The 56,674-nt window shown below is 39.5% G+C and carries 57 protein-coding genes and 1 pseudogene (1 of these 58 cut by a window edge); 26 read left to right on the forward strand and 32 right to left on the reverse strand.

Annotation, left to right across the window (positions count from 1 at the left end; all coding sequences use genetic code 11):
• The 3 genes and pseudogenes from AAC037_RS00005 to AAC037_RS00015 form a co-directional block, all read right to left on the reverse strand.
• Positions 1 to 834 (reverse strand): annotated as a pseudogene (locus AAC037_RS00005) (phenylalanine--tRNA ligase subunit alpha); the annotation flags it as partial.
• A gap of 88 nt (positions 835 to 922) precedes the next feature.
• Entirely contained in the window at positions 923 to 5,257 is a 4,335-nt protein-coding gene (locus AAC037_RS00010) for a hypothetical protein (protein WP_339900688.1), read from the reverse strand.
• A gap of 489 nt (positions 5,258 to 5,746) precedes the next feature.
• The gene (locus AAC037_RS00015) at positions 5,747 to 6,781 is read right to left on the reverse strand and encodes an RluA family pseudouridine synthase (protein WP_339900690.1); all 1,035 of its coding nucleotides are present in this window, start codon (positions 6,779 to 6,781) and stop codon (positions 5,747 to 5,749) included.
• Between the two features lie 52 nt (positions 6,782 to 6,833).
• Between AAC037_RS00015 and AAC037_RS00020 the strand changes: the two genes are divergently transcribed.
• A complete protein-coding gene (locus AAC037_RS00020) occupies positions 6,834 to 7,757 on the forward strand; it encodes a pyridoxal-phosphate dependent enzyme (RefSeq protein ID WP_339900691.1) in 924 nt (307 codons plus the stop codon).
• Position 7,758: 1 nt separating this feature from the next.
• On the opposite strand, the gene AAC037_RS00025 is transcribed toward AAC037_RS00020, so the two are convergent.
• Genes AAC037_RS00025 through AAC037_RS00035 form a run of 3 tightly spaced genes read right to left on the reverse strand, consistent with a single transcriptional unit; the run spans position 7,759 to position 10,990 of the window.
• The gene (locus AAC037_RS00025) at positions 7,759 to 9,111 is read right to left on the reverse strand and encodes an NAD(P)/FAD-dependent oxidoreductase (protein ID WP_339900693.1); all 1,353 of its coding nucleotides are present in this window, start codon (positions 9,109 to 9,111) and stop codon (positions 7,759 to 7,761) included.
• Positions 9,112 to 9,136: 25 nt separating this feature from the next.
• Positions 9,137 to 10,417, reverse strand: a complete 1,281-nt coding sequence (gene kynU, locus AAC037_RS00030; protein ID WP_339900694.1) for a kynureninase — start codon at positions 10,415 to 10,417, stop codon at positions 9,137 to 9,139.
• A gap of 60 nt (positions 10,418 to 10,477) precedes the next feature.
• Positions 10,478 to 10,990: a 3-hydroxyanthranilate 3,4-dioxygenase gene (locus AAC037_RS00035; RefSeq protein WP_339900695.1), complete on the reverse strand. Its 513-nt coding sequence runs from the start codon at positions 10,988 to 10,990 to the stop codon at positions 10,478 to 10,480.
• A gap of 293 nt (positions 10,991 to 11,283) precedes the next feature.
• Between AAC037_RS00035 and AAC037_RS00040 the strand changes: the two genes are divergently transcribed.
• Positions 11,284 to 11,892 (forward strand): thiamine pyrophosphokinase, encoded by a 609-nt coding sequence (locus AAC037_RS00040; protein ID WP_339900696.1) that lies wholly within the window; start codon positions 11,284 to 11,286, stop codon positions 11,890 to 11,892.
• A gap of 144 nt (positions 11,893 to 12,036) precedes the next feature.
• On the opposite strand, the gene prmC is transcribed toward AAC037_RS00040, so the two are convergent.
• The 3 genes from prmC to AAC037_RS00055 are packed head-to-tail and all read right to left on the reverse strand — an operon-like array spanning position 12,037 to position 13,570.
• Entirely contained in the window at positions 12,037 to 12,876 is an 840-nt protein-coding gene (prmC, locus tag AAC037_RS00045) for a peptide chain release factor N(5)-glutamine methyltransferase (protein WP_339900698.1), read from the reverse strand.
• The gene (locus tag AAC037_RS00050; RefSeq protein WP_339900699.1) at positions 12,873 to 13,250 is read right to left on the reverse strand and encodes a magnesium citrate secondary transporter; all 378 of its coding nucleotides are present in this window, start codon (positions 13,248 to 13,250) and stop codon (positions 12,873 to 12,875) included. The genes prmC and AAC037_RS00050 overlap by 4 nt, the downstream gene beginning before the upstream one ends.
• Entirely contained in the window at positions 13,250 to 13,570 is a 321-nt protein-coding gene (locus tag AAC037_RS00055; RefSeq protein ID WP_303613257.1) for a hypothetical protein, read from the reverse strand. The genes AAC037_RS00050 and AAC037_RS00055 overlap by 1 nt, the downstream gene beginning before the upstream one ends.
• Positions 13,571 to 13,642: 72 nt before the next feature.
• Between AAC037_RS00055 and AAC037_RS00060 the strand changes: the two genes are divergently transcribed.
• The 3 genes from AAC037_RS00060 to guaB all read left to right on the forward strand — a co-directional run bounded on the left by AAC037_RS00060 (position 13,643) and on the right by guaB (position 16,958).
• Positions 13,643 to 14,689: a methyltransferase domain-containing protein gene (locus AAC037_RS00060; RefSeq protein WP_339900704.1), complete on the forward strand. Its 1,047-nt coding sequence runs from the start codon at positions 13,643 to 13,645 to the stop codon at positions 14,687 to 14,689.
• Entirely contained in the window at positions 14,689 to 15,348 is a 660-nt protein-coding gene (locus tag AAC037_RS00065; RefSeq protein ID WP_339900706.1) for an SGNH/GDSL hydrolase family protein, read from the forward strand. The genes AAC037_RS00060 and AAC037_RS00065 overlap by 1 nt, the downstream gene beginning before the upstream one ends.
• A 131-nt stretch (positions 15,349 to 15,479) precedes the next feature.
• A complete protein-coding gene (gene guaB, locus AAC037_RS00070) occupies positions 15,480 to 16,958 on the forward strand; it encodes an IMP dehydrogenase (protein WP_339900707.1) in 1,479 nt (492 codons plus the stop codon).
• Positions 16,959 to 17,077: 119 nt separating this feature from the next.
• On the opposite strand, the gene AAC037_RS00075 is transcribed toward guaB, so the two are convergent.
• Genes AAC037_RS00075 through AAC037_RS00090 form a run of 4 tightly spaced genes read right to left on the reverse strand, consistent with a single transcriptional unit; the run spans position 17,078 to position 20,208 of the window.
• Entirely contained in the window at positions 17,078 to 17,638 is a 561-nt protein-coding gene (locus tag AAC037_RS00075; RefSeq protein ID WP_339900708.1) for an FKBP-type peptidyl-prolyl cis-trans isomerase, read from the reverse strand.
• A 15-nt stretch (positions 17,639 to 17,653) separates the two neighbouring features.
• A complete protein-coding gene (locus AAC037_RS00080) occupies positions 17,654 to 18,199 on the reverse strand; it encodes an FKBP-type peptidyl-prolyl cis-trans isomerase (RefSeq protein ID WP_339900709.1) in 546 nt (181 codons plus the stop codon).
• A 46-nt stretch (positions 18,200 to 18,245) separates the two neighbouring features.
• Complete coding sequence (locus AAC037_RS00085; RefSeq protein WP_339900710.1) at positions 18,246 to 19,175, reverse strand: FKBP-type peptidyl-prolyl cis-trans isomerase; 930 nt, start codon at positions 19,173 to 19,175, stop codon at positions 18,246 to 18,248.
• Positions 19,159 to 20,208: a bifunctional oligoribonuclease/PAP phosphatase NrnA gene (locus tag AAC037_RS00090; RefSeq protein ID WP_339900711.1), complete on the reverse strand. Its 1,050-nt coding sequence runs from the start codon at positions 20,206 to 20,208 to the stop codon at positions 19,159 to 19,161. The genes AAC037_RS00085 and AAC037_RS00090 overlap by 17 nt, the downstream gene beginning before the upstream one ends.
• A gap of 181 nt (positions 20,209 to 20,389) precedes the next feature.
• On the opposite strand from AAC037_RS00090, the gene AAC037_RS00095 reads away from it, so the two are divergent.
• Both AAC037_RS00095 and AAC037_RS00100 read left to right on the forward strand, forming a co-directional pair.
• Entirely contained in the window at positions 20,390 to 20,806 is a 417-nt protein-coding gene (locus AAC037_RS00095) for a nucleoside-diphosphate kinase (protein WP_339900712.1), read from the forward strand.
• A 145-nt stretch (positions 20,807 to 20,951) separates the two neighbouring features.
• A complete protein-coding gene (locus AAC037_RS00100; protein WP_339900713.1) occupies positions 20,952 to 22,322 on the forward strand; it encodes a glycoside hydrolase family 140 protein in 1,371 nt (456 codons plus the stop codon).
• Here the strand turns inward: AAC037_RS00100 and AAC037_RS00105 are convergent.
• Entirely contained in the window at positions 22,319 to 23,398 is a 1,080-nt protein-coding gene (locus tag AAC037_RS00105; RefSeq protein ID WP_339900715.1) for a lysylphosphatidylglycerol synthase transmembrane domain-containing protein, read from the reverse strand. The genes AAC037_RS00100 and AAC037_RS00105 overlap by 4 nt on opposite strands.
• Positions 23,395 to 24,150, reverse strand: a complete 756-nt coding sequence (locus AAC037_RS00110; RefSeq protein WP_339900716.1) for a segregation/condensation protein A — start codon at positions 24,148 to 24,150, stop codon at positions 23,395 to 23,397. Before AAC037_RS00110 ends, AAC037_RS00105 begins: the two co-directional genes overlap by 4 nt.
• A 184-nt stretch (positions 24,151 to 24,334) precedes the next feature.
• On the opposite strand from AAC037_RS00110, the gene dxs reads away from it, so the two are divergent.
• From dxs to AAC037_RS00125, 3 genes are all read left to right on the forward strand, one after another.
• Positions 24,335 to 26,206, forward strand: coding sequence for a 1-deoxy-D-xylulose-5-phosphate synthase (gene dxs / locus AAC037_RS00115; RefSeq protein ID WP_339900718.1), 1,872 nt, complete (start codon positions 24,335 to 24,337; stop codon positions 26,204 to 26,206).
• Positions 26,207 to 26,301: 95 nt separating this feature from the next.
• On the forward strand, positions 26,302 to 27,456 hold the full coding sequence (locus AAC037_RS00120) for a cellulase family glycosylhydrolase (RefSeq protein ID WP_339900719.1): 1,155 nt from the start codon (positions 26,302 to 26,304) through the stop codon (positions 27,454 to 27,456).
• Complete coding sequence (locus tag AAC037_RS00125; RefSeq protein ID WP_339900720.1) at positions 27,449 to 28,219, forward strand: alpha/beta hydrolase; 771 nt, start codon at positions 27,449 to 27,451, stop codon at positions 28,217 to 28,219. Before AAC037_RS00120 ends, AAC037_RS00125 begins: the two co-directional genes overlap by 8 nt.
• Here AAC037_RS00125 and AAC037_RS00130 read toward each other — a convergent pair.
• Positions 28,216 to 28,974 carry an SDR family NAD(P)-dependent oxidoreductase gene (locus tag AAC037_RS00130; protein WP_339900721.1) on the reverse strand — a complete coding sequence of 253 codons (759 nt, stop codon included), beginning with the start codon at positions 28,972 to 28,974 and terminating at the stop codon, positions 28,216 to 28,218. The genes AAC037_RS00125 and AAC037_RS00130 overlap by 4 nt on opposite strands.
• Positions 28,975 to 29,447: 473 nt before the next feature.
• On the opposite strand from AAC037_RS00130, the gene AAC037_RS00135 reads away from it, so the two are divergent.
• The 9 genes from AAC037_RS00135 (at position 29,448) to AAC037_RS00175 (ending at position 36,060) form a co-directional block, all read left to right on the forward strand.
• Positions 29,448 to 29,867: an META domain-containing protein gene (locus AAC037_RS00135; protein WP_339900722.1), complete on the forward strand. Its 420-nt coding sequence runs from the start codon at positions 29,448 to 29,450 to the stop codon at positions 29,865 to 29,867.
• 272 nt (positions 29,868 to 30,139) lie between these two features.
• Positions 30,140 to 30,724, forward strand: a complete 585-nt coding sequence (locus tag AAC037_RS00140) for a sigma-70 family RNA polymerase sigma factor (protein WP_339900723.1) — start codon at positions 30,140 to 30,142, stop codon at positions 30,722 to 30,724.
• 15 nt (positions 30,725 to 30,739) lie between these two features.
• Positions 30,740 to 31,000, forward strand: a complete 261-nt coding sequence (locus AAC037_RS00145) for a hypothetical protein (RefSeq protein WP_339900724.1) — start codon at positions 30,740 to 30,742, stop codon at positions 30,998 to 31,000.
• A 133-nt stretch (positions 31,001 to 31,133) separates the two neighbouring features.
• The gene (locus tag AAC037_RS00150; protein ID WP_339900725.1) at positions 31,134 to 31,877 is read left to right on the forward strand and encodes a flavodoxin family protein; all 744 of its coding nucleotides are present in this window, start codon (positions 31,134 to 31,136) and stop codon (positions 31,875 to 31,877) included.
• Positions 31,878 to 31,950: 73 nt separating this feature from the next.
• Positions 31,951 to 32,664 carry a hypothetical protein gene (locus AAC037_RS00155; RefSeq protein WP_339900726.1) on the forward strand — a complete coding sequence of 238 codons (714 nt, stop codon included), beginning with the start codon at positions 31,951 to 31,953 and terminating at the stop codon, positions 32,662 to 32,664.
• A gap of 23 nt (positions 32,665 to 32,687) precedes the next feature.
• Positions 32,688 to 33,227, forward strand: coding sequence for a YceI family protein (locus AAC037_RS00160; RefSeq protein WP_339900727.1), 540 nt, complete (start codon positions 32,688 to 32,690; stop codon positions 33,225 to 33,227).
• A gap of 111 nt (positions 33,228 to 33,338) precedes the next feature.
• Positions 33,339 to 34,421 (forward strand): BamA/TamA family outer membrane protein, encoded by a 1,083-nt coding sequence (locus AAC037_RS00165; RefSeq protein WP_339900728.1) that lies wholly within the window; start codon positions 33,339 to 33,341, stop codon positions 34,419 to 34,421.
• 4 nt (positions 34,422 to 34,425) lie between these two features.
• Positions 34,426 to 35,454 (forward strand): hypothetical protein, encoded by a 1,029-nt coding sequence (locus AAC037_RS00170; protein WP_339900730.1) that lies wholly within the window; start codon positions 34,426 to 34,428, stop codon positions 35,452 to 35,454.
• Positions 35,455 to 35,589: 135 nt separating this feature from the next.
• On the forward strand, positions 35,590 to 36,060 hold the full coding sequence (locus AAC037_RS00175) for a hypothetical protein (RefSeq protein ID WP_339900731.1): 471 nt from the start codon (positions 35,590 to 35,592) through the stop codon (positions 36,058 to 36,060).
• A gap of 9 nt (positions 36,061 to 36,069) precedes the next feature.
• On the opposite strand, the gene AAC037_RS00180 is transcribed toward AAC037_RS00175, so the two are convergent.
• The 6 genes from AAC037_RS00180 to AAC037_RS00205 form a co-directional block, all read right to left on the reverse strand.
• The gene (locus AAC037_RS00180; protein ID WP_339900732.1) at positions 36,070 to 36,828 is read right to left on the reverse strand and encodes a DUF547 domain-containing protein; all 759 of its coding nucleotides are present in this window, start codon (positions 36,826 to 36,828) and stop codon (positions 36,070 to 36,072) included.
• Between the two features lie 14 nt (positions 36,829 to 36,842).
• Positions 36,843 to 37,514: a haloacid dehalogenase type II gene (locus tag AAC037_RS00185; protein WP_339900733.1), complete on the reverse strand. Its 672-nt coding sequence runs from the start codon at positions 37,512 to 37,514 to the stop codon at positions 36,843 to 36,845.
• Positions 37,515 to 37,556: 42 nt separating this feature from the next.
• Entirely contained in the window at positions 37,557 to 38,057 is a 501-nt protein-coding gene (locus AAC037_RS00190) for a rhodanese-like domain-containing protein (protein ID WP_339900734.1), read from the reverse strand.
• 69 nt (positions 38,058 to 38,126) lie between these two features.
• The gene (locus AAC037_RS00195) at positions 38,127 to 38,309 is read right to left on the reverse strand and encodes a DinB family protein (protein WP_339900735.1); all 183 of its coding nucleotides are present in this window, start codon (positions 38,307 to 38,309) and stop codon (positions 38,127 to 38,129) included.
• Positions 38,300 to 38,653 (reverse strand): hypothetical protein, encoded by a 354-nt coding sequence (locus AAC037_RS00200; RefSeq protein WP_339900736.1) that lies wholly within the window; start codon positions 38,651 to 38,653, stop codon positions 38,300 to 38,302. The genes AAC037_RS00195 and AAC037_RS00200 overlap by 10 nt, the downstream gene beginning before the upstream one ends.
• Positions 38,654 to 38,757: 104 nt before the next feature.
• Complete coding sequence (locus AAC037_RS00205; RefSeq protein WP_339900738.1) at positions 38,758 to 38,964, reverse strand: hypothetical protein; 207 nt, start codon at positions 38,962 to 38,964, stop codon at positions 38,758 to 38,760.
• Between AAC037_RS00205 and AAC037_RS00210 the strand changes: the two genes are divergently transcribed.
• Complete coding sequence (locus AAC037_RS00210) at positions 38,963 to 39,760, forward strand: alpha/beta hydrolase (RefSeq protein WP_339900739.1); 798 nt, start codon at positions 38,963 to 38,965, stop codon at positions 39,758 to 39,760. The two genes, AAC037_RS00205 and AAC037_RS00210, sit on opposite strands and share 2 nt — an antisense overlap.
• A gap of 179 nt (positions 39,761 to 39,939) precedes the next feature.
• Complete coding sequence (locus AAC037_RS00215; protein WP_339900769.1) at positions 39,940 to 40,131, forward strand: DUF2892 domain-containing protein; 192 nt, start codon at positions 39,940 to 39,942, stop codon at positions 40,129 to 40,131.
• A gap of 169 nt (positions 40,132 to 40,300) precedes the next feature.
• Here AAC037_RS00215 and AAC037_RS00220 read toward each other — a convergent pair whose 3' ends face one another.
• From AAC037_RS00220 to AAC037_RS00230, 3 genes are all read right to left on the reverse strand, one after another.
• Positions 40,301 to 41,827: a magnesium chelatase gene (locus AAC037_RS00220; protein ID WP_339900740.1), complete on the reverse strand. Its 1,527-nt coding sequence runs from the start codon at positions 41,825 to 41,827 to the stop codon at positions 40,301 to 40,303.
• A gap of 3 nt (positions 41,828 to 41,830) precedes the next feature.
• Positions 41,831 to 42,931, reverse strand: coding sequence for a VWA domain-containing protein (locus AAC037_RS00225; RefSeq protein WP_339900742.1), 1,101 nt, complete (start codon positions 42,929 to 42,931; stop codon positions 41,831 to 41,833).
• A 202-nt stretch (positions 42,932 to 43,133) separates the two neighbouring features.
• Positions 43,134 to 43,613, reverse strand: coding sequence for a GNAT family N-acetyltransferase (locus AAC037_RS00230; RefSeq protein ID WP_339900743.1), 480 nt, complete (start codon positions 43,611 to 43,613; stop codon positions 43,134 to 43,136).
• Positions 43,614 to 43,742: 129 nt separating this feature from the next.
• On the opposite strand from AAC037_RS00230, the gene AAC037_RS00235 reads away from it, so the two are divergent.
• On the forward strand, positions 43,743 to 44,519 hold the full coding sequence (locus AAC037_RS00235; protein ID WP_339900745.1) for a type III pantothenate kinase: 777 nt from the start codon (positions 43,743 to 43,745) through the stop codon (positions 44,517 to 44,519).
• 56 nt (positions 44,520 to 44,575) lie between these two features.
• Here AAC037_RS00235 and AAC037_RS00240 read toward each other — a convergent pair whose 3' ends face one another.
• Positions 44,576 to 45,679, reverse strand: coding sequence for a serine hydrolase domain-containing protein (locus tag AAC037_RS00240; RefSeq protein WP_339900746.1), 1,104 nt, complete (start codon positions 45,677 to 45,679; stop codon positions 44,576 to 44,578).
• Positions 45,680 to 45,968: 289 nt separating this feature from the next.
• On the opposite strand from AAC037_RS00240, the gene AAC037_RS00245 reads away from it, so the two are divergent.
• Positions 45,969 to 48,146: an alpha/beta fold hydrolase gene (locus tag AAC037_RS00245; RefSeq protein WP_339900747.1), complete on the forward strand. Its 2,178-nt coding sequence runs from the start codon at positions 45,969 to 45,971 to the stop codon at positions 48,144 to 48,146.
• A gap of 75 nt (positions 48,147 to 48,221) precedes the next feature.
• Here the strand turns inward: AAC037_RS00245 and AAC037_RS00250 are convergent, their stop codons facing one another.
• Complete coding sequence (locus AAC037_RS00250) at positions 48,222 to 48,770, reverse strand: transposase (RefSeq protein WP_339900748.1); 549 nt, start codon at positions 48,768 to 48,770, stop codon at positions 48,222 to 48,224.
• A 265-nt stretch (positions 48,771 to 49,035) separates the two neighbouring features.
• Here AAC037_RS00250 and AAC037_RS00255 point away from each other — a divergent pair, with 265 nt between their 5' ends.
• Positions 49,036 to 49,290 (forward strand): addiction module protein, encoded by a 255-nt coding sequence (locus AAC037_RS00255; RefSeq protein WP_339900749.1) that lies wholly within the window; start codon positions 49,036 to 49,038, stop codon positions 49,288 to 49,290.
• A 210-nt stretch (positions 49,291 to 49,500) separates the two neighbouring features.
• Entirely contained in the window at positions 49,501 to 50,325 is an 825-nt protein-coding gene (locus AAC037_RS00260) for a helix-turn-helix domain-containing protein (protein WP_339900750.1), read from the forward strand.
• Positions 50,326 to 50,796: 471 nt separating this feature from the next.
• Here AAC037_RS00260 and AAC037_RS00265 read toward each other — a convergent pair whose 3' ends face one another.
• Positions 50,797 to 51,267: a nucleoside triphosphate pyrophosphohydrolase family protein gene (locus AAC037_RS00265; protein ID WP_339900752.1), complete on the reverse strand. Its 471-nt coding sequence runs from the start codon at positions 51,265 to 51,267 to the stop codon at positions 50,797 to 50,799.
• Positions 51,268 to 51,638: 371 nt separating this feature from the next.
• Here AAC037_RS00265 and AAC037_RS00270 point away from each other — a divergent pair, with 371 nt between their 5' ends.
• Positions 51,639 to 53,000 carry a PhoH family protein gene (locus AAC037_RS00270; protein ID WP_339900753.1) on the forward strand — a complete coding sequence of 454 codons (1,362 nt, stop codon included), beginning with the start codon at positions 51,639 to 51,641 and terminating at the stop codon, positions 52,998 to 53,000.
• A 52-nt stretch (positions 53,001 to 53,052) separates the two neighbouring features.
• Here the strand turns inward: AAC037_RS00270 and AAC037_RS00275 are convergent, their stop codons facing one another.
• The 4 genes from AAC037_RS00275 to AAC037_RS00290 form a co-directional block, all read right to left on the reverse strand.
• The gene (locus tag AAC037_RS00275; protein ID WP_339900754.1) at positions 53,053 to 53,808 is read right to left on the reverse strand and encodes a response regulator; all 756 of its coding nucleotides are present in this window, start codon (positions 53,806 to 53,808) and stop codon (positions 53,053 to 53,055) included.
• A gap of 128 nt (positions 53,809 to 53,936) precedes the next feature.
• Positions 53,937 to 54,671: a LytTR family DNA-binding domain-containing protein gene (locus AAC037_RS00280; RefSeq protein WP_339900755.1), complete on the reverse strand. Its 735-nt coding sequence runs from the start codon at positions 54,669 to 54,671 to the stop codon at positions 53,937 to 53,939.
• Positions 54,672 to 54,694: 23 nt separating this feature from the next.
• Complete coding sequence (locus tag AAC037_RS00285) at positions 54,695 to 55,735, reverse strand: histidine kinase (protein ID WP_339900756.1); 1,041 nt, start codon at positions 55,733 to 55,735, stop codon at positions 54,695 to 54,697.
• A gap of 32 nt (positions 55,736 to 55,767) precedes the next feature.
• A protein-coding gene (locus AAC037_RS00290) for a MoxR family ATPase (RefSeq protein ID WP_339900758.1) crosses the window boundary here: on the reverse strand, positions 55,768 to 56,674 show its 3' portion. 65 nt of this gene lie beyond the right edge of the window; 907 of the gene's 972 nt are visible here — the last part of the coding sequence; its start codon lies beyond the right edge, outside the window; its stop codon occupies positions 55,768 to 55,770.

Genomic DNA, 56,674 nt, shown 5'->3' on the forward strand with positions numbered 1-56,674 from the left:
TTAAGCACATTGGGGTCTACCATACCGGAACCTCCAATTTCTACCCAACCACTGCCTTTACAAATATTGCAACCTTTACCCCCGCAGAGTTGACAAGAAATATCGATTTCTGCACTTGGTTCCGTAAAAGGGAAATAGGAAGGCCTGAACCTTACCTGGGTTTGTTTCCCAAACATCTCTTTTGCGAAATGATATAAAGTCTGCTTCAAATCCGAGAAACTGACATTTTCATCCACATACAAACCTTCCACCTGATGAAATATACAATGTGCTCTGGCAGAAATTGCCTCATTTCTAAATACACGGCCTAACTTGAACAGAAGAGGTATGGGTCCGCAATGCGATGTCAGGGTTTTTTTCAATGAAAAACGTGTCTTGCATTTCACGTGCCGGATGGTTTTCCGGGAAGTTTAATGCGGTGAAATTGTGCCAGTCGTCCTCAATTTCAGGTCCCTCAGAAAGGTTGAAGCCTATTCTTTCAAAAATGGTTACAATTCTTTGCCTTACGGCTGTTAATGGATGAATTCCTCCAACAGGCCAAGCCGTGGGTGGCAAGGTGAGGTCCTGATCGAGCACTCTTTTCTGTTGGCTACCACTTTCAGATTGGGCGATCAATTCCTTAAATTTTTCTTCAGCAAGTTGTTTTACTTCATTGACTTCCTGGCCAAATGCTTTTTTCTGCTCATTCGGTATATTCCTCATTTCAGCAAAAAGGGCACCTATAATGCTCTTTTTACTTATAAACCTCATTCTGAAAGCTTCTAGTTCTTCTGCAGAATCGGCTTTGGCTGCTGCTAATTCAGCTTTAATCTGGTTTATTTTTTCACTATGCATGTGGAAATTCATCTTTGTAAGACCACAAATCTAAAATAATTTTTTGAGGCCACCTATCTTTTAAAAGAGCTAAAAGGGATTCTTTCTACTATAAGCTATCTTCTTCCTCTTCTTTCTTGGGAATTTTGGGTTGCATTAATCCTGAACTTCCCATTAATCCTGAAAAAGTAGCCTTCCACATATAATTGAAAACAAACTTATAAGGAATCCTTTCCACATAGATTGGAGAACTTACCAGCCGGTTAAAAATAGGCCTAGGGTTGTTTTTTCTTAAAGCCAAAGCATTGATGACAAAAGTTAAAATTCCTTTTCTTCCTCCGGCATCTTTTAAGGTACGCTCATCCAAAAGCTGCACTTTAAGCTTGTTGTATTTTAAGGTCATCTCCCCGATTGCTTCATTTTTATCCACCACAAAATGCCATTTTCCTTCCCTTACCTTGCCTCTTTTTACCGTAATAAAAGCATTGGTAGCCAATATGGAGTTGATGGAAGGAAGGTCAAAAGCACCTACCTCTGCCTCCACAGCAATAGGGTAAGGGTCTTCAAATTCCATTTGAACTTTGGCCTTTATCGGAGCTACCTTGTTGATTCTAAAATCGGCTTCCACCTCGGGATTTTTCCTGTCTTCTCCAAATTCCCCCAATCTAAAAGGGTACATTTTGGCATTGAACTGATCAAAAGTAATCTCACCCGGGACCATTCCTTTGATTGGAAACTCTGTATAAGTAAGCATGCCCTCTTTTACAATTAAGGTGTCCAACTCGATGATCTGCTTGGATAGCTCCATCAACTGCTGAGGCATCATCTTGACCACTGTGGTGTCCTCTTCAATTCTTTTGTCTCTAAAAACTTCCAACTGTGGCATTTCCAAGGTCATGCTAAGGGCTTCAATCTTCTCTTCAGCAATAAACCGCTTTAGGTTTAGGCCTTCTATAGTGATTTTTGGCACATACAATTCCATTACATCCGTTTGCTTTCCTACTGCCCGTGCATAGGCAAACCGCCCTACCCTAGGTAAAAACCGAACTTCATTAAGGATCAATTTGTCCTTAGAAACCATTAATTTACCAATGCTTACTTTATTCAAGCTGTCCGGTAAATTCAGTTCATAGTCCTTGAACTCAAAACGGAAATCTTCATTGAAAAAGAAGTCAGAATTGAATTGTTGTTTTTGCGTAAAGTCAAAATTCAGGTCACTGAGAATAAGCCTTAGGTTTTTAAAGGCCCTTTTAGGGATGGTGTCGGACTTGTCTATTAAGGCAAAACTTCCACCATTGAGTTTGAAATTCCTGATCAGGATGCTTTCCAATATTTTGCGGCTCACTTCCTTTCCCTGCCCATTAGGTAATTCAATAGGGGGTTCATTTTTGCTTAGGTAGAGGTTGACCTCAGGATCTGTTAATCGCAATAGGGATACATCAAGCTCTCCGGTTTTTTGAAAACTTGTAAGGGAGCGGGTATTGATGCTGATCTGGGGAATATGTGCTTTAATTATTGGGCCTTGCAGATTTTCAGGGGCTTCTTTAGGCACCACATTCACATTCTCTATCAATATCTCTTCCTTCCGAGAGTCAAGTTGGATTTTTGAAAAAGTGACTGTATGAACACTGTCCTTAAGTGCCAGAGAAAAATTGTCTACATCCAAAGCCATGGTCGAAAAGAAGCTGGCAATGTCTCCATGTGATAACCTGGTAGAATCAAGCAGAAAGTCTGCTATGGCTATGTTGATTCCGGTATTGATTAATTGTAAATCATTTCCATTCTGGTAATTCGCCACATTAAAAGAACCATTGGTGGCCAAAATGGAATCTATTTTGATTACATCAATGGTTTTTGGAAGGTTTCTACTTTTCTTTTTTTCCTCATTTGGCTTGTCTTCTTCTTTGTTAAAGGCCCGGTTGATGGACAAATTCACTTCAGCATCTGAAAACCGAAGTTTGGTCAATGCCAAGGTGTTGTCAAACAAAAAGGCTTCCAGGTCTACTCCACTAAAGCTCAAATCGGGAAAACTCGCCTCAATACTGACCTTTGATTCGAGGTCTTTATTGGGCATTAACTTAACATCGAAGGTATTGATTTCTTCCCGAGCAGAATTGAAGCCGATACGGCCGGCCACAATGCTGTATTTTCCATTGGCCAGGTTAAATAGATAATTGTTAAGGTTGACATCTACTTCATCTGAAAACAAGGTCCTGTTAGCTGCAGGGTTTATGTTTTCGTCCAGATAAAAGTTCCTAATTTTTACTGAGATGTCATTTTCGGCGAAAGATCTAAACTGTTCATTGGCAAAGTTTTCATAGTTGAAAGTACCTTTTTCGGTGCTCAAAGAGTCAATGCTGATCACTTTGAAATAGCTGGTTATCAAATCCAATACATCTCCACGTTTTAGCTTTTCTTGCTTGTTATTTTCTTTGGGGATGTATTTTGTCCAATGGATGATAGGACTGGGGATATCAATATGATTGATAAATAACTTGTTTTGAAAATAGGCTTGGTTGATGTCCACTCCGGTAGCAGAAAATTCCGGTATCTCAATGTCCAAAACGGTTGTTCTGCCATATTTATCCAGCAAGGGAAGTACCGCTTCAGGGGAGAAGGGTTTAAGTTTAAACCCTTCTATATTCAATAGATCCTTTTGGGTGTCAATCAATATTTTGTCCGCCACAAAAAGATGCAGGTTATCCGACAATTTTAGGGCATAGTCTTCAATCTCAAGCCTAAGGTTGTCGGCCAGAAAAATCCTCGAAGAAGTGTCTGACATGTATTTGTCATCCAACTGGAAATTTTCTAGCAGAAAGTTTATTTTCCCGAAAGCCAGACTGTCCTGCCTTACTCTTAGGTGATTGTCTAGCACCAGACTACCATTTTCTACTTCTAATTTCTGGACATATACAGCTTTAAAAAACCCTTTGGTTAATTGCTGCAAGTCGGTCATTTGGGAGGGGTCGCTTTCTTCGGTAGCATTGCCAAGGATGTCTTTGATCACTACATCCGGTGCATTTATTAGCAACTCTCCTATGTCAATGATGTTTTCATTGTAAACTTTTCTCAGATTTGCATTGGCAAATTCCAGCAGTGGTACTTTTATTTCAAAAAGGGAAGCTTCCGCAAGGCTGTCTTCATTCACTTCCGGTTTAAGTTCTATTTCATTGATCTTAACCTTGTCATCTAAAGTAGACAGGTAAATATTGTGTCCTGAAATCCAATGCACCCCGTCGGCCAATGCTATTTTTGCCCGATCAATTTCTAATGTTGCATTTCTTGCATATAGGAAATTATCTTTTTTAAGTTCTTCATCTTGTCCCAGATATACATCTTCCAAAGAAAATTGGATTTCATCTGCTTCAATCCTGTTCTTATTTGGATTATGAACACCCCTTTGCAAGAATTGTCCATCGTCAATGGTCAAAGCTTTTATGGTGATCGACTCCAGTAAATCTTCCACCAAGCCATACATGTCTGTGGTTCTTGCCTCCTCATCCATCGCATTCCTGTCTGTATACAAAACGATATGCGGTGCATTAAGATTGAGGTCTCCAATGGCGACTTTTGACGTTTGGAACATCTCCATGATGTCAGCATCTGTCAAGGCTAGCTTTTCCAAAAATATTTCATAGTAGACGTCTGCAGCTTTTTCCAAATTAGGGGTAACCCTTACCTTGCTCGCCAATATTTGCTTGTCCAGAGAAGAGATGGCTACCTTTTCTGCCATGACCCTATGAATGCTATCTGCTAATGAAACCTCAAAGTCATCAAAATCCAATTGAAAGCCCTCGATGCCAAAAGGAGCATTCTCTTCCTTTTCTCCAATGAGGTGAATGTTTTTGAGGTAAAGGTTGGTGTTTTGGGCAGCAATGGATTTTTGACTTAGGAAATTTTCTATTAAAAAATTGGCCTGATCGATGTAAAAATCATTGATAAAAATCTCCTTTAAGGGACCATTAAGTGATTTTTTAATTTCGAATTCAAGTTGTTTGAGTGGGCTGAATTCTTTGTTATCAGTAAGTTCCAATTGTTGTTTGGACTGGATCATGGGAGCTGTCAAGCGTAGTTCATCAGCTGTTAACTTGCCGTCTTCACCTAGGAAGTTTAGGCCCAATATATCCAATTGATCTACTGAAATTTTATAATAGGGGATCTCTAGGGCATCAAAAATTGTGGGGTCTGTTGGTACAAGTTGAAACTTTTCGACAAAAAGACCACGCTGAAACAAAGAAAGGTACACCCTTTCAAAGTCTACAGCGTATTTGCCTTTTGAAACTTTCTCTACCTGTTGCTGTATATACTCTCTAAATAACCAGTCCGCTCCAAAAAAAAGAATAAAGTGGGTTGAGACAGCAAGAAAGGCGAGAACTGAAATGATTTTCAGCAATCGCTTTCTTTTTTTTCCGGATTTTTTGATATCTATTTCTTCTCCACTCATTTTTCAGATCAAGAATACAAAATAAAGAGGAAAATGTTTAAGAAAGACTGCTAAAAGAAAAATTTGAGCTGCCATAAATAAAAAAGCCGGTGGATATATGTTTCAATATATTCACCGGCTTGGGTATAAATGCTGTAGGAGAAGGATTCGAACCTCCACGAGGTTGTTAGGCAACACATTGAGCTCGATGTGTGCTTTGTCCAATACGCCGGATTAACCGGTTTCCTCACCCCCGAGACAGGAGGGCATGTCTGCCAATTTCAACACCCTACAGTGTTTGAGAACTTTATCAAAAATCACTTCGCTTTTCCAGAGCGGAAACCGAATTATATTTTGATATAACAAATGTAATAAATCGTAGAGATTAAGAAAATATTATCATTAGAAATATTAAAAAATTATAATATTCTTAAAAAAGTATCTAAAAATAAGACTTATTGGAAATTATAAGTCTTATTATATTGTCGCTTTTAGAGATTCAATAATTGGCTATTTTTCAAATTTTACATAATTTTCCCACTTTTCGATGACCGTTAACATGTCCTCCGGTATTTCCCCTTCAAAATACAATTCTTCGCCACTTATCGGGTGAATAAAACCCAAAGATTTGGCATGTAGTGCCTGCCTGGGGAGTATCTGAAAACAATTTTGAATGTAGGATTTGTACTTTGAATATTGGGTACCTTTTCGAATTTGATCTCCTCCATACATGGCATCATTAAATAGCGGGTGGCCGATGTATTTCATATGAGCCCGAATCTGGTGTGTCCTTCCGGTTTCTAGCTCGCAGCTTAAAAGGCTGACATACCGAAGTCTTTTGATAACCTTCCAGTGAGTGATGGCTGATTTTCCGGCATCACCTTCAGGGTAGGCCTGCATCACTTTCCGGTCTTTGACACCCCGGCCTATGGGTACATTGATTGTTCCTTCATCCTCAACTGGTTCTCCCCAGACCAAGGCCACATAGGTTCTTGATATGGAATGATCAAAAAACTGCTTGGCAAGATGACTCATGGCCCTTTCAGATTTAGCAATTACCAAGAGTCCACTGGTGTCTTTGTCTATCCTGTGTACCAAACCCGGACGCCCTGAATTTCCGGGTAATTCAGGAAGATTTTTAAAATAATAGGCCAAGGCATTGACTAAGGTGCCGGTCCAGTTGCCATGTGCAGGGTGCACCACCATGCCTGCAGGTTTATAAACCACCATTAGGTGGTCATCTTCATACCTGATGTCTAAAGGAAGATCCTCCGCTACCACTTCAGTTTCCTTGCGACTTTTTTCCATGGCAAAGGTAATCAGGTCGCCGGCTTTGATTTTATAGTTGGCTTTTACTACCTCCCCATTTACTTTAACTATTCCTGAAAGAATGCTTTGCTGAACCTTATTTCTAGTAGCATAGGCCAGTTTATCGGTAATAAATTTGTCTATTCTAATCGAACTTTGGCCGGGATCTACAGTCAGTTCATGGTGATCGAAAAAACTTTCCTCTTCCGGTAATTCTTCATTCGTGATCTCTGTCATGGTGCAAAATTAGGATTTGATCAAAAACAATTAGAGTTTTGACTTAAAATCATTGGATAAATTTATTTTGACTGCGTTAAAACCTGCCATATATCAGCCACTTCACGATCCGTTAATCAGTGAAAAGGGCTTAGAAGTAATAGTTAAAAGACTGGATCTACTTCATCCAGATGTTCAAGGTAACAAATTTTATAAACTACATTATAACCTTGAAGCGGCGAAGAAATCGGGGCTTTCACAAGTATTGACCTTTGGAGGGGCATATTCCAACCATATTCATGCCACCGCCTTGGCGGCTTCTGCAAATGGGTTGAAGGCCATAGGAGTCATTAGAGGTGAACTTGTCACTCCACTTAATCCAACCTTGGAAGATGCGCGGAATCAAGGGATGGAATTGTACCCAATGTCTAGGGAAGAATACAGGCAAAAAGACAGTGCTACGATACTTAAAAGCTTGAAAGACAAATTTGGGGAGTTTTATTTGATCCCTGAGGGAGGAACCAATGCCCTGGCCATAAAAGGAACCCAGGAAATATTGGAGGACAAGGATTTGACAATGGATTTTGTTACTTGTCCTATTGGGACCGGAGGTACATTTGCAGGGCTCTTGGCAAGTGCCAGATTCAAGCAAAAGCTTATTGGCTTTTCTTCTTTGAAAGGTGATTTTATAATTTCTGAGGTGGATCAGTTGCTCCGCAAATATGGGACTCAGCCCAATTGTGCGTATGAAATCCAGACCGCCTATCATTTTGGAGGATACGCCAAGCAAAAGCCAACCTTGATATCATTTATACAGGAAATAAAAACAAAAGCCAATCTACCACTTGAGCCTGTATATACAGGAAAGATGGTATTTGGCCTTTTTGACTTGATTCAGAAAGATTATTTCCCCAGGGGAAGTAAAATATTGGTTTTACACACCGGAGGATTGCAAGGAATCCGCGGGTATGAGCAAAGACTCGGCATTAAGTTTTGACCTACACCTCTCCGGAAGTTTCCACTTTTTCTAGAATGGCAGCATAATCCAAATCATTCCAATTCTTGGGGACATCCGGGTCTTTCATTACCTCATCCATCACTTTTTCCTGAAGTTTACCAATGGCATAAGCCTCCGAATAGCGCATATTAGAAAAAGTTACCATGCTGTACAGGGGTTGCCATTCTTTGGGATACAATTCATGCAGTTTGGCTTCAATCTTTTTCCGTATCAGAAATTTAGGATCAGCTATATTGTCACTCATCTCTTTAAAATTATCCATGGCCAGCTGGCAGATGGCATCGGTATCTGGTTTCCTTGTTTTCTGAAATTTTTCGAAGACCAAATCCCAAGAGGAAGTACCGTATTTCTCGATAAGGTTGTCCAAAATAAAACAATCTTCAAATCCACAGTTCATGCCTTGTCCATAGAAAGGAACCATGGCATGGGCCGCATCGCCTATGAGCAAGGCGTTGTTTTCAGTCCATGGATAGCACTCTGTATTGATAAGTGCAGAAGTAGGATTATTTTTGAAATCAGCCAACAAATTCGGCATCAAATCAAAGGCGTCATTGAAGTAAGTTTTAAAAATTAGATTGATATCCTTGTCATCATAGATATTTTCAAAGCTAACTTTATAACCTTCAAAAGGCAAAAACAGGGTACAGGTAAAAGACTTGTCCAAATTAGGCAATGCTATGAGCATGAACTTTCCCCTTGGCCAAATATGAAGGGCATTGGGGTCCAGTGCAAAATCTCCTGTAGCAGTAGGTGGAATGTGTAATTCCTTATAGCCGTGAGAGATAAATTTTTGGTAAAAATTAAATCTTACTTGGCTTTGAAAGGCATTTCTTAGAGCAGAGTAGGAGCCATCAGAACCAATTAGCACATCTGAAGTCATCCGTTTTTCTGAGCCATCTTCAAGGCAAAATTCCACTTCTCGCTTAGAAACATTGACATTTTCCACTTTGTGGTTAAAATAAATCTTTGTGCCCAGTGCTTCAGCTTCATCCATTAGCAGTTCATTAAATACATTTCTGCTGATGGAATAAATGGCCTGATTCTCTTTTCCGTAGGGTTGAAAGTAGGTATTCCCATGTTCATTATGGATTCTTCTGCCGGACAAGGCTAAGGTATAGGGCAAAACTTTTTCTTTCAAGCCTGCTTTTTCCAAGGCATTCCAGCCTCTGTCGCTCAAAGCCATATTGATTGATCTGCCTTCTCCGGTTTTATTTGAATTGCGCCAATCCTGACGTTTTTCATAAATAGTAACATCTAGTCCTCTTTTTTTGAGGTATATGGCGAGCAGGGATCCGATGAGTCCCGCGCCCAATAGGTCTATTTTCTCTTTCATTTTTTAACAGGTTTAATTTTTGGGGTTATTCTTTCAATGAGTTTTTGAGGATTTTACTGAATTCAAAAACATCCTGAAAGCTATTGTACATAGGGGTGGGTGCAAGTCTGATGACATTCGGATTTCTCCAATCCGCCACCACTCCGTTATCAATCCACAAATCAAAAACTTCTTTGCCTTTTTTGTGAATCAATAAAGAGAGTTGGCATCCCCTTTCTGTTGGTTTTAAGGGAGTTATAATTTCTAACAATTCCGGGTCTTTAATTGTTTCACGAATGGCAAATTCGAGATAACCGGTTAATTGAATACTCTTTTTTCTTAAGTTTTCTAAGCCGGCTTCGGCAAATAATTCCAGCGAAGCCTGGTGGGCAGCTAAGCCCAGTACATTGTCGTTGCTTAATAACCAGCCATCTGCTCCGGGCATATGCTTGAAGCCCTTATTCATTTTAAATCGTTCTTTTTCATCATGTCCCCACCAGCCGGCAAATCTAGGCAGCAGGGGGTTGTCACGGTGTTTTTCGTTCACGAAGATTCCCGCGACATTACCGGGTCCTGAGTTGAGGTATTTGTAGCTACACCAAGTTGCGAAGTCTACTCCCCAGTCATGGAGCTGGAGCGGAACATTTCCTATGGCATGAGCAAGATCAAAGCCTACAGGGATATTGTGTTGATTGGCTGCTTTACTTATGGCTTTTAAGTCAAACAACTGTCCTGTATAGTACTGAAGTCCCGAAAGCATGACCAAGGCCAATTCATCTTTATGGCTTTCTATATTTTGAAGAATGTCTTCGGTGCGTAACAGGTGTTCATTTGGTCTTGGCGCCAATTCCAGTATGGCTTCATCTGGAATCAAGCCATGAAATTTTACCTGAGACTCCAATATATACTGATCAGAAGGAAAAGCCCCGGCTTCGGTTAGGATCTTGAATTTTTTTCCTTTGGGTTGATAAAACGACACCATCAATAGGTGGAGGTTTACACTTAGGCTATTCATGGCTACAACCTCCTCCGGATTGGCCCCAACCAAAGGTCCAAGCAGGCTTTTTGAAGGTTTTCTGGCATCGACCCAGGGTACTTTGCCTTCAAAGTGACCGTCCACTCCTTTATCGGCCCATTTTTCCAGTTCTTGTTTCAAGTAAGCATTGACGGTTCGGGGCTGTAAACCAAGAGAATTGCCACAAAAATAGATCAGTGGTTGGCCATTTTGTTCCGGAATATAAAATTTTTCCCGGAAAGTGGACAGTGGATCAGCTTGATCCATTTTGTACGCAAATTCCGGTGTTAATTCAAATGCAATCTGATCCATATTTGGATGAAAATGGGGGTATACTTAATTTAAATCAAGGATTAAGGAATCATTTCCATCCTATTTTTGCATTACTGTACCGCATTTTTTACAGCGTGTGTTTTCGGGGTTGGCCCAAAAACGATCCATTATAGGTGGCAGCTGGTTTACTATATCTGTGATGGTGGCATATTCTTCGTAAAGTTTGTTGTCACAGTTTTCACAAAACCAAAGAAAACCATCTTCTTCACCCGGTTTTCTATACCTCTCTATCACCAGGCCCACTGTATTGGCCGGTCTTCTGGGGCTATGAGGCACTCTGGGAGGCAGTAGAAACACTTCCCCTTCTTTGATGGGTATGTCTTTCATTACCCCATCGTCTACTATTTTAAGAACAATATCACCTTCAACTTGGTAAAAGAACTCCTCACCTTCGTTATAATGGTAATCCTTTCTGGCGTTTGGACCTCCTACCACCATGACGATAAAGTCGTCATTTTCCAGGTACATTTGTTGATTGCCCACTGGAGGTTTTAATAAATGGCGGTGATCATCTATCCATTTAGTGAAATTGATTGGTTGGGAAACGGCCATAATTTGAATAGTTTTAATGATTATGCCTGGGCTTTCTTGATCCTACTGAAATGAATTATAGGCCTAAGGCGAACGGCCAAAATTATAAAAAATATCCTATTAATGAACTATATAAACCTTAGCATTAACAAAATGGTAAAAATGATTGTTTTCAAAGGTTTTATGCCGGGTTTTGAATAAATGGTGAGCTACCAATATTTTATCATTGCTATTCAGTAACTTGCCCGAAAAAGTAAATGATTGGTTTGCTTTCACCTGCTAAAATGATTCAATTCAGCCTTTTTTAAGCCCTTATGTCCTCACACCATTTTGTAAAAGAACAACAAGAACCGGCTTTGCTTCTGTTGCTTGAAGAAATTGAAGATACGGAAACTCTCTCTTCCCTGCTCGAATGGGTGCCTACCGTCCTGGTTACCCAAAACAATGTGCAAAAAATCATGTCCTTGGGTATCAAAATTGATGGGATTCTTGCCACAAAGGAATTCCAGAATGCCAACCCTTACTTGCTTGAAGAACAGCATCCGGTAATATTTATCACTTCGGCTGAAGGTGCCTTCTTAGAAGCCGGCCTCAACTACCTTAGGGAAAAAGAGCATCATGCGGTAAATATCCTGAACTTTGATCCCTTGCGTATAAGGGAGTTGCTTCCTCAACTATCAAATTTGGACATCGTATTTTTTTACAATGGAATAAGGTATTTTCCGGCCAGGAAAGGAAAAATGAAAAAATGGTTCCCCGAAGGTCCCATACAGGTACATGGCGCTGAAGGACAATTTATTGAACATCAATCGGCTTCTTCTTCCAATGTTTTTCGGATCCAATACACCACCTTTTTAGAGCTTGAAGAGGGTTTTCATACCTTTAGTAGCAATGATTTATTTTGGATAGGGACCTTGGTGTAGGCGAGAAATCAAGCAAAAAATATGATATAGACCAAATGGCCAAAATTTAAGGTTTCTCCTGCCTTTTTAACCCTAGATGTGCAATAGACCATTTACTTCAACATTACGAGGCCTAATTTACAATCCGGATTTTAAGTTTTAAGATTATGCTTGCCGGACTTGGCCATAAACGATGCGATCCTTTCCGTTGATGTCCCGGATAAGCCGGACTTCTCCAAAGCCTTCACTGTTCATCATGGAAACGACTTCCGGACCAAAAGCTTCATTGATTTCAAAATACAGGAAGCCATTAGGGTTGAGAGATTCTTTGGCATGAAGGCATATGGCTTTGTAGAAGCGCAAGGGGTCCTCATTGGGTACAAACAAAGCCAATTCAGGCTCATGTTTCAGCACATTGGCTTGCATCAAGGCACGTTCTTTTTCCAACACATAGGGAGGGTTGCTGACCATAAGGTCATATTGATCCAAATGCAAATCTTTATTCAAAACATCAGCTTTGATAAAATTGAGCTTTGCTCCATGTTTTGCTGCATTGTGTTTGGCGATGGCCAAAGCTTGCTCACTAATATCTAGGGCCGATACCTCCGCTTCTGCCCATTCCAGCGCCAAGGATATGGCAATGCAACCAGAGCCTGTCCCAAGGTCAAGGACTTTCATTTTTCCTTTGTGGTTTTGTAGAATCAGTTGGACCAGTTCTTCGGTCTCATTTCTGGGAATCAGTACACCGGGGCCAACCCTAAATTCTCTTCCATAAAACGGTGCTTTTGCCAATATGTATTGTATGGGTTCACCAGCCATTAATTTGGCCATGGCATTTTCTAAGTTTTCAGGAACTAAAGGAATGGGTTTTTTATTTAATACATCTTTACGGTCCACAGACAAATAGGCTTCGAAAAGCCACATCACCAGACTTCGTGCTTCAGTTTCCGGATAAAGGGAGGTTAATTGGCTTACATAGGCCTTGTATACGTCTCTTAAATTCATTTTTTAATTGGGTTACCGATCCCTTTGTTATTGATGAAAAACCAAAAATAAATAGCCCCTATAGCATAACAAACCAAATCCAAGGGGTCTCGAACATACACAGAAGACCAAGCGGGCAGGAACCCTTCGAATAATAGACCAAAGTATACCAGGCCAATGATGATTTGCTTTTTGGTGAAGACCAGTTGTGTAGGGTCTTGATGCATCCACCTAAACGCTTGTAAGGTAATGCCAAGGACCACCGGTATGGCAAGGAGGTCATCCAGGTAACTGTGCAAAAGTGGCAAAAACAGGCCTTGAATCTTTTCAAGGTACTGATTGGCCCAGAATAGTATACATGGAAACCAGAAGAAGGGATTTTTGAGCACCGACATTATCCGGGCAAAGCAGCTATCAGCCAAGCAATTATTGTGATAATGGTGATATATAGGCTATAAAAGAAATTACCCACTATTTTGGATTTCTTTACAAATGCACTGTCGCTTTCCTTAATGTAGAAAATCCACTGTTCTTCATTGACTTTCTTTTGAGCAGCTCTTTTTTCTTCGAAGGCCAATTCTTCCTTTCCGAGTATTTCACCGCAATGTTCGCAGGTATCTGTCAGGTTTTGATTCCATTCAGTCCATTTTCCACAATTTGGGCATTTTTTTTCTCCCATAGCAGCAAAAATACCAAAATATCCATCTTCTGCCAACTCCTCTTATGCTTCTTGGGCATATTCCCCGTACATATTTTCTATATTTGTGGTTAAATTAAAAATGCCTATATGAAGCTCTTTCCAAATACAGTTAACGCAGTGGTCAAAGCGTTGGAAGAAATATTTGACAATAACCATTACTGGTTCGGTACCTATTGGGTATTGCATGACAGGGTCTTGCCCGATTGGAGAGAGTTCAAAGGTATCAATGGAGAGAAAATCAGGCAACATAGGTCTAAGATAGAAGACCGGGCCGTGTTGCAGTCCATACCGGATTGGTTAGATGAAATGGGAGCTGCACAATTGGGTGACAATTGGGAGCCCGAATTGGCCAGTCTAAATGAACAAGCGCAGGTGGTATTGCGTGCCAATACGCTTAAGACACAGCGCACTGAGCTCAAAAATAAACTGGAGGAACTGGAAGTAAAAGCATATGTTCCAAAAGAATATCCTGATGCTTTGGTTTTGCTAAAGCGCAAGAATGTGTTCCGGACACCACTATTTAAAGAGGGGCTATTTGAGGTACAGGATGCTTCTTCGCAAATGGTAGCTGCAGCTTTGGAAGTGGAGCCAGGTATGAGGGTGATCGATGCCTGTTCAGGTGCAGGAGGTAAAGCCTTACATTTGGCGGCCTTGATGCAGAACAAAGGCAGGATTTTGGCCATGGATACAGAAGCCTGGAAGTTAAAAAATGCCAAGTTAAGAGCCAGAAGAGCAGGGATTTCAATAATGGAAACCAAGGCCATTGAGAGTAACAAAACCATTAAAAGGCTTCATGAAAGTGCTGACCGTTTGTTGTTAGACGTTCCTTGTTCTGGCTTGGGAGTTTTAAAGAGAAATCCGGATACCAAGTGGAAGCTCAACCCGGCATCCATAGCAAAAGTAGAAGCCTTACAAAAAGAGATCTTGTTTCAGTATCCCTCCATGCTCAAACCGGGTGGAATTATGATTTATGCTACTTGTAGTATTCTTCCTTCTGAAAATCACAAGCAAGTGGAGGCTTTCCTAAACAGTGAAAATGGTCAGCAATTTGAACTCATGGAAGAAACTCAGGTGCTTTCCCATGAAAGTGGCTTTGATGGGTTTTATATTGCCAAATTGAGAAAGAAAAAATAATGAGGTCATTTTTACTGGGGCTAATTTTAGTAATAGTATCATGTGAGACAAGCGAAAAACCTCTTTCCTCACACAAAATATTGGTGATAGGCAACAGTATCACCATCCACCCACCGGATTCTTCCATAGGTTGGAATGCCAATTGGGGCATGGCTGCCAGTGGCCCCGAGCAGGATTATTTTGCATTATTGAAAGCCGATTTACAAAACCTAACGTCTCAATTGTATATGATGCGTGAGAATGTGTATCCTTTTGAAAGAGGCTTTGAAACATTAAACTTTGAACAATATGCTCACCTGAAAGCCTTTGATGCAGATATAATTATCATTAGGCTGGGGGAGAATATAGAAGATGGAGAAATTTCAAATTGGAATTTAGCCGAGGCCATTGAGGAATTTGCCTTTTATCTTGGAGGAGAGGATACAAAATATATTGTGACGACTACTTTCTGGCCAAGACCCCTAGTGAATGAACAATTGATTCATGCTGCCAATGAAAATTTATGGAAGGTAGTTGATATTAGTGACTTAGGGGCAGATCCTGATAATATGGCTATTGGAAAATTCGAAAATCAAGCGGTGGCTTCTCATCCAAATGACCGAGGAATGAGGGGCATAAGTGCAGCTTTGTCCAAGGCCGTTAAGGATATGGAACAATGACTCTCTCCAAAGATTATTCCTTTTAGCAGAGACAAATTTAATTTTTTTAACATTTTTTTTAGAAAAAAATTGATTCGCATGTTAAATTCATTGTATCTTTGACGGGCAAATAGGGTATTTAACCATTTGCCATGAATCCAAACACAGATAAATTTCTCTTCGAAGCACTCACCTATGATGATGTGCTTTTAGTACCAGGATATTCCGAGGTACTTCCCCGCGACACCTCCACTTCTACGCGCCTTACCAAAAACATTCAATTGGAAATTCCATTGGTTTCTGCAGCCATGGACACTGTTACTGAAGCTGAATTGGCCATTGCCATTGCCTTAGAAGGCGGGCTTGGTTTTATTCACAAAAACATGACCATCGAAAAGCAGGCAGCTCAGGTAAGAAAGGTAAAAAGATCTCAAAGTGGAATGATCTTGGATCCCATTACCTTAGACATCGATGCTAAGGTAAAAGATGCAGAAGCCATAATGAGTGAATACAATATTGGCGGTATTCCTGTAGTAGATGAGAACAGGTTTCTCAAAGGAATCATCACCAATAGGGATTTACGATTTATCAAGGACCTAAGTCGACCGGTAAAGGAGATCATGACCATGGAAAAGCTAATCACTGCAAAAGCAGGGATTACGTTAGAAGAGGCAGAAGAAGTCCTTCAAGAATACAAAATCGAGAAGTTGCCTATAGTGGATGAAGACTATAAGTTGACCGGCTTAATTACTTATAAGGATATCCTAAAGCGCAGAGATAAACCTCATGCGTGTAAGGATAGTTTTGGCCGATTACGTGTAGGCGCTGCAGTAGGTGTTACGGCTGATATAGAGCAAAGAGTGGGAGCCTTGGTAAATGCAGGAGTAGATGTTATTAGTATTGATACCGCTCATGGCCATTCCAAAGGAGTGATTGAGACTTGTAAAAAGATCAAAACCATATTCCCAGACCTTGATGTGATTGTTGGGAACATCGCCACTGCAGAAGCCGCCATAGCTTTGGCAGATGCGGGGGCCGATGGAGTAAAAGTGGGCGTTGGGCCGGGTAGTATTTGTACCACTAGGGTAATTGCCGGTGTGGGTATGCCTCAACTGTCCGCTGTCATGGAGTGTTCAAATGCCTTGAAAGGAAGAGATGTTCCTGTTATTGCAGATGGAGGAATTCGATATTCCGGAGATATTGTAAAAGCCTTGGCTGCAGGAGCTGCTTCAGTAATGATCGGTTCTATCCTTGCTGGAACTGAGGAAGCACCCGGAGAGATAATAATCTTTGACGGAAGGAAATTTAAATCTTACCGCGGTATGGGCTCTCTAGAGGCCATGGAATCGGGATCCAAAGATCGTTATTTCCAAGATGCCGAAGAAAACATTAAGAAACTGGTACCTGAAGGCATAGTGGGACGAATAGCTTTCAAAGGCCTGGTTTCAGAAGTGCTGTACCAAATGGTAGGAGGCTTGCAGGCAGGCATGGGTTATTGCGGAACAGCTACCATAGATGACCTCAGAGAGAAAGGAAAATTTGTCAAGATCACAGCTGCCGGAGTAAGGGAGTCACATCCTCATGACATCAACATAACAAGAGAAGCACCGAACTATAGTGCCAAATCTTAATACGGGACATTTATAATAATAAAAAAGGCCGGTGGAAATTTTCCACCGGCCTTTTTTAATGTATAAAAGGGATTTTTAATCCGGATTATGAAATAGATTTTCTATTGCCTATTTCGAGTTTAATCCATGCCTAGAAAGGCGACATCAAAAACCAACACGGAGTTGGCCGGAACCCTTGCAACGTTCTCATTGTCTTGATAGGCATAGGGGGATGGGATGATAATGGTAGCTTTCGCGCCACTTCGAATTCTTTGAAATCCATAAGTAAAGCCTTGAATGGCCCCTCCATTAGAAGTACTTTGCCCAAGGAAGAAAGAAAATATATCGTAATTTCTGTCTTCATCATAAATATCATTTTCCATGGCCACGTCTTCAAGGTTGGAGTCAAAAACAGTCCCATCCAGCAAATAACCGGTGTAATTGGTATAAACCACATTCCCTGAAACAGGTCTTGACCCGGTTCCTTCCTCTGTCACGATGACCACCACTCCCGAAGGATCGTGGATCCTATAAAGGCTGTCATATTGAGCAGTTTCTAAATAGGTATCAATTTTTTCCCTGTCAATGGCTAAATTTCCTTCCGTGTCATAGGTAGGATAGCCATAGCCACTCAAATTGTCATCACAAGAAAAACTGACAATGGCCAGACAGAAAATAATAATTAATTGCTTTGTACTCATCCTTTAGCTATTTGTTTAAGGTTGATAAGGTCTGTTTTCAGTCAGGTCTAATTCAAAAACCAAAACAGAATTTGGTGGGATAGAACCTGCTCCCTGAGTTCCATAACCATAATAAGATGGAATAAGTGCCGTAGCTTTCTCTCCTTCCTTCATTAAAGAAAGAGCTCCATGCCAACCTTGGATAACATCCGACACTCCAAGCACTAGTTCATAGGGTTCGTAGGTTCTGGATTCGCTATAGAGACCATTGTCTCTTGCTGTTTGCTCAATAGAAGAGTCAAACACCGTACCGTCCAGTAGCATACCGGTATAATCCACAGCCAAAGTATCCCCGTAAGCTGCTACTTCACCTTCTTCTACCACTTCTGTAAACAAAAGTACAATACCTGTCCCTTCTATTTCCTCCTTTTTCATGTATTCGTCCGGGAAATTCTGAATATAGGTTTCAATTTTATCGAGATCTTCTTGAAAAATCACGTCCAAATTTTCCTCTTCCGAGACACAGGAAAGTAAAACAGCGAAAAGAGGCATGAATGCCAAATACTTAATATTTCTAATCATGGTAGGTATGTATATAATAATAGTTACAAAAGCAGGCTTTAAGGAATTACTGCTTTTTTACGTCAGTTACTTCCACGTCAAATATTAAAATAGAGTTAGGTACAATTACTGCTCCTCTTTGACTAGGCCCATAGGCTAGTGGAGAAGGAATCAATAACTTGGCTTTTGAACCCTTTTTTAACAATTGAAGACCTTCATCCCAACCCGGAATAACCATTCCTTGGCCTACACTGAATGTAAATGGTTCGTAAGGTCTTCCTTCTGTATAGGTTCCTGCATCTTTGGCTTTGCTTTCAATACTGGTATCGAATACAGTACCATCAAGCACATAACCGGTATAGTTTACAGAGATTTCGTCTCCTTGTTCTATTTGTGCACCTGAACCTTCTTTCTCTATGACGTAATAAACACCTGATTCTGTCTTGTCAGCGTCCAAATTATTTTCAGAAATATAGCTTTCTATGGATTGGATATCATCTTCCAATTGAACTTTAGCTTCTTCAGCCTGTTTTCTTTGTCCTTCGGCAGCGAGGTCATTGAAGTAGTCTTGGAATACTTCTTCTTCCAATACATTTACCACACCTATCTGTATGGTTACTGTTTCGTCATTTTCCAAGAATGGAGGCACGCCCTCAGGAGTGAAGATTTTTTCTGCAGTAGAAGTAATTACGATACTGTCACCATTGTTAAGATTTAGGAAAATCTCATCAACGCCTGTTCTGGCTGTTGCAGTATCTAAATGCTGCAAATAAGGAGGCATTGGCTGATCATAACTGGAAATAAACAAGGAGTCACTTCCGGTTTTGGCAGTAAAGTGGTAAACGACAAATTCTCCGTCTTTGGTTTCTTTGTCACCTTGTGATACATATCGGTATTCTATTCCGTCCGAGGTTGTTTCTGTTTTCTCACAAGAGTACAACAGGGAACTAGATGCCAACACCAAGGCACCAAAAACTAAATTATTGATTTTTTTCATCGACTAATTCTAATTGATTAAATAAGATTTGTTTGTTTTCTTTTATTAATTCTTTAAACCGATCTACGGTTTGTTCTAAATTTACATCTGAAATACCGCCGGAAGCATTTTTATGACCACCTCCATTAAAGTATTTGGCTGCAAATTTATTTACAGATACGTCTTCAGCAGAACGAAAAGAGATTTTGACTCCATCTTTCCTTTCTGTAAATAAGGCTGCTATTTTAATTCCATCCAAAGAAAGGGCATAATTTACAAGACCTTCTGTATCTCCGGTTTGGGATTGGTATTTCCTCAGGTCCTTTTTACTTATAGCAAAAAAAGCAGTGTTAAGTTCCGGTAAAATAGTCAACCTTCTGGTAAGGGCAAATCCTAAAAATTTTAGTCGATTTACTGAGTAAGTATCATATATTAACCGAGCAATCTTGGAGTTGTCAGCCCCCAGATCGATTAATTCCGCTGTTACTAAATGTACATTTTTGGTGGTATTGGGATGTCTGAACCCTCCTGTATCGGTCATGATGCCCGAATAAAGGCATTCAGCAATGTCCTTATCGATTAGATCTCTATCCCCTACCTTTACCATTAAGTCATACAATAACTCACAAGTAGCTGCTGCTTCAGTGCTGCAAAAGCTGAAATCCGCAAAGTCTTCCGGTTCCTGATGGTGGTCTATATTGACAATATAAGCTTTGGATTGACGCACGGAATCTTCCATTTTTTGAAGTCGACTAAGACAACAGAAGTCCAAGCAGAATATAATATCTGCCTCAGCAATCAATTTTTCAGCTTTCTCAACTTGCTCAGGGTCTTCATAATTTATCACTTCATCATTCCCTTTCATCCAATGAAGGAAAACAGGATAATCTGACGGCGTAATTACTTCTACCTGGTGTTTTTTCTTATTTAAATAGCCGGCTAAAGCTAATGAAGATCCAAGCGCATCTGCGTCAGGTTTATGATGGGTTGTGATTATAATCTTTTTGGACGAAGCTGAAGAAATCTGTTCTTTAAATAGATTTATATTCTGCATGTGTAATAATTGAGTACCGTATTTAAAAAACACAGATGACAAAGTTCCATATAATTTTCTGAAATTCCCAATTCCTATTTTATCGAAAGATAGACTTTATTTATTATCTGTTTTAAACTTTCGCACTTTAACTTAAAAGGATTAATTTTACAGCCATAACTAATAATCCAAATAAAATTTTATGGCTAACAATAGAACGTTTACAATGATCAAGCCTGATGCCTTCGGTGCTGGGAATTCAGGAGCAATCTTAAAAATGATTGAAGAGGCAGGATTCAAAATCATTGCTTTGAAAAAAACCCAATTGAATGAAGAATTGGCTGGAGAATTTTACAAAGTTCATGAAGAAAGACCCTTTTACAGCGCATTGTGTAAGTATATGTCTTCAGGGCCCATTATTGCTGCAATTTTAGAAAAAGACAATGCCATTGCCGATTTTAGAAAATTAATAGGCGCGACCAATCCTGATGATGCTGAGGAAGGCACCATTAGAAAATTATATGCTACCTCCATTGAAGCCAATGCTGTTCATGGATCCGACTCTGATGAAAATGCTGAAATCGAAGGAAGCTTCTTTTTTAATGCATTTGAAAAATAAAGTGAATTTGTTTTCTATCCCTCTCGGATTCTGAGAGGGATAGAAAAATTTAAGATTTTTTAACAATTGCTGTTGATTCATCAGATTAAAAATCAAAGCCTTAAAGGATTTTTTTTAAATTGGCAACAGATAAACCTGATATGCCATGAAAAAACTAATTTCTTCGCTATTTTTTCTGTTAACCCTTGCTACCCTAAGTTTTTCTCAAGCGTCTTTACCTAGAATAAAAATCGCTGACAATCAAAGGTTTCTTGTTACTGAAGATGGCAGCCCCTTTTTTTGGATGGCAGATACAGCCTGGGAGTTATTCCATAGATGTGATGATGAGGAGATAGACTACTACCTAAATAAAAGAGCAGAACAAGGGTTCAATGTAATTCAGGCGGTCGCTCTGGCAGAAATTGATGGATTAAACAGCCCAAATGCCTTGGGAGAGACCCCTTTATTTGAAAATGACCCCACTCAACCAAATCCCCGCTATTTTGATTATATCGCTGAAGTATTGAAAAAGGCAGAGGCTAAAGGCTTATATGTTGCCTTGCTGCCGACTTGGGGAGATAAGGTCTTTAAGAAGGGTTGGGGTGTAGGCCCTGAGGTTTTTAATGTGGAGAATGCGGAGGTATTTGGTAGGTGGATAGGCAATCGATTCAAGGATTTCACTAATGTGATATGGGTTATTGGAGGGGATAGAAACCCAAGAGAGAACAGCACAGATATTGATATATGGCGTGCAATGGCCAAAGGTATTGCCAGCCAGACCGGAGGCAATGAAAACACCCTGATGACCTTTCACCCCCAGCCTTCAGCTCCGGGAGGGTCAAGCAATTGGTTTCATCAAGACAAGTGGCTGGACTTTAATATGCATCAAACGGGCCCTTGCCCGAATCAAGCGACCTATAAAAAGATCACACATGATTATAATCTAATACCCATTAAACCCACCATTGATGGGGAACCACTTTACGAAGATCATCCCAATTGTTTTAAGCCGGAGGAATTGGGGCACAGCATACCGGAGGATATTCGCAGAATTATGTATTGGAATGTTTTTGCCGGCGGATTTGGTCAGTCCTATGGCTGTCATGCAGTCTGGCAGATGTTTACGCCGGAGCGGGAAGGAATCAACTTTCCCTTGAGACCATGGAAAGTTGCCTTGGACCTCCCCATGGCTACACAAGTTCAACACCTCAAAAATTTGATGTTGAGTAGGCCTTTCTTAACCAGGATCCCGGATCAGAACATGGTGGTTGATAAACAGGAAGATGATGAAAGTTATGTAATAGCTACCAGAGATCAGGAGGGAAGTTATGCGATGATCTATATTCCCACCGGAAAAACAGTCACCTTAAACACCTCCATCATGAAATCCAAAACCTTGAAATGTTCATGGTATGACCCACGAACAGGTGCCTGGACTGATGCCGGATTTGTCAGCAGTTCTCCATCATTTACTTATACGGCGCCAAGCTCAGGCGGAAAGGGACACGATTGGGTGATGGTTTTGGATGCCATTTAGTCGGACTTCCTTGCTTCCTTATTTTCACTTTTTTTCTTGAAAAACACTTGCCTCACCCATCTGGGTAAAAAGATGGCCCCTAACAATAGATAGGGATAATAAGAAAACATCCGCCAAAGTATACTGGTGACAAAGGTATAACCGGTCAGGAATTCGTTGAAGAACTGTGTAAAGAAAAACTCTGCTGTTCCACTACTTCCGGGAGTTGGGCTGATCATCATTACGATCCACATGATAATCTGCCTTGCAAAAACGACCACGTGTTCGAAAACCGAAAGTGTTTCAAAGGCAGATATTAGGGCGTTGAGCATCAAGTACCTTGAAGACCAAATGAAAACGGTGGTAAGGATAATAATCAGCCAATATTTGAAATTCTTCCCTTTGAGTTCTTTGCTAGCCTCAATGATTTGATCCCCATAATTATTGGCCTGATATTTCCATTTTCGAAGCCATTTGATTGAAAATAACCTGAGCATTATCCACTTGAAGACCCTTGGACGGTAAAATAATGCCAGGGCCATTAATACTGAATAAATGGTGTACAAGGTATAACTTCCCCAAAACAGGTATTCCATGCTTGAGCCCAATCTCATTTCCAGTACTCTGCTTTCAGGGAAAATATAGCCCTGGGCTAAAAACAAAATGATGGGCGCACCTAAGACAAAGAATAAATTGTCCATAATGGCTGTCAGCATGGTGAAAGCCAAAGCTTTCCCTAGGGGAATGCCTTCTTTATTTAGGATAAACACAGCTACAGCCGTTCCCCCAACAATAGAAGGAGTCACTGCTGAGGCAAATTCCCACAAAATGATTACATATATGGCCCTGGACCAAGTCAAGTGTTTATTGGTTACTTCCCTGATCCGAAAAACGTAGCCGGCATCCCGTAGGACGATAAAAACCATTGCCAATAATATGGACCAAATTGAAGCATCAAAAACTCCTCTTAAAGTTTGGGCATTTACAGTCGGATCCATGTAAAACATGGCAAAGACTATGGCGATCCCAATAAACACAGGAACCCAAACCTTATTTGGATTTAAGGTTTTAAATACTTCCCTATTGTCTAATTTCATAAGTTTTCTAAAGGTATAGCTTCTAATCGTTCTACCCAGAAATTGTTAAAACCCTCTCCTATTTTTATTGTCACCAACGTAAGCTGAAGGAGCTCTAAAATGGCTAAAAAAGTATAGATAATAAAAATTTTATCTGGATTCAGGACAATAAAATCTGAAAAAGGGATTCTGGGATTTTCTTCCAGTCGATCTAAAACCAATGATTTTTGTTGTTCTATGGAATAGGGATATTGAATCACCGTATGCTTTGTGGTATCCTGGCTATGGGCATATTTCGTCAAAACCCTTTGGTACACTTTTAATAGGCGATACAGGTCAAGGTCTTGGAGTTCGGCATCCACCTGATCGATTTGATTGATCTGCTTTAGCTCTTGCACCACATTGCCTCTAGCAAATTTGGACATCCTTTCCTCTTCCATACTTGCAAGTTCGCCAACTACGGACTTGTATTTTTTATATTCCAATAAATGCTTAATTAGATCTTCCCGGGGATCTATTTCTTCTCCATCTTCATTAAGTTCAGGCCTGGGGAGTAGCATTTTCGATTTCACTTTCATCAAAGTGGCTGCAAATAATATAAATTCACTGGCCACTTCAATTTCCATTTTTTCCAGATGGTGAATATAATCAAGAAAATCATTGGTGATTTTAGATATGGGAATATCATATATATCCAGTTCATCACGCTCAATGAAAAACAGCATAAGGTCAAATGGCCCTTCGAATAAAGGTAATTTGATTTCGAAACTCACTGGATAAGATTATTTTTTGTTATTTTTGTATTTCTTATTGTGTTCAAAGATATCACATATCTTGTTAAATCAATAGGCATGTCAATAATTTCCATAAAGGTATGGAGGCCTGAATAATTATTGGTAATATTAAACATTATATCCTATGAATAGGTTATAGTTTTCTGTAAATGAAGATAAGTATATGCAAATAGAACCTGGAAAATTACTTAGAGGAATCCATTACCCGGAAGACCTTAAAAACCTCAGTAAAGACCAATTGGTTCAAATCTGTGATGAATTGAGACAGTTTATCATTGACCATGTTTCTGTTTATGGAGGTCACTTTGGTGCTGGCTTAGGCGTCGTAGAACTTACTGTAGCATTGCATTATGTGCTCAATACTCCTGATGATCAGTTGATTTGGGATGTGGGCCATCAGGCCTATGGACACAAGATCCTTACCGGCCGTAGAAATGACTTTCATACCAATAGACTATACAAGGGCCTATCCGGATTTCCCAAAAGGAAAGAAAGTCCTTTTGATTCTTTTGGCGTAGGACATTCCAGTACTTCCATCTCGGCTGCTCTGGGAATGGCCATGGCTTCAAAATATAAGGGGGATACCAAAAGGCAACATGTGGCCGTAATAGGTGATGGTGCGATGACAGGAGGAATGGCCTTTGAAGCAATGAATCATGCCGGTGTTTCAGACAGTAATATGGTGATTATCCTCAATGACAATTGCATGTCTATTGACCCTAATGTTGGGGCATTGAAGGATTACCTTACAGACATCACCACCTCCCATACTTATAACAAAGTGAAGGACGAAGTATGGCACCTGTTGGGTAAAATCAGTAAATTCGGATTCAGTGCTCAAGATGTAGTTTCAAAAGTGGAGGGAGCCATAAAATCTGCCTTGCTGAAACAAAGCAACTTATTTGAGTCCTTAAACTTGCGCTATTTCGGACCGGTAGATGGGCATGATGTAAATCATCTGGTGGAGGTACTCAATGACCTTAAAGATATTCCGGGACCAAAGATTCTTCATTGCATAACCGTAAAGGGTAAAGGCTTTGCCCCCGCAGAAAAAGACCAAACCAAATGGCATGCTCCGGGGAAATTTGATAAAATTACCGGAGAAATTGCTAAGAAAATACCTACTACTCCCCAAGCACCCAAATACCAGGATGTATTTGGACACACCTTGGTGGAGCTGGCAGAAAAGAATGATAAAATCGTAGGGGTTACTCCTGCAATGCCCTCCGGATCTTCCATGAATATCATGATGAAGGCTTTTCCTGATCGATCATTTGATGTGGGAATAGCAGAACAACATGCAGTTACTTTTTCCGCAGGACTGTCTACTCAGGGCTTGGTTCCCTTTTGTAATATTTACAGCACCTTTATGCAGCGGGCATATGATCAGGTGATTCATGATGTTTGCCTTCAAGATTTGCCGGTTGTGCTTTGCCTGGATAGGGCGGGGTTTGCCGGTGCAGATGGGCCTACTCACCATGGTGCCTATGATTTGGCTTATTTGCGTTGTGTACCTAATCTTGTGGTTAGCGCCCCTATGAACGAAGAGGAGTTGCGAAACCTAATGTTTTCAGGTGCGGAACACCAGGCCCCTTATGCCATCAGGTATCCAAGAGGTCAGGGTGTTATGCCTGATTGGAAAAAACCGCTAAGGAAAATACCAACAGGTCAGGGAAGGATAATTACCGAAGGTAAAGACATTGCCATACTAAGTATTGGGCATATTGGTAATTATGTGCTCGACAATGCGGAGAAGTTTGAATCTTTGGGACTAAGCGTTGCCCATTATGACATGCGTTTTGTCAAACCTCTTGACGAGTCATTGCTGCATGAGGTTTTTGGTAAATTTGACAAAGTGATCACGGTGGACCACGGTTATCAGGCAAGAATAAAACGTTTGGGCATACCTGATAAAGTCATCGAACATGGAGAGCAAATAGAATTGCACCATGAATGCGGTTTTGATGCTTCCGGAATCCTGCAAACGGTGAAAGATATGATGAACCTAAATGTGGAAGATAAAATTAAGATTTGAAAATACCAGTTTTATTATAGATGAGGAAATCCGGCCGGTTTCCTCATTTTTTTTTAAATTGGACCCATGTATTAGTAATTTAATCCGCTACTTCCATGTCCGATATAATAAACCCAAGAAGGGAATTTTTGAAGAAAGCTACGGCGGCATCTGTTGCGCTGACTCTTAGCCGGCCGTCATTTACAAAACCCTTAGAAAAGAAAAAGAATAAGCTTCCACAATGGCGAGGCTTTAATTTGCTGGATTTTTTTAACCCCATTCCCGAAAAAGGACGGAAGACAAAACCTGCTTATTATAAATACATGGCCGATTGGGGTTTTGATTTTGCCAGAATTCCTATTTCCTATCCAAGTTATTTGTCCTTTGATCGAAGCAAGCCCATACGTCCGGATGAGGTACTTCAATTCAATAACAAAATACTGGATGAGATTGATGAAATTGTTCACAATTGCCACCAACAAGGATTGCATGTTAGTTTAAATCTACACAGAGCGCCTGGGTTTTGTATCAATGCAGGTTTTAGAGAGCCGTACAACCTTTGGGAGGACGAGGAAGCTTTGGAAGCCTTCTGTGCCCACTGGGAAATGTGGGCCAAACGCTACAAAAATATATCTTCTAAGAAGTTAAGTTTTGATTTGGTCAATGAACCGTACAAAAGACTTGACCCGAATGACCAGCATTCGCCGGGCGGTCCTGTGCCGATAAATGAATATAGGAAAGTGGCAGAGGCTGCGCTGAAAACAATTAAAGGCGTCAATAAAAACCGATTGGTCATTGCAGATGGAAATGGAGGTGGAGGCATGGCTATTCCTGAATTTGCTGATTTGGATTTGCACCAAAGTTGCCGGGGTTACTTTCCCATGCATATTTCCCATCACAAAGCACCTTGGGTTTTTAAAGATCCTGAAAGCCTGTCGGAGCCCAATTGGCCGGGCATGCACAATGAGCGGCATTATGGCAAAGCAGACTTGGAAAAACATTACGCACCTTGGATTGCTTTGCTGGAGCAAGGGGTAGGTGTTCACTGCGGAGAGTTGGGTTGTTACAACCAAACTCCCCATAAAGTCTTTTTATTCTGGTTTGGGGATATTTTAGACATTTTGGATGACAATGGAATAGGTTTTGGTTTATGGGAGTTTTCCGGCTCTTTCGGCCTGCTTAACTCCGGAAGGACAGATATAGCATATGAAGATTGGTACGGAGAAAAATTAGATAGGGAATTGTTAAATTTATTGATGAAATATGCCTGAGATATCCTATTGGAAAAAAGGAGAGGGCCAACCGCTCGTTTTGCTTCCCGGTTTTTGCGAAACAAAAGAAATGTGGACAGATTTTGTGGAGCCACTATTGAGAAGTTGTGAAGTCTGGTGCCCTGATTTGCCGGGATTTGGTAGCAGCGATGCCTATAAAGGTGACTTTACCATTTCAGATATAGGAAAAGAACTGGCCCAGTGGATGCTAACCAATAATATAGGCCATGCAAGCCTAATAGGTCACTCCCTTGGTGGTTATTTGGCCCTGGAAATGGCACAACTGCCAAATCTCAACTTAAGTGGGTTGGGATTGTTTCATTCCACGGCATACCCAGACAGTGAAGAGAAAAAGGATAATAGGGAAAAGACAATAGAATTTGTGAACAAGCACGGGGTAAATAAATTTATCAGCTCCTCATTGCCACTGCTGTTCAAAAGAGAAAATAGGGATCGTTGCAAGGGAGCCATTGACCAACTTATAGCACATGCCAGCCTACTTTCCCGAGACAGTATCATAAATTACCTGAAGGCCATGCGGGACAGAGATGACAATAGGGAAACTCTTGCAGCCTTTCCAAAACCAAAACTGATGATCTGTGGGGTTGAAGACACTGCCGTATCCCTAGCAGACAGCCTGAACCACAAGAAGCTTGTCGATCAGTTCTGTCAACTTTCGGATTGCGGACATATGGGAATGTTTGAGCAAAAGGAAAAAACGCAAGCTGCCATTTGCGATTTTATGGAAAGCTTGAAAAGCTAGTAGGTAGCCCTTCCTCCGGATAAATCAAACACAAAACCGGTATTAAAACTGGCTTCCTCAGATAGTATCCAACTGGCAATAGCAGCTGCTTCATCTACAGTACCAAGGCGCTGCATGGGGATTTTTGAAGCCATATATTCTAATTGCGCCGGATCGGTGTCTTTGTTCATGGCAGTAAGAATAACCGCAGGGGCCAAACCATTGACTGTGATTCCGGAGGTGGCATATTCTTTCCCTAAAGCCTTTACCAAGCCTATTACTCCTGCTTTGGTGGCAGAATATCCCACCATATTTGGGTTTCCTTCTTTACCGGCAATGGAAGCGATAAGGAGAATTCTACCATATTGGGCCTTCTCCATATATTTTAAGGCATATTTGGCAGTTAAAAAAGAGCCCCTCAAATTGACATTATATATTTTGTCAAATTCCTCAGTAGCATAATCGGTTATTTTTATTTGGGTAGGACCTACTATTCCTGCGGAATTTACCAGTATGTCAAGTTTTCCGAAATGACTGATGCTTGCATGATAAGCATCTTGTACTGCAGCTTCATTGGAAATGTCCACGACAAAAGCTTTTACCGGTAGGCCTGCTTCTTGCCATTCCTTTTCTAAGGCAAGTAGTTTGTCCTGATTGAAGTCCCAAAGCGCAATACTTGCACCTTCAGCAGCCAATCTTTCGGCAATGGCTTTGCCTATGCCATCTGCAGCTCCGGTAATTACTGCCACCCTATTGTTATATCTAGACTTTGTCATTGAAATTATTTTTGGAATTTCTACTTTTAAAATTAAGAAAGTGCTGATGAATATTTCTTATGGCTAAATTAGATTTAAGAAAAATTTATAAGCCACAGCCTCATTTTTTTGTTTTCTGCCACAATATTTACGACAATTATTTTAAATTACTAAAAGAATTATATCGGCTTAGAATTTCATTTCTTTAATTATAATAAATTCTTGGGTCTTAAGAACGCCGGGGTTTTGTTCAAAATGTAGGAAATAAGTATAATTGAAACAAGTTTGCTTAAGGAGATTTTAGCTGAATTTAAACTTAACGGGAATGTTTTGAGTTTGATCTATTAACTATACAATAAGAAAATATAGCAGAATACCAATTGACAAAATAACCTGATAATAATTGACTAAAGTTTGTTGAAAGACTTTAAGTTATTGAAAATTAACCTGTTAATGACTTCGTTAATCTTGGGGTCACTTAAACTCAAACTTTTATGAAAAAGTCCAGACACTTAATTGTTCTAATCTTACTCCTATCTTTTACCTCCTGTAGCTCACTTAGTTCCATGAACCCAATAAGTTTACTTACAGGAAACAAATGGAAGCTTGCCGGAATGATGGGCAAAGCCCTAGATTTTGGAAAATTTGCTGATGCTTTACCAATGCTAAGTTTTATGGACGGTGGTAAGTTGAGTGGTTTCACCGGTTGTAATAATTTTTCCGGAAATTTTAATTTGGATGGAAAAAGCCTTTCACTAGACCCCGGTGCAATGACCAAAAAAGCATGTCAGGGTTCAGGAGAAAATGAATTTTTGAATGCACTTTCCATGGTAAGTGATTTTAAAGTAAGCAAAGATAATTTGGCATTGATGGATGGAGCCAAGGAACTTCTGCGTTTTGTTCCAGAAAATTAAATCCAACTACCTATTTTCAATTCAAGAAATAGGTATTGGTCCTATTAAAGCAGCTTATTGCTAGTTTTGGGTTTTAATTAATATATGGGTTTTTTAAATTGTAGCGGATACCAGTTGCTTTATTTCTAAATAAAATGTTTACCCCTTTATTACCTATCTATCACCTGAATTAATCATTGGAATGAAATAAAAGGCTTAGTTGCCAGAATAAGGGCTTTGGTGCTTCCTGTCTTCCATAGCAATTACCCTTTAACCGGATCGTAATTTTAAAAATGAAAGAGAGATCAGATTATCCGTCCAAAAAAAAGACCATCAGTGAATGGGTTCACGTTTACGGCGATTACCTATATAGTTGGGCTTATCATAAAACGAGCTGCAATGAGACGGCAGAGGACCTGGTTCAGGAAGTATATTTTGCTGCATTCAAAAACTATGACAAGTTTGAAGGAAGAAGTAGCCCCAAAACCTGGTTGTTGAAAATTCTGAATAATAAAATAATTGATCACTACAGGAAGTTGTCCAATAATGAAGGCAAGCAAGAGGATGCTACTAGCCAGTTTACCGATTCATTTTTTAACCCTATAGGAAACTGGAAGGCAAATGGACTTGAGGAGGCATGGGTAGCCGAAGAGCATTTGTTGGATAATGAGGCCTTTAATGAGGTGATGGAGATTTGCATGAATGATCTGCCGGCCAAATGGAGGCTGGCAATTTTGTCCAAGTTCTTGCTCGAAAAAGAAGCTGTAGCAATTTGTCAGGATTTGGATCTCACGACGTCTAATTATTGGCAGGTGATTCACAGGGCCAAATTACTTTTAAAGAAATGTTTGGAAGTCAACTGGTTTGCCAAAAATTAATACCTAAGCATATTTATGGAAAAATTGATGAGTCGTATGCTACTTTCATGCAAGGAAGCAACCTTTTTGGTAGAAAAGCAAATGGAATCTTCTCTGACTTTTATGGAAAAGTTCAGGTTAAGCATCCATTTGAAGCTCTGTAAAGTTTGCAGTGCCTACCAGCATCAGAGCGAAACCATAAACAATGCCTTGAAAAAATGGACCGAAGGCAGTGTTTTGTCAAAAGAACTCCCCTCAAAAGTTAAATCAGAAATTATAAAAGAAATTAATCGCTAAAATATTTTGATGATTTTGTCAGGAAGCTAACAAGTTTGCGTCTATTTGATTATCACAGTGAAATGCTATTGAAGAGAAAGGAATAAAGTCTTTTTTCACTCAATGTATTTATGAAAATCAAAATAGACTTAATATGGACTTAAGTACTTTTCAAAAAGAACTGAATCACAACAACCCATTTGATTTTTCTGCATTAAAGGCAGTCTTTTTAAACTGCACATTAAAAAAATCACCCGTAAACTCTCATACAGCAGGACTAATCAGCATGAGTGAGCGTATCATGCATGCCAATGGTATAGCAACTGAAATCATCCGTCCGGTAGACCACCAAATTGCTTTTGGCGTTTATCCCGACATGACAACGCATGGCTGGGACAGGGACGATTGGCCGGGAATCCAAGAAAAAGTAATGGAGGCAGATATTTTGGTCATAGGTAGTCCTATTTGGCTTGGAGAAAAATCTTCTATTGCCTCTCTCGTGATAGAACGTTTGTATGGCTACTCCGGAAAAATGAATGACAATGGCCAATATGCCTACTATGGGAAAGCCGGCGGCTGTTTGATTACAGGTAATGAAGATGGAATCAAACATTGTGCGATGAATATTTTATACAGTCTTCAACATTTAGGCTATGTCATTCCACCACAGGCAGATGCAGGCTGGATAGGGGAAGCCGGGCCGGGCCCTTCCTATTTGGATGAAAATTCCGGTGGACCGGAAAATGACTTTACCAATAGAAATACCACTTTTATGACTTGGAACTTGATGCATCTGGCCCATATGCTTAAGCAGGGAGGAATACCCGCTTATGGGAATCAAAGAGACGCTTGGGACAATAGGTCAAGTAAAGATCATCCAAATCCGGAGTACCGCTGAGTTTGGATAGCTATTGTGCCATCAAAATAAATACTATTATTCACCTATTAATCAAACCCAAACCACTGTAATTATGGGAAATTTACGTTTACTAAAATTTTATCTGTTTATTGCTTCGTTTTTTTTAGCCATCACTTGTGCCAAAGCACAGCAAACAAGTATTCCTGAAAAAGATCAATATTTTGATTTGGCTTTTGGTATGGGAGAAAACAGCCTTACCAGTTATTCCCTGTCTTGGAATAAGAATTATGGACTCTTCTCCTCAAAAAAATTAAGGTTAGGTTATGGTATTCGCTTTTCCGGACTAAACGGTAAAGAAATAAATTATATCACTGCTCCTGCAAACCTAACAGGGGATGATGCCACCATTGACACCTTGTATATGGGAAAAGCCAATACCATGGCTTTGAATGCAATGATAAATATCCAATACCAATTTCACCCGAAAATAAAACTCGGATTTAATATCGAGGCCATAGGTCTCGGTTTTGGCGGGGAGCAAAGTGCCAATTTTATCAGTTCAGAAAACACAGGTCAGTTTCCACAAAACCTAAATGCAAAACCTACCTCCTTTAACTTGCTATTGGTGGGGGACAATGATATTGGTCAATTGAAATCCGAATTTTACCTGGCATATGCTGTTGCTGAAAAAGCATGGCTCAGGGCAGGTTTCGACATGACCTTTTCAGAATATACGAGCAATCAGGTGCTGACCAATGAAAACGATAGGTTCAGAAACAAAGCTACACTGTTTTTTGTAGCAGTTTCCTACAATCCCTTCAAGTGATTAACAATTAACCCATAGTTATCATGAAATCTTCGATTTTCATCCTCCTGTTTTATTGGTTTTTGGCGCCAAATGTAGTTGCCCTTGAACCGGAACCTGGCGACAACCTGGAAGAATCTTACATTAAATTCAATATTCGAAATCTTGGATTAAATGTGGAAGGCGCTTTTAAGTCCTTTAAAACCAAGGTGCAATACAATGAATCTCAACCTGAAAAAAGTAGCTTTTCGGCAGAAATTCAAAGTAATTCTATAGATACAGGCATCACCAAGCGAGACAATCACCTTAAAAAGCCTGAGTACTTCGATGTAGCCCAATACCCTACCATTAGCTTTAAGTCTACAAAGGTATCAGCAGTGGGAGAAGATGAGCTCAAGGTTTTTGGTGACTTAACAATAAAAGGGAAAACACTCCCAATAACCCTAACTGTGTCCATTATAAACAAAGGATCAGTAAGGGAATTTAGTATCGAGGGCGAACTCGACCGAAGAGATTATAAGGTTGGGGGGAGCAGCTGGGTAATGTCCGATGATGTCTACTTAGACCTTCTTATTGTGAATTAATGTTCAGCTTAATTGCTTGCTTCAGATTCCTATTGCTTTAACCCCTTTTCCTTGCAAATTGCTTGTAAGCACCACCCCTTGCTGACAATGACTAGCTAAAAGCTTAATATAATGTCTATAATGTTGAAGTGCTATATTGCCATCATCCTGTTTTTTGCTTTGGTTCCCGAAGCTGAATCCAGACAGTCAAAGCAAGACAGTACAATATTTAAGGCTTTGCCTTTGGCCTATTTTACCCCTGAAACAAGGATTGCGGCAGAGGGCTTTGCATTTTATAGTTTTTATGCCAAAGAAAGCAAAAGAAAGTCCAATTTGCGGATGTTTGTTACCTACACCCAAAACAAGCAGTATTTACTAATTCTGCCTTGGCAAGTATACACCTCAGGGGATCAATATTTCTTGAACGGTAGCATTGACTATCGCAAATTTCCTGAATATTATTATGGATTGGGAAATAATACCAAGGAGACCTCGAGGGCACTTTATGCATTTAAAGCCCTTACATTTAAGAGTAAAAGTTATAAAAGGCTAAAAAAAGACACCTATATTGGTCTGGCACTTCAAGGTCAATGGCTGAAACCGAAATTTCCGGAGATGGAACTCCTTTTTGAGGATGTTTTGGAGGAGAATGGAAGAGAAGGATACGGCTATATGGGCTTTGGACCAGCTGTGATGTGGGACAAAAGGGATCATATTTTATCCCCTTCTTCCGGAAGCTTTGTTGAGTTTAGTCCTTTAATTGGTGTAGGGAAAAGCAATCATTCTGCGATTAATTTTGGTTTACTAAGTTTGGACATGAGGCATTATTTGGCACTTGCTGACAATATTACCTGGGCCAATCAATTTTTGACCCAGTTGTCTTTCGGTGAAGTTCCATTTCGGACTTTACCAACCTTGGGAGGACCATTTCTTCATAGGGGATACTATCAAGGAAGGTTTAGGGACAACCATTCTGCAATCCTCCAGTCTGAATACAGGCATCATGTGATCGGGAGGTTTGGTTTTGTCGTATTTGGTTCTGCAGGAAGGGTATACAAAAGCTTACAGGAAAAATTATATAAAAACATACACCTTGCCGCCGGTGGAGGCCTAAGGGTGCGTATAAGTAAAAAAGACAGGACCAATGTAAGGTTGGATTACAGCTTTACTTCTGATTCACGTGGTTTCTACATTTATTTTGCAGAGGCTTTTTAAAACAATGAAATTTAAAAGTAACTTCATCACCAAACTGACCCACTGGGAATATTGGCCAACCTGGTTGGTTTATTCTCCTGTCGTATTTTATTACCTGTTACTTTCAGCAAAGGCCAGGTCTTTCTTTTTCTTCACCCTAACCAATCCGGATATGGAAATGGGAGGGCTTTATAACTGCAGCAAATTCCGGCAACTTCGTAAACTCCCACCTAACTTAATTCCAAAAACAGTTTTTCTCAAACCGGGAACTTCGGTGGAAGTCGCCCTTGAAGCCCTTTCTAATGTAGGCATTAAATTTCCCTTGATCGCAAAACCAGACAGGGGAGAAAGGGGCACGGCAGTGAAGGTCATTAGAGACAAGAAGGGCTTGGCAGCCTATCTGGAACATAGCAAGGCAGATATTCTATTGCAGGAATTTATCCAAACGCCTTTTGAGGCAGGGGTTTTTTATTACAGGCTCCCTACTGAGGAAGCAGGGAATATACCTTCCATAGTATTGAAGGAATTTTTGACCGTAGTGGGTGATGGTAAAACTAGCCTTAAAGATTTGGTTGATGAATCTCCTCGAGGTAGACTCGTAAGCAAAAATCTATTCAAAGGCGATGGTCCGAATCCTAAGGAGATTTTGCCTTTAGGAAAAGAAAGAATACTTGAGCCCATTGGCAATCACAATAGAGGAACCAAATTTATCGATGGAACAAAATTAAGTAACCCTACCCTAGTCCGGTTTTTTGATAAGTTGAGTCTTCAGCTAGACAGCTTTTATTATGGAAGGGTAGATTTAAAGGCCAATTCTGTGGAAGATTTTGTTCAAGGTAGAGGAATTAAGGTCTTGGAGATAAATGGGGTGAATGCGGAGCCGGCGCATATTTATGACCCTAACACAAAGCTGTGGGAAGGGATCAAAACACTATTAAAACATTGGAGCTTGATCTATGAAATCAGTAATAAAAATGGTGCGTCAAAGCATTCAACTACCTCATTAAAAGAAGCTTGGGAGCATTATGTGCAAAGGGAAAAAATAAAAAAATGACGGGATTTTGTCAGGTTTGATGGCCAGATACGTCTATTTTAAAGAATGGTTTTATACTGTAATCGAAATTAGGATTCCGAATATTGAATTATGAAAGCTGAATGTAAACAGAACCTTAAACAAATTTCCCGTCTTTTGGAAAAGCTAAGCGCCCAGCAATACAATTATAAGTCTAAATTTCTTTCAGGAGCCACCATAGGTCAACACATTCGGCATATTCTTGAATTTTATATTTGTATTAGAGAAGCCGTGGATTCAAAAATGACGGCGATCAATTATGACAAAAGAAAACGAGATAATTCAATAGAAGAGGATCCTAAAATAGCCTTAGCTGCCGTTGACAATTTTGTACAGTTTTTAGAGGGAGAAAATTTTTCGGGTGATGCGTCTCTCGTTACCAATTTTTCCCTTTTGGATGATTGTGAATGCGTTATTCCATCTTCTTTTCTAAGGGAGTTGGTTTATTGTCTGGAGCATAGCATACACCACCAGGCTTTGATTAAAATTTCCCTTTTAGATCAAGGACTTGTGCATTTGGTAGATAGCGATTTTGGTGTAGCACCTTCCACTACAAAATCCCGACTTGCCAAAGCAGGCAAGCAGTAGCAATTTTTTTTATTCATTCAGTGACCAATTGTATTTTTTGAAAGAAATTTTAGCTTCTTTGCTCAGTTTATTATCAGCATATTGATTGATAAATTCTGCTAAACTACCGTTTCGGGTAAAATCTTCCTTAAACCAAGAAAATAGTGGTGACAATTCCGCTTGTTTATTGGCCAGGGTGTTGTGCTTGGGATTATTGATGAATGCATGGGCAGCTTGCTCCAATTGTGCCTCTAAATTATTGGCTGTGTAGGCCTGGTTCATTAATTGGGGGCAAGAGATAGAAGCACAGTTTATGGCAAAATGAATTCTTGGTTCATTGAATTCTTTTCTCAGGATTTTATGTTCTATTTCATCCAGGCTTGCCGGTTTACCTCCTATTTCAAAGAACTCCAGATGCCATACGGTATTGACAATCGGTATGCTTAGCTTTGGTCCAATGTCTTTGATACTTTTTACGGGATAGTGATTGAGGATCAATTTAATGGTGAATGCATTGTAGGTATTGATCCAATAAGCCAACTGCTCTTGTTCCGACCAGGTTTCCCTATCAGGAGGATTGGTGCTGAGCAAAGTCAAATAAGCATCTAATTTATCCACATCAGCATTAAATCCTTTATAGTCTACCTTTCCCTGCTCGCTTACGTGGGCTTGAAGGAGCTTGTCAAAAGATGCGTGGCTAGGTGGATTTGTACCTGATTGCCCCAACCCGGAACTTCCACAAGAAAGGTTGATCAAAAGAATGCTGTAGTAAATAAACAGTTTTATCATGATAGCTTGGGCTGTCAGTGAATAAGTTGGTTTGAAAGCTCCATCAAGTCTTCTGCTACAAAATCATTCTTTGAGGAGAGTGGATAATTTGATTTTCCTACCCTTTTGATAAAAGCAGTCTGTAATCCTGCTCTGGCAGCACCCAGCAAGTCCCAAGGATGTGCAGCAATCATCAAGGCTTTATCTGCAGAAATTTCCATTTTGTCAAGGACATACGCATAGGTGGAGGGGTGTGGTTTAAATTTACCTACACTCTGAATGCTAAATATTCTATCAAACAACGGGCTGATGCCGGCAAATTTTAACTGTTCATTGACAGTTTCCAGGGTGCCATTGCTAAGAGCAACTATAATAAAACCTGCATTTTTTAAGCGTTGTAGGCCTTCAAAGACTTCCTCATGTGAAGAAAGCTTTTTAAATTCACTTAAAATTATTTCTCGTTTTTCAGCTGAAAGCGCTTTGTCATAATTTTCGGCAGTCATTTCCAAACATGCATCAGCAATTTGAGAGAAATCAGCAAAATCACCGGATACAGTTTCCACTAATGAATAATGCAATAAAGATTGAAACCATTTGCCTGCTGCCTCAGGGTTTCCTATTTCTTTATTTATTGCAGTCTGCACTGCTTTTGTATCTAGCAGGGTTTCATTCACATCAAATATTAACAATTGGGGTGAGGAAGACATAATTTTCTATTTTAGCGGGTGGCTATAAATTGTCTGTAGGGATTAATTAACTTTTTCGCCTTTGTTTAGCCATATTCCCCACATCTTATTGTAGGTATGGACTTTGTTGGTCGGCAAGGTGTCTGCTTGAAACACGGGATTGTTTTCATTTACCCAATGAAAAATTCCTCCATAAAGGTTATATACTTTACTAAAACCATTTTGTTTTAATATTTTTCCAATTTCTTGACTTCGGGCACCAATTGAACAATAGACAACTATGGTGCTGTCCTTTGGAATTCCATTTACCGAAGAAATGTCAAAAGTTTCATACCCTACCCATTGAGCCCCTTTCAAGTGGCTTACCTCAAATTCGTTTGCTTCACGGGTGTCTAATACTATGGCATTATTGATGAGTTCCTTTTGTTCGGGATAAACCAAATCAAAATTTTGATCATAAGTGCTTTTAAGCAAAGCCTTATAAGCCAAGCTTTGTCCATAGCCTTTTTCCACCGGAAAGGAGGATGCCAATAAACATAGGGAAAGAATGTAAAAAACTTTCATGGAACTAGAACAAAACTTTAGTCCCAATAATTTCTAAATTTTTAAAAATTTATCCCTCTTTATAAATGCTTACCAACCTACATAGGGTGGAGCAGCTATGCCTTTAAGTTTCAGGTATACCAAACACTGCGCACGGTGGTGTACTTGATGCCCACGCAATAAATAAAAAATATTTTCTTTGGTCATGTTTTCATTGCCAAAGACGATCTTTTCATCCAGTTGGATTTTTTCTGCATTTTTAATTAACCCCAATACATAATTATTTGCCAGTGAAAGCAGCTCCATGGTTTCTTTTTTATCGATGGAGTCTTTATTTTCTTTGTTATAAAAAGATTTTTTTGCCCATTGATTTTGGCGGTAAGATAGCTGATATTGTCCACGATATGCAGTAGCTGATCCCTAAAAGACATGGACTCAGGGCTTGGCTTGTAATCATAAAGTTCGGCGGGCATGGCTTCTGCTACAAGCTGTGAATAATCCATATTGCGTTGCCAAACCTCAGGGTACTGGTCGGAAAAATACATTTGTGCTTTTAAGTCTGAAATGCCCATAATAGAAACCAATAATACAAATTGAATGATTAACTTTCCTTTCATAACGGGGGACAATAAAAACATCTTTGGGTTAAAATGCAATGCTTAGGGCTAATCGAGCAGGATTATTTATGGCTTTGTGCTTTAACAGAGAAGGTAATGGTTCTTCAATTACCTGCATGTACCGCTTCAAAAAACAGTCTGATACCACCCTCCCAGTGAAAGTTCGGGACAGGCATCACAAAGCCTATCGCATAATCCGAGCTCGAATTAAAACCGATGCGTTGAGATTCTCGTTTCTTAAATAAATTACACTGTATGAATTTCAAACCGCTTAGGTTTTCTTCGTTTTTAATTTTCTTATTACTATTCATGTCCGGATGTTTCTCATTTAGGGAGAGCGACAAAAGTCTCTACCGGTTGATGGAGAAGAAGGCCATTACTTTTGAAATAAATTATTTGGAGGAATATCCTTTGCGCTGGTTATGGTACGAAAATACTGACAAGGAGGCGCCTATATTGCTGTTTATCCATGGTGCACCTGGTTCTTCTTCAGCTTTTCTTTCCTATATTCAGGATGACACCTTAAGGGAGCAATTTTCTATTTTAATCATTGATCGGCTAGGGTATGGTTATTCAGATTATGGCAATTATCAAGCGATTCCCCGGCAATTCGAAGCCATCGACAACTTAATGAATAAAGCACGCACCAACAATCAGCAGGTCTTTACAGTAGGACATTCCTATGGAGGAACCATCGCCGGCTATATTGCCATTCGGGATCCGAAATGGCTCACAGGCAGTGTAATGATCGCGCCGGCCATAGATCCTGAGCAGGAAAAATACTTTTGGTTTGGAAAGTTGGCTTGGTATAAAAGTACCCGATGGATGGTTTCTAAGTCTTTAAGGGTTGCGGCAGATGAGAAATATTCCCATGAAGAAGAGCTTAGAACATTCGTAAATCAATGGGATAAAATAAACTCCCCAATATTGCACATCCATGGTGACAAGGATGGCTTGGTGCCTTATGGTAATATAAATTTTTCAATACAAAACATTCCAAAAAAATGGTTGGAAGTTAAAACCATTCCGGGAGAAGGCCATCTGATTCCTTTTACAGAGAAAGAACTAATGGTAAGTGAAATTCTAAAATTTATTGACTCCAATTAAATGAATAGATTTAAGGAAATACAGTTTGTAAAGATAACTTGGCTTTGGTGACTTAAATCACTTATTTTCTGTAGGGTAACCATTATTTTTATTATATTAAATGTATGAATCCTTCTAAGGGATCTGCTGTTTTTCAAAAATTCTTTTTCAATAAAAATAATTGTATCATGACAAAAAATATGGGATCAACCGACAGAATTATAAGGACAATTATTGCAATTGTTGCCTTGTACCTTTATTTCTCGGGAATTGTAACGGGAGTTTTGGGCATTGTGTTAATTATCATTTCCGCCATTTTTCTAATAACGAGTTTGGTTAGTTTTTGTCCGCTTTATACTTTGTTTGGTATCAAATCATGTAAGACGCATTAAAAGGAGAAGCTTCAATTTTCTATTCCCTTAGTAGGTTTGGTAAAAAAAGGGTAGATAGGATAGAAAAACCGTATCCGGAACTAGACATAAAAAAAGGAACAAACTCTTTTGGGAGTTGTCCCTTTTTTCCGGTCAATTTAGACACTTGTCAATTCGAGTAAGCTATTATTTATTCATCAAAATCGTCCTCAATATCATCTTCTCCGGGTGCTCCCAAGTCAAACATGCTACTGAAAAGATCATTGAATTGCATGCCTGTGTCCAGTAGCTTCTTGCTCAGCTGGCTGTGCTCTGCCAAACCATGAAGTGCGAACTCCATGTAAAACTCTTTTTCTTTCTCCGGAAGCTCTTTTACAAATTGTGTGGTGATTTTCTCCAGTCCCGGAACATCCTGCAATAATTTTTTGTATTCTTTATCGCTTTGTGAGGCCAATATGTCCAAGCTATTGCCTTCGCCAAACCAGGAAAGTGGTAAGACATAAGGATTGCCTTCTTTGGCTTTCTTTTTCTGTTCAGGGGAAGGGAAATGCTGAGAAAATAGGGTGCGAATAGCTTTGCCGATAAGGTTGTAAGCCACCAATCCAGCACCTTCCTGTTCTCCTTCATAGACCAGTTCTACCTTACCGGTGATGGCGGGAATTACCCCTATTAGGTCGACTATCCGAACAATGGTTTCATTTTCACCATTCAGGTAGAACCTTCGTTCTGCAGCCGAAATAAGATTTTCATAGGCAGAAATGGTCAGTCTGGCAGAAACACCACTTTTCTCATCCACATATTCACTTTCTCTGGCCTCTACTGCAATTTGTTCGATCAGGTCTTTCATCAGCTCAGGAACATGGATTCTATCCATTGGCCTGTTGTTGACTTTAGCTTCCTGCTCGGTTATTTTTCTTCCTATTTCGATGCTTTTCGGATAATGGGTAATGATTTGACTTTCAATCCGGTCTTTGAGTGGAGTGACGATACTTCCTCTGTTTGTATAATCCTCAGGGTTGGCTGTGAAAACAAATTGTATATCCAAAGGAAGCCTTAATTTAAACCCCCTGATTTGTATATCTCCTTCTTGTAGAATATTAAACAATGCCACTTGAATTCTGGCTTGTAGATCCGGTAATTCATTGATCACAAATAGAGAACGGTTTGACCTAGGAACAAGGCCAAAATGGATGACTTTTTCGTCGTTATAGGACAGCTTCATGGTGGCCGCCTTGATGGGGTCTACATCACCTATTAGGTCTGCAACGGATACATCAGGAGTTGCCAGTTTCTCCGTATAGCGGTCTTCTTTTGCCCACCAAGTGATGGGCGTATCATCTCCCTTTTCAGCAATCAATGTTTTGGCAAAAGTTGAAATGGGCATGAGTGGGTCATCATTGAGTTCTGCTCCTTCCACTACCGGTACATAATCGTCCAACAGCATGGTCATCATTCTTGCAATCCTTGTTTTGGCTTGCCCTCTCAATCCCAGAAAGTTGATGTTGTGTTTGGAAAGAATGGCCCTTTCTATGTCCGGTATTACCGTATCCTCATATCCCCAAACGCCTTCAAAAACATTTTCTTTGTTTTTGATTTTGCGAATGAGATTGTCTCTTAGTTCTTCTTTGATGGATTTGGGACTGTAACCAACCGCTTTTAATTGTCCCAGGTTTTTTATTTTTAATAGATCTTTTGCTTTCATTTTGCTGTATTCCATGTTTTAAAAACGTTTGGTTCTGTTTCTTCGGTAATCTTCAAAAATTAAATGTCCCAAGCCCTGCAAGTTGCTATAATAGGCATTGCCGTTATTCACCGTAGTAAATTCTTTAACAAACTCTTTCAGGTAAGGGTCAGAGGCGATCATAAATGTGGTGACAGGGATTTTTAACCTTCTGCATTGTGCAGCAAGTTTAAGCGTTTCCTTGAGAATTTTGCTGTCTATACCAAAGCTGTTTTTATAGTATTTGATGCCCACCTTAAGGCAGGTAGGCTTGCCATCAGTGATCATGAAAATCTGTTTGTTTGGATTTTTTCTTCTCCTTAAAAGATTCATGGCCAGTTCAAGTCCGGCCACTGTATTGGTGTGGTAAGGCCCAACCTGAAGGTAGGGTAAGTCTTTGATTTCAATTTGCCAAGCGTCATTCCCAAACACAATCACATCTAGCGTATCTTTGGGGTACCTGGTCTTCACCAATTCGGCCAAGGCCATGGCTACCTTTTTGGCCGGGGTGATCCGGTCTTCACCGTAGAGGATCATGCTATGGGAGATGTCAATCATCAAAACAGTGGAAGTCTGGGTCCGCATTTCACTTTCCACTACTTCAAGGTCATCTTCGGTTAGAAGGAAATCTCCGGAGAAACCGTGGTTAATCTGAGCATTTCTTAGCGAATCTGTCAAAGCAATCTGATCCAAATTGTCGCCAAAAGCAAAAGGTCTGCGGTCTGTACCCCTTTCTTCTCCGGGGCCGGTGTGGTTGGTCTTGTGCTGTCCGCCTTTTCCACGCTTGAGTTTTCCGAAAATTTCTTCCAAGGCATTTTTTCGGATGGATTGCTCTGCCTTTCCGGTAATATTTATTTCTCCCTTGCCTTTTTTTTCATCCAAGTAACCTTTGCTCTTGAGGTCATCAATGAAGTCTCCAATGCCATAGCCCGGCTTGGTCATATTGTACCTCTTGTCCAAATCGGTGAGCCAGCTAAGTGCCTCCGCAGCATCTCCTCCTGTCATGGTGACCAACTGAAGGAATATATCCAAAAGCTGTTCAAAAGTATTTTTATCTTCGTCCTTTTGAGGGACAAATTTACTGAATCTAAAACCTTTCATAGTAGGGTAACAAGAATTAAGGCCGAGAGGTTTAAACTAAGTCAAATACCTCAAAGAAATTTAGACTTTAAAGGATTGCAGATTTGGATCCACTCATTCCAAGGGTGTAATTATATGCGTATTGACTTTTTTTAAGGTCATAAATTGAATTGATCTTAGGGGGCTCTATAGCCCAAGAACACCTCTTGTAAGCAATAGTAAATCAAGTAGCTAACATTTCCTTGATTTTTTCAGCCTGGAGGTTGCAGTTGATCCACTCCTCTTCCATGGTGGCATTGTATTTTTTGTAAAAATTAATTGCCGGTTCATTCCAATCTAGAACCTGCCACATCATGCCTGTGCAACCTTCCTCAAGTGATTTGGCCATTACTTTTTCAAAAAGCAATTTTCCGGCACCTTTTCCGCGCTCTTTTTCAGTGACAATATAATCTTCCAAATAGAGGCGCTTGCCTTTCCAAGTGCTGTAACGATAATAATATATAGCGGTTCCGATAATGGTCTGAGTTTCCTCCTTTTCCAACACATAAAAACCAAAAACAGGTTGAGGTCCAAACCCATCCTTTTCCATCATTTCAAGGGTATTGGTTACTTCCTCAGGGGCTTTTTCATACAATGCCAATTCTTTGATCAGTTCAAGAATAGCAGGTAAATCCTCTTTTTTTCCTTCTCTAACAGTATACATAATTTGAAATTAATAAAATTGGTCAACTTTACCTTTGTAAGCCGAAGCTTTCTCTAAAATTTTTATTGGTAGATTTTTGCTTTTTGGATGACTTACAATTTTTATCTTTGAGACTTAACCCTTTGAATTATGTTTCTATCAATTGATGCAGGAAATTCTAATATTGTATTTGGTTTTTATCAAGAAGTAGATGATTGCTGGGAGGAAGTCCTTCGGATCCCAACAAAAAAAGACCTCAAGGTTTTTAATTTGGAGAGAAAGGTTGCCATGTATTTTTTGGAGAAAGGTTGGGGAACCGATCGCATAGACCTAATAGGAATCAGTACTGTTGTGCCGGATTTAGAACCTGTATTGATCCAATTTTGCCAGCGGTTTTTTGGAAAAGAGCCCTATGTTGTCAATGAGAATAGCTACGAAAAACTGCCTGTAACAGCGATGAACCCCAGAGAAATAGGTTCGGATCTAATGGCCAATATAACTGCTGCTTATTTGCAATTTAAAGCGGCTTGTATTGTCGTAGATTTTGGAACAGCCTTGACCTTTAGTGTGGTGGATAAAGATGGGGAAGTTATTGGGGTGAACATTGTACCAGGGATCAAAACTGCCATCAACTCCTTGTTCAACAATACCGCGAAATTACCCAAAGTGGAATTGGAATTGCCCGAATCAGCTTTGGGAAAAAATACGGTTCATGCCATTCAGGCAGGCATTTTTTATGGTTATTCGGGCTTGGTCAAAGGAATGGTGGAGGCCATTGAGAAGGAAACCGGAAAGGAATATCAATTGCTGGTTACCGGAGGCATGTCCTCATTAATGGGGCATTTGGGGGATAGATTCAATAATGTGGATATCAACCTGACATTGAAAGGAATTTATGCAATCACAAAACTTAATTTTGATCAATGAGTGTAATCCCTGCCCTGTTAAGGAAAGCTAAGGAATGGATACATGTGGGAACAGAATCAATCTTCTATCATCTCCGATAAGCGTGAACCAAGGTTTGAAATGTTTACCACCTTTTCTGAAAAACCGGAAATATTGGACAGAATAATTACGGCATTTTTCCTTTCTATATCCAAGGTAAAAGAAGAGGCATATCCTCCGGTTCCCCCTCCATGCCACAACCATTTGCCATTTTTTTTATTTTCAATCATCCAGCCAAGTCCTATGGCCTTTTCATAAGGGCTTATAGAAAATGTTTTCTTTTGTGTAAGGGCCAATGCCTGATTGGCCGGATTGAATTGAGCAAGGGCAAATTTAGTCAGATCTTGGGTACTGGATAGAATGGCCCCGGCACCTTGCAAAACATTTAAATCCCAGTTGGGAGTAACCTGACCTTCCACGTCCAGACCTTTGACAAGCTTTTTCATAACCTTTTCCCTCTTGACGGTTGTGGATTGCATATTAAATGGAATGGCGATTCTATTTTGGATCATTTCTTCATAACTTGAAGAATCTATCTTGGTCAGAATATAACCCAATAGTCCTACTCCCAAATTTGAATAGTCAAATTTTAGTCCTGGATTCTGCTTTAGTTCTAGCTGTTCTGTGAGGTATATTCTCAATTTTTCTACCCCATAATCTTTGTAGGGATTGGCTGTATCCACTTCTGAAAGGATCAGGTTATCAGGGAGCCTGGGTAAGCCTGAACTGTGGTTCGAAAGTTGTTGCAGGGTAAATTCAGCTGTGTTATTGAGTTTCCATGGCAAATATTTACTGGCAGGGTCATTGAGGTTTAGCTTGTCTTCGAGGCTTAAGCCTGCCAGTAATGTAGCGGTAAATACTTTTGAGATAGACCCAATTTCAAAGACCTTATCATGGTTTTCTACTGAGAACAAGGTGTCATTTTCTAATTTCACTCCATAAAATTCCGGTTTTCCATTCTTTATTATGGCTATGGAAAGCTGGGTTTGGTTAAAAAAACCTTTGGCTTCCGTATGAATCAATCTTGATTGGCCTTCCGTAATTTTACCTTCATAGGCTTGCTGAAAGTTAACGGCAGCGCGCTCTTCCTGACAGCTGATTCCAAGACATGCAATTAGAACAAGAATTATAAATTTTGACATAAAAGTTTACCCTTTGCTTGGGTTGAAGATATCAATTAAATCCTTGATTGCCTGAGGAATAGGTGAATATCGTTCTGGAGTTCTTTATTAATTAGTCAAGAACCTAATTCTTTTGAACGACCTGTTTAACAATTTATCCCAATAAAACGTATAAGCTGAATTAAAGTTAATTTCTACGGCAAAACATTATTGAAATGGAGCTGGTTTTTAAAGTAATCACCGTTTAATTACCTTTGGGCATCATATAAGCCGGACTGTCTTTTGCTCACCTGGCTAAAAGGAGAAAAATATGAAACGATACTATAAAATACAGGCCGTTTTGGTCTTTGTCTTACTCTTTACAATTAGTGGATTGGCACAGGATAATAAAAAATTAACACTTGAAGCGGTTATAAAAGACCAGGTTTTCACCCCCAAAACCGTTCAAGGCATCAACTGGATGAAGGATGGAAAATTCTACAGCAGTTTAAAAACGGTGGCAGGTTTTCCTCAGGTAGTAAGAATTAATGTGGCTACAGGTGAAGAGAGTGAAGTATTGATTGATGGTAGGGAATTGGGGCTCAATTTTAGCAATTACGCTTTTAATCCGGAGGAAAGCATGGCCTTGCTGGGATCTGAAATAGAGCCCATCTATAGGAGATCTACCAAAGCAATCTACCATTTGCTTGACCTGGAAACCGGAAACTTGAAAGAATTAGAAGAGGGAGAAAAAATCTCCTATGCCAGCCTTTCTCCTGACAATCAGAAGGTGGCCTATGTAAAAGAAAATAACCTCTATTACTTGGACCTACAAACCGATAAAAAAGTTCAGGTTACTTCAGATGGAGAAAAAAACGCCATTATCAATGGAGCTGCAGATTGGGTTTATGAAGAGGAGTTTTCCATGTCCAAAGCTTTTTCCTGGTCTAACGATGGCAGTAAACTGGCCTATATTCGATTTGACGAAAGTGAAGTGCCGCTTTTCAATATGCAAAAATGGGGTGCCTTGTATCCGGAAGATGAGCATTTTAAATATCCTAAAGCCGGGGAGAAGAATGCTGTGGTAAGCATCCAAATCTACCATCTGGAAAATGCGCAGACGCAAACTGTGGATACCGGTGCGGATACTGACATTTATTTGCCCAGGATGTATTGGGCAGCCGACAACAATACCCTTGCTATTATCCGTTTAAACAGGCTACAAAATCAGATGGACATCTTGTTTGCAGATAGCCAAACAGGAAAAACCAAAACCATCCTCTCTGAAACTGCAGAAACCTATGTGGACATGGATTACAATGACAATTTTCTCTTTCTTCCAGAAGGAAAAGGATTTATTGGTACCTCTGAGAAGGATGGTTTTAAGCATGTCTACCAATATGACATGGAAGGAAACAAAATTCGTCAAATTACAAAAGGCGAATGGGAAGTGACTGAATTGGTGGCTGTGGATAGCAAAGAAGGGAAAGTGTATTACGTTTCTACTGAACAGTCCCCCCTTGAAAGACACTTTTATTCCATCAATTTAAAAGGGAAAAAGAAAAAGCTACTTACTCCTGAGGAAGGCACACATTCCATTAATATGAGTCCCGATCAGCAGTATTATATTGATGCTTACAGCACCGTTACGCAGCCTTTGCAGGTTGTTTTGAGTGATAATGAAGGGAAAGAGATTAAGGTATTGGAAGACAATCAAGCACTTCAGGAAAAAATGAAGGAATACGCATATCTTCCTAAGGAATTTTTTGATTTTAAAACCATAGATGGCACCAGTTTGAATGGCTATATGATAAAACCCGTGACTTTCGATCCATCGAAAACCTATCCTGTACTTATGTACGTGTATGGTGGTCCGGGTTCTCAGAATGTAATGAACAACTGGGGTAGCACCCGTGATTGGTGGCACCAACACCTGGCTGCCGAGGGGTATATCGTGGTGGGCATAGACAATAGAGGTACTGGAGGAAGAGACTTTAAGCACAGCACTTACAATCAGTTGGGAAAACTGGAGACAGAAGATCAAATCGCAGGAGCGAAATACCTCGCTGAACTGCCTTATGTAGATGCAAGCCGGATTGGCATATGGGGTTGGTCTTACGGGGGATATATGTCTTCACTGGCACTGATGATCGGCAATGAAACTTTCAAAACGGCAATGGCTGTGGCACCGGTAACGACCTGGAGGTATTATGATACCATTTATACCGAGCGCTTTTTACAGACCCCTCAATTAAATCCTGCGGGATACGATGATTTCAGTCCTATCAATCATGTAAACAAGCTCAATGGTAACTTTCTATTGGTACATGGTACGGGTGATGACAATGTACACTTTCAAAACAGTGTTGCTTTGGTAGATGCCCTAATAACGTCCGATAAGCAATTTGACAGCTTTTACTATCCCAATAGGAATCATGGGATTCACGGTGGCAACACTACTTGGCACCTTTATAAAATGCTGACCAATTACGTGAAAGAGAAACTGTAATCCAACTGGTCTAAGTTTAGCGAAGCGTAACTTAGACCTAAAATGGCGAAAGTTTTCAACTTTCATAACCAAAATTTAGGTAGCAAATATAATAGGTAAAACACCCTTTCCTCCTGCATAGTCAATGGCACTACTATACTGATAATGTTCAGGTGTTGTTACGAGTCCTGCTTTTACAGGATTTTGATGAAGGTAATCCAATCGCTGCGTCAGCATTTTTGCATTAAAAAGTGCTATAGGGTGGTTACTTTGTTGCCAAAATTGAAATTTTTCATTGTTAGCATTTCTTTTGCCCGCCCTTTCAAACATCCAAAGCATCCATTCTTTCCTGCTTTCTTTTGGGTTTTCGGCAATCAATTTTAACAAAGCTTTGGAGGTATGCCGCTTTAAATCCCTCATAATGTCTGAAAGTCTATTGTTTTCGGAACTAATGATAAGGTGTACATGGCTAGGCAATATGCACCAAGCATACAATTCAAGGCCTTTATTTTTGCTACAAAAGACCAGAGAATCTACGATAATTTCAAAATAGATCTTTCTCGTAAATACGTCTATCCAATTTACGGTAGCAAAACTTACGAAATACAGTTCACGGGAATCATGGAAAACATATTTTCTGCCCATAAAACTAACATGTCTAAATTTTTGAATATTTTTTTAAAAATAGATTCTGAGCTTTTAATTTAGTAAAAATCAAAATAATTAAACCTTACTCAAGTTGAAAACTTGAATGATGGTGGGACGAAGTTACCGCTATCGCTCAAACTTCGACCAGTAATCCAACTGGTCTAAGTTTAGCGAAGCGTAACTTAGACCTAAAATGACGAAAGGTTTCAACTTTCATAATCCATTGCTGTAATTTAAAATGTAATATGAAATCGTTAACTTCATGGAACATAAAAAAATGATTCGTAGGGATATCCAATCAATTAAAGTCGACCTTATCCATTGGCTCACTGAGCTTAAGGATTTGTCTGTCCTTGAGCAACTTCAAGTCATGAAAGCGAAACAAGAAAGTTCTTTGAAATTAAATTCCGAACAGACGAAGGAACTGGACAGCAGGCTTAAGCGATATGAAAATGGGGAAATGAAGTTCTCGTCTTGGGAGCAAGTTAGAGAGAGGATAAAAAGTCGGCTGGTTTAAATTTAGAAACCGGTAACTTAGACTTATAATGGGTTTTTCTGCCTCGTTAATCTAGTAAAAATTAGCATGTTTTAGACCCACTCAAGTTGAAAATTTTCGTTATGATGGGACGAAGTTACCGCTCTCGCTCAAATTTCGTCCAGTAAAGAATTTTAGCAAATCATAACTTCGACCAGTAGAAACAGTAAAAGATAGGGTTATTTACCAAAGATGATATATACAGGCAAGCAAAACGAATATTTTGAAATTCAATCCATTGACTCTACTAACTGTAAACACCTGTTAGAAAGTCAGCCGGAGGTTTTAAAATTGATCTGGTTTACCTCAGATAATAATAAACTACTAATTGATGGGATTCCTTATACTTTCAATAAAAATGAGTTATTAAGCTTGTCGCAGCTCAATAAACTGGAATTCAAGAAAATCAATACCATCAATTTATTAAGGTTCAACCGGCAATTTTATTGTATTTTGGATCACGACAGTGAGGTCAGTTGTAAGGGCGTTTTGTATTATGGAGCTGCTACTCCACCCATTATAAAGGCAGCCGACAAGGAACTGGAAATACTCGAAACGGCTTGGAAAATGGCCGTGCTTGAGTTCGAAATGAAGGATGACCTTCAATTAGAGATGCTTCAGATGATGCTTAAGCGGATACTTATCTTATGTACCCGTATTTTTAAAAGGCAGCAGTATCACGAAAGTCCTACTCCTAAACAAAATGATTTATTCAGGGAGTTTAACTATTTGGTAGAAACACATTTCAGAGAAAAGCACAGCGTGGCCGAATATTCAGAACTGCTCTTTAAAGCCCCTAAAACCATTTCAAATACTTTTAAAAAATTAAGTAAAAAAACGCCTTTGCAGGTGATTCAGGAAAGGATTATGTTGGAGGCTAGAAGGTTATTGTATTATACAGAAAAGGACGTTTCAGAGATAGGTTATGAGCTAGGATTTCAGGACATTCAATCCTTTAGCAGGTTCTTTAAAAACCAAATTGGGATATCTCCTTCGGAATTTAGGGAGAAAAAATAATGGCTTCATTTCCTGATTCCTTTTCTGGTCTAAGTTTAGCGGCGCGTAACTTAGACCTAAAATGAGAAAGTTTTCAACCTTCAAAACATAGACTTACAATAGCAAAATCCACGAAGTAATGTTTTGAAGGTTATGGAAATTCTATTTCCTACCCATAAAACCATTATATTTTAGTAAAAAAAAGGCCCTTTATGTCTTACTCAAGTTGAAAACTTGAACGATGCTGGGACGAAGTTGCTGCTATCGCTCAAACTTCGACCAGTAACGACATTTTTTAATCAGTGGTATGCACTTGCATAATATCCGGTGGCCACAGCCTTAATGATTGCAATGGGAGTTAATAGTACCGTCAAAATCACAGGCTTTAGGGCAAACTTAAGCCAGAATTGTACGAGATACCACTGATGGATAGGACTGCCATTAGGTGCCATTGGTAGGGACAATGAAGTCAGTCCTTACTGCGTGTAAAGTTTATGGGCGTTTTAAAAGAGAAGCCAAATCCGCAGGAGAGTAGTTAATGGACTTTAGTGTTTTATTGTCTTCCTTGCGATAAACCAAAAACACCTCATCAGATTTAACATAATAGCAGTCGGTGCCTTTACTTTGGTAATGTGCAACTGTGGCTTTTGCCTCCTCTTCATTTTTACAGGCTTTGCTCATATTGGATCTTTGAACCTCATCAAAAAGGCTTTTGAATTGATCTGCCAAGCCAAACTCCAATACTGCTCCGGACAATACATACTGGATATCACAAAGTGCATCGGCTACTTCTACTAGGTCGTCATTTGCAATGGCTTCTTCCAATTCCTTTAATTCTTCAGCGATTAACGAAACCCGAAGTTTGCAGCGGGATTTATCAGGAATAACCGGTGAAGGCAAAATAGGGTGCTTAAAGGTCTGGTGAAAATCGGCTACTGCTGTTAAAGTCTTGGGATCTTTCATGGTGATTTATTCTTCTGGTTTCAAAGAAAAAAAATGTTGGCTTATGAAACCAGTATATGTCAAATTAATTAATCAAAAGAAGCACTTTGATTTCCGGAGTTTCAATTGAATAAAACTGAAATTGCATTTTACACCTTTTTCCGGCCAGATATGATCCTTCGGAAAGGTGGTCAATTTCCCTGCCCCTCTATAAGGATTTATTCATTTATTTTTAACGAAAATAAACAAGGGCTTAACCAGCAGTTTATTAGGGGATTATGAAATTGAATGACTTTATCTATTAAATAAGAGTTAATTTTAGCAGTTGTTTTTTTAAGCATTGTGAATTAAAATAATTATTATTAAGAGACTTTTACTTTCAAATTAGCTTTATGGCAAAACGGGCAACAAGTAGTACCTCGAAAATTTTTGTACTCGATACATCGGTCATTTTATATGATCACCATTCCATTATGAATTTTGAAGAACACGATATAGTCATTCCAATTACCGTATTGGAGGAGCTGGATCAGTTTAAAAAAGGGAATGATACCAAGAACTTTGAATCCCGGGAATTTATTCGGCTTCTAGACAAACTTTCCGAAGACCAGATGATTCAAAATTGGACACCTTTGAATGGAAAAAACAAGGGTTCCTTTAAAATCATGATGAACCCGGAGAATAAGCTCAATGCCAATGAGATCTTTGGCGAAGAAAAGAATGACCATAAGATTTTAAATGCGGCCTTAAGCCTTAAGCAAACGGAGACCAACAGAAAAGTCATCTTGGTGAGCAAGGACATCAACTTAAGGTTGAAGGCCAAGTCCTTGGACATTGCAGCGGAGGATTATGAAACGGGGAAGATTAAGAATATTAGTGAAATAGAAAATACCGGCAAGGGGATTATTGACAATTTAGACAATGAAATAATTGATGACCTGTACGAAAAAGGTAGCCTTACGGGAGCAAAAGTTTTTGGGAAAAGGAGAAAAAACCTGCCGGAAAACAATACTTTTTATATTTTGAAGGGCTTGGAAAGCAATGCTTCCATCCTGGCCTTTTATCATGCAGCGCAAAATGATTTCTCAAAAATATCAAAGACAAAAGCTTACAATATAGGTCCTAAAAATGCCGAGCAGGCCTTTGCTCTGAATGCCATATTGGACCCCAATATAAAGCTGATGACCATTCAGGGAGTGGCAGGTACAGGTAAAACCTTGCTGGCACTTGCCGGTGCTTTGGAGCAGCGCAAAGATTACAAACAAATATTTTTGGCTCGACCAATTGTGCCTTTGAGCAATAAAGACATTGGTTATCTGCCTGGGGACATCAAGTCCAAATTAAACCCCTATATGGAGCCTCTATGGGACAATTTAAAGTTTATCCAAAACCAATACCAAGAAACCGATAAGGAATACCAAAGGATTAATGACATGATCAATCAGGAAAAATTGGTCATTCAACCACTTGCTTATATTCGAGGACGTAGCTTGTCCAATATTTTCTTTATTGTGGATGAGGCCCAGAATTTAACCCCTCATGAGGTGAAAACCATCATTACCAGAGCGGGGGAGAATACAAAAATAATTTTTACCGGTGATGTTTTCCAGATCGATACACCTTATCTGGATAGTCAAAGCAATGGCTTGTCTTACCTGATAGATAGGGTAAGAAAACATCCGCTATATGCACACATTAAACTAGAAAAAGGGGAAAGGTCTGAATTGGCCAATTTAGCCAATGACTTGCTTTAATAGGGAATATGCAACAGGTTTACTATTGCATATTCCATGTCTAATATTTTAATTAACTTTCAGTAATGGTGTTGAGCTTGGCCAGAAAGCTGTTGTAATACTGCCTTCCCACTTGTACGACATCACCTGTTCTCAAATTTATTTCTTTAGTGTTAAAGCTTTCTATTTGAGCCAATTGAACAATGTAGGACTTTTGTACCCTCAAGAACAAATTTGAAGGTAGTTTTTCTTCCATGTCCTTCATAGATTTCCTTATGGTGAAATTTCTGTTTTTAGAGAATATTGTCACCATGTTGCCATTTGCTTCCACATAATAAATGTCGCTATAGTCTACCCTTTCAAAACTATTGTCAGCTTTGATATAGACTGCATCTATTACCAGGTAAGGGCTTTCTGCAATTTTTGAAGAACCACTGTCAGATAAAGCCGGCCTTGTCCTTTGGTTATATAGCACAATTTCAACCATGGCGTGGATGTCATTGCTATTAAAAGGTTTGACGATAAACCCAGCAGGGTGCGTTCTTTTTGCTCTTTCTATAATGGCAGGATCGCTATAAGAGGTTACATATACAATTGGTGCATCCACCATTTGCTGTATTATTTCTCCCAATTCAATACCATCCTTGTCCCCTTTCAACTTGATATCCATAAATACCATGTCAGGCCGGTACTTCTTTACTACTTTGATGGCTTGGTTTGCAGAATTGGCGATATCAATATTTACATAACCTAAAAGTTGTAATATTTCTTCAATGTTTTCAGAAATATTTACATCGTCCTCAACGATCAGTATTCGTTCTTCTTTCATTTCTATACTGTTTTAATTGAAAAATCTAAAAATTAACACTCCAACGAAATTTACAAATAAAATACATATAAATGCACAGAACAACCAATTAACTGACCATTTGATTTCAATATTTTTTATTAAAATGATTATAAACTCATCAGATCCTTAAATCTTGCTGCCTGTCTTCTACTCACTTCAATTCGTTCGCCCCCTTTTAAGGTCACTACCAGACCTCCATTAAACCATGGTTCAATACTTTCTACCCAACTTAAGTTAATAATATGTTTTCTGCTTGCTCTAAAGAAAGATTTTTCATCCAGTCGCTCGTCTAGTGCATTGAGTGATTTATGAATCATTGGCTTGTTTTTCTCAAAATAGACTTTGATATAGTTGCCATCAGATTCAAATAACCTCACGTTTGCCAATTTTACAAACCAACATTTGTCTCCATCTTTGACGAAAACCTGATCGTTTAAAGAGAGTTTGTCCTTAGGTAAATCAACCTCTTGGGCTTCTTCTTTCTTTAATTCTTCAAGTTTTTTCTCAAGCTTTTTAAGTGTTTCAGTTAATCTATCCGGTTCAATTGGCTTTAGCAAATAATCTAATGCGTTTACTTGAAATGCCTGCAGGGCAAATTCATCATACGCGGTTATGAATACAACCAAAGGAACAAAATCTAATTCCTCCAGTAGGTCAAAACCTGTTTTTTCAGGCATCTGAATATCCAAAAACACAACATCAGGTTGTAGGGATTCAATTTTTTCCTTGGCTTCATCCACATTCGGTGCCTCTCCAAGAATCTCTATATTGTCATTTTGACCAAGCAAACTGATAAGCTCTTTTCTAGCCAATCTTTCATCATCTACTACTAATACACGCATACTATTTATATTTTAACCTAAATTTAACCTTTTTGTTTTGGTATTTTTATTTCTGTAACCACAAATTCATTTCCATAATTGAAAATTTTGAATGAGGCCTTGTTTCCAAAAATAAGTTTTAACCGTTGAATGGTGTTGGCGATGCCGTGGCCCTCGCCTTTTTTCTTGGGTGTCCCTGATGGTTTTAATTGACCACTGTTTCTAACCCAAATGTATAAATCATCTAGTAAGCCCACAGTACACTTGACTTCTATAATCCCGCCTTTCATCAAATTTGAAATACCATGTTTGATGGCATTTTCAACGATGGTCTGTAGCATCATTGGTGGAATGCGGTATTGATTGGTTTTGGGTTCTACATCATAAATCACTTTTAACCGCTCCTCAAAACGTATAGATTCAAGGTTTAGGTAGTCTTTTACTGTCTTCATCTCTTCAGACAAAGGGATGGTCTTGTGCTTGTCTACTACCAAAGAATACCTTAAAATATTGGACAGTTGGGTAATTGCAGATTTTGCTTTGATTGGATCCTCATCCACTAAGGCACGAACACTGTTCAATGCATTAAAGATAAAGTGTGGATTTAACTGATTGCGTAGATGGATCAATTTGATTTCATTGATTCTTGCTTGGTATTGCAGGCTGGAATTGTAATTGTCCAGGAAATAAAATAGAAAATAAAGCAATGACCATAAAGAATAATAAAGAAAGCTGGTAAAAAGGTTAACCATCAAGACCAAGGGCCTAAAATCTTGAGGATAATGTAAAGTGCCAAATACCCAGTTGATCAGGATTTGAGAAAAAGTATTCATTAAGCTCAAGATCAAAACAGCCGTCAGTACATGACTTATCAGCTTAGTGGTGGGAAATTCAAGCCAACTATTGTGTTTGATTTGGTGCCGAAAAAAATGGGTAGAAGCAAAATAGATTATTGCCAAAGAAAAATACGCGCCAATTTGAATAGGGGTGATCCCCCGAGCCATGGATGCAAAAAACAGGTTGACCAAAGCAAAGCTCAGCCAACCAAAAATTTGTAACAACCAATATAGCTTGTTTTTATTCATTCAAGTCCCTACTTCCTCCGGCGGATATGTGTTTACTGTATTGAGGCCGATTTGTTCAAAGGTATTTTGTCAAGAATTTTATTAATCAAATCACGGGTGCTTACATTGTCAGCCTCTGCTTCATAGTTTAGGATTATCCTGTGATTCAGCACATCTTCTGCCACCTCCTTGATGTCTTCAGGCAAAACATAGTCTCTTCCTTGCATAAAAGCATTGGCTTTGGCCGCTAGGTTAAGATTTATGGATGCTCTGGGAGATGCACCGAATTGTATGTATTTTGCCTCTTCATGCATGCCGTATTTTTCAGGGTATCTGGTGGAAAAGACAATCTCAATGATGTAATTCTCTAATGCCTCTGCAATTTGAACTTCATTGATGGCGGTTCTTATATCGAAAATTTCCTCTTTGTTTAAAATGGGTTGTACCTCTGAAATGAATTTTGAATTGGTCATTCTTCGCATTACCTCCAATTCATCCGCTTTCGAAGGGTATTCTATATTTACCTTCATCATAAACCTATCTACCTGCGCTTCTGGTAATGGGTAAGTTCCTTCTTGGTCTACAGGGTTTTGGGTGGCCAAAACCAAAAAAGGCTTGTCAAGGGAAAAGGTGTTTTCACCAATGGTAACTTGTTTTTCCTGCATCGCTTCGAGCAAAGCAGATTGCACTTTCGCAGGAGATCTGTTAATCTCATCAGCTAAGATTATATTAGAAAATATCGGACCCTTTTTTACTTCAAAATTGGCGTTCAATTGATTGTAGATCATGGTACCTATCAAGTCAGCAGGTAACAGGTCTGGGGTAAATTGAATACGCTTAAAATCCAGATGAAGCACTTTCGAAAGTGTGTTAACTGTCAGGGTTTTGGCAAGGCCCGGGACCCCTTCTAATAAAATGTGTCCGTTGGTAAACAAGCCTATTAAGAGTCTGTTGACCATC

Origin of the sequence: uncultured Cyclobacterium sp. (assembly GCF_963976465.1) — a bacterium.
Lineage (GTDB): Bacteria > Bacteroidota > Bacteroidia > Cytophagales > Cyclobacteriaceae > Cyclobacterium.

Excerpts from the sequence above, each read along its gene's own strand:
- AAC037_RS00010 (WP_339900688.1), bottom strand. The coding sequence starts at position 5,257 with ATGAGTGGAGAAGAAATAGATATCAAAAAATCCGGAAAAAAAAGAAAG.
- AAC037_RS00015 (WP_339900690.1), bottom strand. The coding sequence starts at position 6,781 with ATGACAGAGATCACGAATGAAGAATTACCGGAAGAGGAAAGTTTTTTC.
- AAC037_RS00025 (WP_339900693.1), bottom strand. The coding sequence starts at position 9,111 with ATGAAAGAGAAAATAGACCTATTGGGCGCGGGACTCATCGGATCCCTG.
- kynU (WP_339900694.1), bottom strand. The coding sequence starts at position 10,417 with ATGGATCAGATTGCATTTGAATTAACACCGGAATTTGCGTACAAAATG.
- AAC037_RS00035 (WP_339900695.1), bottom strand. The coding sequence starts at position 10,990 with ATGGCCGTTTCCCAACCAATCAATTTCACTAAATGGATAGATGATCAC.
- AAC037_RS00040 (WP_339900696.1), top strand. The coding sequence starts at position 11,284 with ATGTCCTCACACCATTTTGTAAAAGAACAACAAGAACCGGCTTTGCTT.
- prmC (WP_339900698.1), bottom strand. The coding sequence starts at position 12,876 with ATGAATTTAAGAGACGTATACAAGGCCTATGTAAGCCAATTAACCTCC.
- AAC037_RS00050 (WP_339900699.1), bottom strand. The coding sequence starts at position 13,250 with ATGTCGGTGCTCAAAAATCCCTTCTTCTGGTTTCCATGTATACTATTC.
- AAC037_RS00060 (WP_339900704.1), top strand. The coding sequence starts at position 13,643 with ATGAAGCTCTTTCCAAATACAGTTAACGCAGTGGTCAAAGCGTTGGAA.
- AAC037_RS00065 (WP_339900706.1), top strand. The coding sequence starts at position 14,689 with ATGAGGTCATTTTTACTGGGGCTAATTTTAGTAATAGTATCATGTGAG.
- guaB (WP_339900707.1), top strand. The coding sequence starts at position 15,480 with ATGAATCCAAACACAGATAAATTTCTCTTCGAAGCACTCACCTATGAT.
- AAC037_RS00075 (WP_339900708.1), bottom strand. The coding sequence starts at position 17,638 with ATGAGTACAAAGCAATTAATTATTATTTTCTGTCTGGCCATTGTCAGT.
- AAC037_RS00080 (WP_339900709.1), bottom strand. The coding sequence starts at position 18,199 with ATGATTAGAAATATTAAGTATTTGGCATTCATGCCTCTTTTCGCTGTT.
- AAC037_RS00085 (WP_339900710.1), bottom strand. The coding sequence starts at position 19,175 with ATGAAAAAAATCAATAATTTAGTTTTTGGTGCCTTGGTGTTGGCATCT.
- AAC037_RS00090 (WP_339900711.1), bottom strand. The coding sequence starts at position 20,208 with ATGCAGAATATAAATCTATTTAAAGAACAGATTTCTTCAGCTTCGTCC.
- AAC037_RS00095 (WP_339900712.1), top strand. The coding sequence starts at position 20,390 with ATGGCTAACAATAGAACGTTTACAATGATCAAGCCTGATGCCTTCGGT.
- AAC037_RS00100 (WP_339900713.1), top strand. The coding sequence starts at position 20,952 with ATGAAAAAACTAATTTCTTCGCTATTTTTTCTGTTAACCCTTGCTACC.
- AAC037_RS00105 (WP_339900715.1), bottom strand. The coding sequence starts at position 23,398 with ATGAAATTAGACAATAGGGAAGTATTTAAAACCTTAAATCCAAATAAG.
- dxs (WP_339900718.1), top strand. The coding sequence starts at position 24,335 with ATGCAAATAGAACCTGGAAAATTACTTAGAGGAATCCATTACCCGGAA.
- AAC037_RS00120 (WP_339900719.1), top strand. The coding sequence starts at position 26,302 with ATGTCCGATATAATAAACCCAAGAAGGGAATTTTTGAAGAAAGCTACG.
- AAC037_RS00125 (WP_339900720.1), top strand. The coding sequence starts at position 27,449 with ATGCCTGAGATATCCTATTGGAAAAAAGGAGAGGGCCAACCGCTCGTT.
- AAC037_RS00130 (WP_339900721.1), bottom strand. The coding sequence starts at position 28,974 with ATGACAAAGTCTAGATATAACAATAGGGTGGCAGTAATTACCGGAGCT.
- AAC037_RS00135 (WP_339900722.1), top strand. The coding sequence starts at position 29,448 with ATGAAAAAGTCCAGACACTTAATTGTTCTAATCTTACTCCTATCTTTT.
- AAC037_RS00140 (WP_339900723.1), top strand. The coding sequence starts at position 30,140 with ATGAAAGAGAGATCAGATTATCCGTCCAAAAAAAAGACCATCAGTGAA.
- AAC037_RS00145 (WP_339900724.1), top strand. The coding sequence starts at position 30,740 with ATGGAAAAATTGATGAGTCGTATGCTACTTTCATGCAAGGAAGCAACC.
- AAC037_RS00150 (WP_339900725.1), top strand. The coding sequence starts at position 31,134 with ATGGACTTAAGTACTTTTCAAAAAGAACTGAATCACAACAACCCATTT.
- AAC037_RS00155 (WP_339900726.1), top strand. The coding sequence starts at position 31,951 with ATGGGAAATTTACGTTTACTAAAATTTTATCTGTTTATTGCTTCGTTT.
- AAC037_RS00160 (WP_339900727.1), top strand. The coding sequence starts at position 32,688 with ATGAAATCTTCGATTTTCATCCTCCTGTTTTATTGGTTTTTGGCGCCA.
- AAC037_RS00165 (WP_339900728.1), top strand. The coding sequence starts at position 33,339 with ATGTCTATAATGTTGAAGTGCTATATTGCCATCATCCTGTTTTTTGCT.
- AAC037_RS00170 (WP_339900730.1), top strand. The coding sequence starts at position 34,426 with ATGAAATTTAAAAGTAACTTCATCACCAAACTGACCCACTGGGAATAT.
- AAC037_RS00180 (WP_339900732.1), bottom strand. The coding sequence starts at position 36,828 with ATGATAAAACTGTTTATTTACTACAGCATTCTTTTGATCAACCTTTCT.
- AAC037_RS00185 (WP_339900733.1), bottom strand. The coding sequence starts at position 37,514 with ATGTCTTCCTCACCCCAATTGTTAATATTTGATGTGAATGAAACCCTG.
- AAC037_RS00190 (WP_339900734.1), bottom strand. The coding sequence starts at position 38,057 with ATGAAAGTTTTTTACATTCTTTCCCTATGTTTATTGGCATCCTCCTTT.
- AAC037_RS00200 (WP_339900736.1), bottom strand. The coding sequence starts at position 38,653 with ATGAAAGGAAAGTTAATCATTCAATTTGTATTATTGGTTTCTATTATG.
- AAC037_RS00210 (WP_339900739.1), top strand. The coding sequence starts at position 38,963 with ATGTCCGGATGTTTCTCATTTAGGGAGAGCGACAAAAGTCTCTACCGG.
- AAC037_RS00205 (WP_339900738.1), bottom strand. The coding sequence starts at position 38,964 with ATGAATAGTAATAAGAAAATTAAAAACGAAGAAAACCTAAGCGGTTTG.
- AAC037_RS00215 (WP_339900769.1), top strand. The coding sequence starts at position 39,940 with ATGGGATCAACCGACAGAATTATAAGGACAATTATTGCAATTGTTGCC.
- AAC037_RS00220 (WP_339900740.1), bottom strand. The coding sequence starts at position 41,827 with ATGGAATACAGCAAAATGAAAGCAAAAGATCTATTAAAAATAAAAAAC.
- AAC037_RS00225 (WP_339900742.1), bottom strand. The coding sequence starts at position 42,931 with ATGAAAGGTTTTAGATTCAGTAAATTTGTCCCTCAAAAGGACGAAGAT.
- AAC037_RS00230 (WP_339900743.1), bottom strand. The coding sequence starts at position 43,613 with ATGTATACTGTTAGAGAAGGAAAAAAAGAGGATTTACCTGCTATTCTT.
- AAC037_RS00235 (WP_339900745.1), top strand. The coding sequence starts at position 43,743 with ATGTTTCTATCAATTGATGCAGGAAATTCTAATATTGTATTTGGTTTT.
- AAC037_RS00240 (WP_339900746.1), bottom strand. The coding sequence starts at position 45,679 with ATGTCAAAATTTATAATTCTTGTTCTAATTGCATGTCTTGGAATCAGC.
- AAC037_RS00245 (WP_339900747.1), top strand. The coding sequence starts at position 45,969 with ATGAAACGATACTATAAAATACAGGCCGTTTTGGTCTTTGTCTTACTC.
- AAC037_RS00250 (WP_339900748.1), bottom strand. The coding sequence starts at position 48,770 with ATGGGCAGAAAATATGTTTTCCATGATTCCCGTGAACTGTATTTCGTA.
- AAC037_RS00255 (WP_339900749.1), top strand. The coding sequence starts at position 49,036 with ATGGAACATAAAAAAATGATTCGTAGGGATATCCAATCAATTAAAGTC.
- AAC037_RS00260 (WP_339900750.1), top strand. The coding sequence starts at position 49,501 with ATGATATATACAGGCAAGCAAAACGAATATTTTGAAATTCAATCCATT.
- AAC037_RS00265 (WP_339900752.1), bottom strand. The coding sequence starts at position 51,267 with ATGAAAGATCCCAAGACTTTAACAGCAGTAGCCGATTTTCACCAGACC.
- AAC037_RS00270 (WP_339900753.1), top strand. The coding sequence starts at position 51,639 with ATGGCAAAACGGGCAACAAGTAGTACCTCGAAAATTTTTGTACTCGAT.
- AAC037_RS00275 (WP_339900754.1), bottom strand. The coding sequence starts at position 53,808 with ATGAAAGAAGAACGAATACTGATCGTTGAGGACGATGTAAATATTTCT.
- AAC037_RS00280 (WP_339900755.1), bottom strand. The coding sequence starts at position 54,671 with ATGCGTGTATTAGTAGTAGATGATGAAAGATTGGCTAGAAAAGAGCTT.
- AAC037_RS00285 (WP_339900756.1), bottom strand. The coding sequence starts at position 55,735 with ATGAATAAAAACAAGCTATATTGGTTGTTACAAATTTTTGGTTGGCTG.